The 54,097-nt window shown below is 63.9% G+C and carries 57 protein-coding genes and 4 tRNA genes; 38 read left to right on the plus strand and 23 right to left on the minus strand.

Annotated features, from left to right (window positions below):
* The first annotated feature begins 297 nt into the window (after positions 1–297).
* The 5 genes from eno to truD are packed head-to-tail and all read left to right on the plus strand — an operon-like array spanning position 298 to position 4,308.
* The gene (eno, locus tag ACVOMB_RS00005; RefSeq protein ID WP_481529358.1) at positions 298–1,590 is read left to right on the plus strand and encodes a phosphopyruvate hydratase; all 1,293 of its coding nucleotides are present in this window, start codon (positions 298–300) and stop codon (positions 1,588–1,590) included.
* Positions 1,591–1,595: 5 nt separating this feature from the next.
* Positions 1,596–1,979, plus strand: coding sequence for a cell division protein FtsB (gene ftsB / locus ACVOMB_RS00010; RefSeq protein WP_481529359.1), 384 nt, complete (start codon positions 1,596–1,598; stop codon positions 1,977–1,979).
* A complete protein-coding gene (gene ispD, locus ACVOMB_RS00015; protein ID WP_481529360.1) occupies positions 1,976–2,674 on the plus strand; it encodes a 2-C-methyl-D-erythritol 4-phosphate cytidylyltransferase in 699 nt (232 codons plus the stop codon). Before ftsB ends, ispD begins: the two co-directional genes overlap by 4 nt.
* Before the next feature lie 45 nt (positions 2,675–2,719).
* Positions 2,720–3,220, plus strand: a complete 501-nt coding sequence (ispF, locus tag ACVOMB_RS00020; protein WP_481529361.1) for a 2-C-methyl-D-erythritol 2,4-cyclodiphosphate synthase — start codon at positions 2,720–2,722, stop codon at positions 3,218–3,220.
* Positions 3,217–4,308 (plus strand): tRNA pseudouridine(13) synthase TruD, encoded by a 1,092-nt coding sequence (truD, locus tag ACVOMB_RS00025; protein WP_481529362.1) that lies wholly within the window; start codon positions 3,217–3,219, stop codon positions 4,306–4,308. Before ispF ends, truD begins: the two co-directional genes overlap by 4 nt.
* 159 nt (positions 4,309–4,467) lie before the next feature.
* On the opposite strand, the gene ACVOMB_RS00030 is transcribed toward truD, so the two are convergent.
* Positions 4,468–5,007, minus strand: coding sequence for a Smr/MutS family protein (locus ACVOMB_RS00030; RefSeq protein ID WP_481509091.1), 540 nt, complete (start codon positions 5,005–5,007; stop codon positions 4,468–4,470).
* Between the two features lie 181 nt (positions 5,008–5,188).
* Here ACVOMB_RS00030 and surE point away from each other — a divergent pair, with 181 nt between their 5' ends.
* The 4 genes from surE to ACVOMB_RS00050 are packed head-to-tail and all read left to right on the plus strand — an operon-like array spanning position 5,189 to position 8,049.
* Positions 5,189–5,968 (plus strand): 5'/3'-nucleotidase SurE, encoded by a 780-nt coding sequence (gene surE / locus ACVOMB_RS00035; protein WP_481529363.1) that lies wholly within the window; start codon positions 5,189–5,191, stop codon positions 5,966–5,968.
* Entirely contained in the window at positions 5,965–6,642 is a 678-nt protein-coding gene (locus tag ACVOMB_RS00040) for a protein-L-isoaspartate(D-aspartate) O-methyltransferase (RefSeq protein WP_481514856.1), read from the plus strand. The genes surE and ACVOMB_RS00040 overlap by 4 nt, the downstream gene beginning before the upstream one ends.
* 19 nt (positions 6,643–6,661) lie before the next feature.
* Complete coding sequence (locus ACVOMB_RS00045; RefSeq protein WP_481514857.1) at positions 6,662–7,276, plus strand: YqaA family protein; 615 nt, start codon at positions 6,662–6,664, stop codon at positions 7,274–7,276.
* Positions 7,273–8,049, plus strand: a complete 777-nt coding sequence (locus tag ACVOMB_RS00050; RefSeq protein WP_481529364.1) for a peptidoglycan DD-metalloendopeptidase family protein — start codon at positions 7,273–7,275, stop codon at positions 8,047–8,049. Before ACVOMB_RS00045 ends, ACVOMB_RS00050 begins: the two co-directional genes overlap by 4 nt.
* A 415-nt stretch (positions 8,050–8,464) precedes the next feature.
* Here ACVOMB_RS00050 and ACVOMB_RS00055 read toward each other — a convergent pair whose 3' ends face one another.
* Positions 8,465–8,845 (minus strand): Mth938-like domain-containing protein, encoded by a 381-nt coding sequence (locus tag ACVOMB_RS00055; protein WP_481529365.1) that lies wholly within the window; start codon positions 8,843–8,845, stop codon positions 8,465–8,467.
* A gap of 16 nt (positions 8,846–8,861) precedes the next feature.
* Positions 8,862–9,167, minus strand: coding sequence for a ribosome assembly RNA-binding protein YhbY (gene yhbY, locus ACVOMB_RS00060; RefSeq protein WP_481529366.1), 306 nt, complete (start codon positions 9,165–9,167; stop codon positions 8,862–8,864).
* 64 nt (positions 9,168–9,231) lie between these two features.
* Here yhbY and rlmE point away from each other — a divergent pair, with 64 nt between their 5' ends.
* The 11 genes from rlmE to recA all read left to right on the plus strand — a co-directional run bounded on the left by rlmE (position 9,232) and on the right by recA (position 20,228).
* Positions 9,232–9,864 carry a 23S rRNA (uridine(2552)-2'-O)-methyltransferase RlmE gene (gene rlmE, locus ACVOMB_RS00065; protein ID WP_346497947.1) on the plus strand — a complete coding sequence of 211 codons (633 nt, stop codon included), beginning with the start codon at positions 9,232–9,234 and terminating at the stop codon, positions 9,862–9,864.
* Positions 9,865–9,922: 58 nt separating this feature from the next.
* Entirely contained in the window at positions 9,923–11,848 is a 1,926-nt protein-coding gene (gene ftsH / locus ACVOMB_RS00070) for an ATP-dependent zinc metalloprotease FtsH (protein WP_481529367.1), read from the plus strand.
* A gap of 112 nt (positions 11,849–11,960) precedes the next feature.
* Positions 11,961–12,149: a hypothetical protein gene (locus ACVOMB_RS00075; RefSeq protein WP_481529368.1), complete on the plus strand. Its 189-nt coding sequence runs from the start codon at positions 11,961–11,963 to the stop codon at positions 12,147–12,149.
* A 107-nt stretch (positions 12,150–12,256) separates the two neighbouring features.
* Positions 12,257–13,153 (plus strand): dihydropteroate synthase, encoded by an 897-nt coding sequence (gene folP, locus ACVOMB_RS00080; RefSeq protein ID WP_481529369.1) that lies wholly within the window; start codon positions 12,257–12,259, stop codon positions 13,151–13,153.
* On the plus strand, positions 13,153–14,106 hold the full coding sequence (gene miaA, locus ACVOMB_RS00085; protein WP_481529370.1) for a tRNA (adenosine(37)-N6)-dimethylallyltransferase MiaA: 954 nt from the start codon (positions 13,153–13,155) through the stop codon (positions 14,104–14,106). The genes folP and miaA overlap by 1 nt, the downstream gene beginning before the upstream one ends.
* Positions 14,107–14,198: 92 nt before the next feature.
* Positions 14,199–14,486 carry an RNA chaperone Hfq gene (gene hfq / locus ACVOMB_RS00090; protein ID WP_057628256.1) on the plus strand — a complete coding sequence of 96 codons (288 nt, stop codon included), beginning with the start codon at positions 14,199–14,201 and terminating at the stop codon, positions 14,484–14,486.
* 14 nt (positions 14,487–14,500) lie between these two features.
* Complete coding sequence (gene hflX, locus ACVOMB_RS00095; RefSeq protein ID WP_481529371.1) at positions 14,501–15,811, plus strand: ribosome rescue GTPase HflX; 1,311 nt, start codon at positions 14,501–14,503, stop codon at positions 15,809–15,811.
* 268 nt (positions 15,812–16,079) lie between these two features.
* Entirely contained in the window at positions 16,080–16,574 is a 495-nt protein-coding gene (locus ACVOMB_RS00100; RefSeq protein WP_481529372.1) for a CinA family protein, read from the plus strand.
* A gap of 35 nt (positions 16,575–16,609) precedes the next feature.
* Complete coding sequence (ubiB, locus tag ACVOMB_RS00105; protein WP_481529373.1) at positions 16,610–18,289, plus strand: 2-polyprenylphenol 6-hydroxylase; 1,680 nt, start codon at positions 16,610–16,612, stop codon at positions 18,287–18,289.
* A 51-nt stretch (positions 18,290–18,340) separates the two neighbouring features.
* On the plus strand, positions 18,341–18,988 hold the full coding sequence (gene lexA, locus ACVOMB_RS00110; RefSeq protein WP_481529374.1) for a transcriptional repressor LexA: 648 nt from the start codon (positions 18,341–18,343) through the stop codon (positions 18,986–18,988).
* A 202-nt stretch (positions 18,989–19,190) separates the two neighbouring features.
* Positions 19,191–20,228: a recombinase RecA gene (gene recA, locus ACVOMB_RS00115; protein WP_481529375.1), complete on the plus strand. Its 1,038-nt coding sequence runs from the start codon at positions 19,191–19,193 to the stop codon at positions 20,226–20,228.
* Positions 20,229–20,367: 139 nt separating this feature from the next.
* Here the strand turns inward: recA and ACVOMB_RS00120 are convergent, their stop codons facing one another.
* Complete coding sequence (locus ACVOMB_RS00120) at positions 20,368–20,532, minus strand: pentapeptide repeat-containing protein (protein WP_481529376.1); 165 nt, start codon at positions 20,530–20,532, stop codon at positions 20,368–20,370.
* Here ACVOMB_RS00120 and recX point away from each other — a divergent pair.
* The 4 genes from recX to ACVOMB_RS00140 all read left to right on the plus strand — a co-directional run bounded on the left by recX (position 20,469) and on the right by ACVOMB_RS00140 (position 24,224).
* A complete protein-coding gene (gene recX, locus ACVOMB_RS00125) occupies positions 20,469–20,951 on the plus strand; it encodes a recombination regulator RecX (RefSeq protein WP_481529377.1) in 483 nt (160 codons plus the stop codon). The two genes, ACVOMB_RS00120 and recX, sit on opposite strands and share 64 nt — an antisense overlap.
* 109 nt (positions 20,952–21,060) lie before the next feature.
* Positions 21,061–23,712, plus strand: a complete 2,652-nt coding sequence (alaS, locus tag ACVOMB_RS00130) for an alanine--tRNA ligase (RefSeq protein WP_481529378.1) — start codon at positions 21,061–21,063, stop codon at positions 23,710–23,712.
* Between the two features lie 139 nt (positions 23,713–23,851).
* Positions 23,852–24,055, plus strand: a complete 204-nt coding sequence (gene csrA, locus ACVOMB_RS00135; protein WP_057628248.1) for a carbon storage regulator CsrA — start codon at positions 23,852–23,854, stop codon at positions 24,053–24,055.
* Between the two features lie 76 nt (positions 24,056–24,131).
* Positions 24,132–24,224 (plus strand) — tRNA-Ser (locus ACVOMB_RS00140).
* 560 nt (positions 24,225–24,784) lie between these two features.
* Here the strand turns inward: ACVOMB_RS00140 and ACVOMB_RS00145 are convergent.
* From ACVOMB_RS00145 to ACVOMB_RS00185, 9 genes are all read right to left on the minus strand, one after another.
* A tRNA-Arg gene (locus ACVOMB_RS00145) sits at positions 24,785–24,861 on the minus strand.
* A gap of 53 nt (positions 24,862–24,914) precedes the next feature.
* A tRNA-Arg gene (locus ACVOMB_RS00150) sits at positions 24,915–24,991 on the minus strand.
* Between the two features lie 65 nt (positions 24,992–25,056).
* Positions 25,057–25,917 carry an alpha/beta hydrolase family protein gene (locus tag ACVOMB_RS00155; RefSeq protein ID WP_481529379.1) on the minus strand — a complete coding sequence of 287 codons (861 nt, stop codon included), beginning with the start codon at positions 25,915–25,917 and terminating at the stop codon, positions 25,057–25,059.
* The gene (gene thiD, locus ACVOMB_RS00160) at positions 25,914–26,723 is read right to left on the minus strand and encodes a bifunctional hydroxymethylpyrimidine kinase/phosphomethylpyrimidine kinase (RefSeq protein ID WP_481529380.1); all 810 of its coding nucleotides are present in this window, start codon (positions 26,721–26,723) and stop codon (positions 25,914–25,916) included. The genes ACVOMB_RS00155 and thiD overlap by 4 nt, the downstream gene beginning before the upstream one ends.
* A gap of 34 nt (positions 26,724–26,757) precedes the next feature.
* Positions 26,758–27,429 carry a YoaK family protein gene (locus ACVOMB_RS00165; RefSeq protein ID WP_481529381.1) on the minus strand — a complete coding sequence of 224 codons (672 nt, stop codon included), beginning with the start codon at positions 27,427–27,429 and terminating at the stop codon, positions 26,758–26,760.
* 12 nt (positions 27,430–27,441) lie between these two features.
* On the minus strand, positions 27,442–27,933 hold the full coding sequence (locus ACVOMB_RS00170) for a hypothetical protein (protein WP_481529549.1): 492 nt from the start codon (positions 27,931–27,933) through the stop codon (positions 27,442–27,444).
* Between the two features lie 5 nt (positions 27,934–27,938).
* The gene (locus ACVOMB_RS00175) at positions 27,939–29,339 is read right to left on the minus strand and encodes a PhoH family protein (RefSeq protein WP_282267591.1); all 1,401 of its coding nucleotides are present in this window, start codon (positions 29,337–29,339) and stop codon (positions 27,939–27,941) included.
* 82 nt (positions 29,340–29,421) lie between these two features.
* The gene (locus ACVOMB_RS00180; RefSeq protein ID WP_481529382.1) at positions 29,422–29,901 is read right to left on the minus strand and encodes a peroxiredoxin; all 480 of its coding nucleotides are present in this window, start codon (positions 29,899–29,901) and stop codon (positions 29,422–29,424) included.
* A gap of 77 nt (positions 29,902–29,978) precedes the next feature.
* Entirely contained in the window at positions 29,979–30,605 is a 627-nt protein-coding gene (locus tag ACVOMB_RS00185) for a glycine cleavage system transcriptional repressor (protein WP_481514875.1), read from the minus strand.
* A gap of 95 nt (positions 30,606–30,700) precedes the next feature.
* On the opposite strand from ACVOMB_RS00185, the gene dapA reads away from it, so the two are divergent.
* Together dapA and ACVOMB_RS00195 are read left to right on the plus strand one after the other, a co-directional pair.
* Entirely contained in the window at positions 30,701–31,594 is an 894-nt protein-coding gene (gene dapA, locus ACVOMB_RS00190; protein ID WP_481529383.1) for a 4-hydroxy-tetrahydrodipicolinate synthase, read from the plus strand.
* A gap of 32 nt (positions 31,595–31,626) precedes the next feature.
* The gene (locus ACVOMB_RS00195; protein ID WP_481529384.1) at positions 31,627–32,142 is read left to right on the plus strand and encodes a hypothetical protein; all 516 of its coding nucleotides are present in this window, start codon (positions 31,627–31,629) and stop codon (positions 32,140–32,142) included.
* An 86-nt stretch (positions 32,143–32,228) separates the two neighbouring features.
* Here the strand turns inward: ACVOMB_RS00195 and fdxA are convergent, their stop codons facing one another.
* Positions 32,229–32,552 (minus strand): ferredoxin FdxA, encoded by a 324-nt coding sequence (gene fdxA / locus ACVOMB_RS00200; protein ID WP_481509654.1) that lies wholly within the window; start codon positions 32,550–32,552, stop codon positions 32,229–32,231.
* Between the two features lie 173 nt (positions 32,553–32,725).
* Positions 32,726–32,800, minus strand: a tRNA-Glu gene (locus tag ACVOMB_RS00205).
* A gap of 42 nt (positions 32,801–32,842) precedes the next feature.
* Between ACVOMB_RS00205 and pcnB the strand changes: the two genes are divergently transcribed.
* From pcnB to pgi, 6 genes are all read left to right on the plus strand, one after another.
* A complete protein-coding gene (gene pcnB / locus ACVOMB_RS00210) occupies positions 32,843–34,225 on the plus strand; it encodes a polynucleotide adenylyltransferase PcnB (protein WP_481529385.1) in 1,383 nt (460 codons plus the stop codon).
* A 6-nt stretch (positions 34,226–34,231) separates the two neighbouring features.
* Positions 34,232–34,720 (plus strand): 2-amino-4-hydroxy-6-hydroxymethyldihydropteridine diphosphokinase, encoded by a 489-nt coding sequence (gene folK / locus ACVOMB_RS00215; RefSeq protein WP_481529386.1) that lies wholly within the window; start codon positions 34,232–34,234, stop codon positions 34,718–34,720.
* Positions 34,721–34,751: 31 nt separating this feature from the next.
* Positions 34,752–35,567 carry a 3-methyl-2-oxobutanoate hydroxymethyltransferase gene (gene panB, locus ACVOMB_RS00220; protein ID WP_481529387.1) on the plus strand — a complete coding sequence of 272 codons (816 nt, stop codon included), beginning with the start codon at positions 34,752–34,754 and terminating at the stop codon, positions 35,565–35,567.
* A complete protein-coding gene (gene panC, locus ACVOMB_RS00225) occupies positions 35,564–36,406 on the plus strand; it encodes a pantoate--beta-alanine ligase (protein WP_481529388.1) in 843 nt (280 codons plus the stop codon). The genes panB and panC overlap by 4 nt, the downstream gene beginning before the upstream one ends.
* A 194-nt stretch (positions 36,407–36,600) precedes the next feature.
* Positions 36,601–36,981: an aspartate 1-decarboxylase gene (gene panD, locus ACVOMB_RS00230; protein WP_282268181.1), complete on the plus strand. Its 381-nt coding sequence runs from the start codon at positions 36,601–36,603 to the stop codon at positions 36,979–36,981.
* Positions 36,978–38,489: a glucose-6-phosphate isomerase gene (gene pgi / locus ACVOMB_RS00235; protein WP_481529389.1), complete on the plus strand. Its 1,512-nt coding sequence runs from the start codon at positions 36,978–36,980 to the stop codon at positions 38,487–38,489. Before panD ends, pgi begins: the two co-directional genes overlap by 4 nt.
* A 264-nt stretch (positions 38,490–38,753) precedes the next feature.
* Here the strand turns inward: pgi and ACVOMB_RS00240 are convergent, their stop codons facing one another.
* Together ACVOMB_RS00240 and ACVOMB_RS00245 are read right to left on the minus strand one after the other, a co-directional pair.
* Entirely contained in the window at positions 38,754–39,320 is a 567-nt protein-coding gene (locus tag ACVOMB_RS00240) for a response regulator transcription factor (protein ID WP_481529390.1), read from the minus strand.
* Positions 39,317–40,543 carry an ATP-binding protein gene (locus ACVOMB_RS00245; protein ID WP_481529391.1) on the minus strand — a complete coding sequence of 409 codons (1,227 nt, stop codon included), beginning with the start codon at positions 40,541–40,543 and terminating at the stop codon, positions 39,317–39,319. Before ACVOMB_RS00245 ends, ACVOMB_RS00240 begins: the two co-directional genes overlap by 4 nt.
* An 82-nt stretch (positions 40,544–40,625) precedes the next feature.
* Here ACVOMB_RS00245 and ispG point away from each other — a divergent pair, with 82 nt between their 5' ends.
* The 3 genes from ispG to ACVOMB_RS00260 all read left to right on the plus strand — a co-directional run bounded on the left by ispG (position 40,626) and on the right by ACVOMB_RS00260 (position 43,525).
* Positions 40,626–41,891, plus strand: a complete 1,266-nt coding sequence (gene ispG, locus ACVOMB_RS00250) for a flavodoxin-dependent (E)-4-hydroxy-3-methylbut-2-enyl-diphosphate synthase (RefSeq protein ID WP_481529392.1) — start codon at positions 40,626–40,628, stop codon at positions 41,889–41,891.
* Positions 41,872–42,561, plus strand: a complete 690-nt coding sequence (locus ACVOMB_RS00255) for a phosphatase PAP2 family protein (RefSeq protein WP_481529393.1) — start codon at positions 41,872–41,874, stop codon at positions 42,559–42,561. The genes ispG and ACVOMB_RS00255 overlap by 20 nt, the downstream gene beginning before the upstream one ends.
* Before the next feature lie 316 nt (positions 42,562–42,877).
* Complete coding sequence (locus ACVOMB_RS00260; protein ID WP_481514887.1) at positions 42,878–43,525, plus strand: response regulator; 648 nt, start codon at positions 42,878–42,880, stop codon at positions 43,523–43,525.
* Positions 43,526–44,067: 542 nt separating this feature from the next.
* On the opposite strand, the gene ACVOMB_RS00265 is transcribed toward ACVOMB_RS00260, so the two are convergent.
* Positions 44,068–47,301, minus strand: coding sequence for an Rne/Rng family ribonuclease (locus ACVOMB_RS00265; protein WP_481529394.1), 3,234 nt, complete (start codon positions 47,299–47,301; stop codon positions 44,068–44,070).
* A 411-nt stretch (positions 47,302–47,712) separates the two neighbouring features.
* Here ACVOMB_RS00265 and ACVOMB_RS00270 point away from each other — a divergent pair, with 411 nt between their 5' ends.
* Positions 47,713–48,684, plus strand: coding sequence for an RluA family pseudouridine synthase (locus ACVOMB_RS00270; RefSeq protein ID WP_481529395.1), 972 nt, complete (start codon positions 47,713–47,715; stop codon positions 48,682–48,684).
* A gap of 186 nt (positions 48,685–48,870) precedes the next feature.
* On the opposite strand, the gene zupT is transcribed toward ACVOMB_RS00270, so the two are convergent.
* Genes zupT through ACVOMB_RS00285 form a run of 3 tightly spaced genes read right to left on the minus strand, consistent with a single transcriptional unit; the run spans position 48,871 to position 50,466 of the window.
* Positions 48,871–49,680 (minus strand): zinc transporter ZupT, encoded by an 810-nt coding sequence (gene zupT / locus ACVOMB_RS00275; protein WP_481529396.1) that lies wholly within the window; start codon positions 49,678–49,680, stop codon positions 48,871–48,873.
* Positions 49,681–49,700: 20 nt separating this feature from the next.
* Complete coding sequence (locus tag ACVOMB_RS00280) at positions 49,701–50,117, minus strand: energy transducer TonB (RefSeq protein WP_481529397.1); 417 nt, start codon at positions 50,115–50,117, stop codon at positions 49,701–49,703.
* Position 50,118: 1 nt separating this feature from the next.
* Complete coding sequence (locus ACVOMB_RS00285; protein WP_481529398.1) at positions 50,119–50,466, minus strand: 4a-hydroxytetrahydrobiopterin dehydratase; 348 nt, start codon at positions 50,464–50,466, stop codon at positions 50,119–50,121.
* 88 nt (positions 50,467–50,554) lie between these two features.
* On the opposite strand from ACVOMB_RS00285, the gene ACVOMB_RS00290 reads away from it, so the two are divergent.
* Entirely contained in the window at positions 50,555–51,154 is a 600-nt protein-coding gene (locus ACVOMB_RS00290; protein WP_481529399.1) for an NfuA family Fe-S biogenesis protein, read from the plus strand.
* A 13-nt stretch (positions 51,155–51,167) separates the two neighbouring features.
* Positions 51,168–52,970, plus strand: a complete 1,803-nt coding sequence (locus ACVOMB_RS00295) for a hypothetical protein (protein ID WP_481529400.1) — start codon at positions 51,168–51,170, stop codon at positions 52,968–52,970.
* Between the two features lie 214 nt (positions 52,971–53,184).
* Here the strand turns inward: ACVOMB_RS00295 and ACVOMB_RS00300 are convergent, their stop codons facing one another.
* Positions 53,185–53,646 carry a c-type cytochrome gene (locus ACVOMB_RS00300; RefSeq protein WP_481529401.1) on the minus strand — a complete coding sequence of 154 codons (462 nt, stop codon included), beginning with the start codon at positions 53,644–53,646 and terminating at the stop codon, positions 53,185–53,187.
* A 9-nt stretch (positions 53,647–53,655) separates the two neighbouring features.
* The gene (locus ACVOMB_RS00305) at positions 53,656–54,048 is read right to left on the minus strand and encodes a c-type cytochrome (RefSeq protein WP_481529402.1); all 393 of its coding nucleotides are present in this window, start codon (positions 54,046–54,048) and stop codon (positions 53,656–53,658) included.
* Positions 54,049–54,097 lie beyond the last annotated feature (49 nt).

Genomic DNA, 54,097 nt, shown 5'->3' on the forward strand with positions numbered 1-54,097 from the left:
CCCCCCGCCCCCCCCCCCCCCCCCCCCCCCCCCCCCCCCCCCGCCCCCCCCCCCCCCCCCCCCCCCCCCCCGCCCCGCCCCCCCCCCCCCCCCCCCCCCCCCCCCCCCCCCCCCCCACTACAGGTGCAAGACCCCCAGACAAGGCCCGCCCCGTGCGGGCCTTGTCCGTTTCCGCGGCCCACGCCGCTTTCAGGCGAAAGCAACGGCCGCGCCAGCCTGCGCTTCGTTTAAACTCCCAGCTGGTTTTTGTGTTTCCCGTCGATAACAGACTCTCCTGAACGAGCCTAGCCCCCAGACATGACCAACATCGCCAAGATCCACGCCCGTGAAATCCTCGACAGCCGTGGCAACCCCACGCTGGAAGCCGAAGTCACCCTGGCCGACGGCTCGTTCGGCCGCGCCGCCGTCCCGTCCGGTGCTTCGACCGGGACCAAGGAGGCCGTGGAGCTGCGCGATGGCGACAAGACCCGTTACCTGGGCAAGGGCGTGCGTAATGCCGTGGGCAACATCAACGGCACCATCGCCACCGCACTGGCCGGCTTCAATGCCGAAGACCAGGAGGGCCTGGACCGTCGCCTGATCGATCTGGACGGCACCGAGAACAAGGGTCGCCTGGGCGCCAATGCGCTGCTCGGTGTTTCCATGGCCGCCGCCCACGCCGTCGCCGCTTCGAAGAAGCAGGCGCTGTGGCAGTACCTGGCCGCCAAGACCGGTGCCACCCCGTCGCTGCCGGTGCCGATGATGAACATCATCAACGGTGGCGCGCACGCCGATAACAACGTCGACTTCCAGGAATTCATGGTGTTGCCGGTCGGCTTCAGCTCGTTCAGCGAGTCGCTGCGTGCGGGTACCGAAATCTTCCACGCCCTCAAGTCGGTGCTCAAGAGCCACGGCCTGAGCACGGCGGTGGGCGATGAAGGCGGCTTCGCGCCGGACTTCCGCAGCAACGTCGAGGCGCTGGACACCATTCTGGAAGCGATCGGCAAGGCCGGTTACAACGCCGGTGAAGACATCCTGCTGGGCCTGGACGTTGCTTCCAGCGAGTTCTACGAGAACGGCAAGTACAACCTGGTCGGCGAGAACAAGCGCCTGACCTCCGAGCAGTTCGTCGACTTCCTGGCCGACTGGGCCGCGCAGTACCCGATCATCAGCATCGAAGACGGCCTGGCCGAGAACGACTGGGCCGGTTGGAAGCTGCTGACCCAGCGCATCGGCAACAAGGTGCAGCTGGTCGGCGACGATCTGTTCGTCACCAACCCGAAGATCTTTGCCGAAGGCATCGAGTCGGGCACCGCCAACGCCATCCTGATCAAGGTCAACCAGATCGGCACCCTGACCGAGACCCTGGAAGCCATCGCCATGGCCGACAAGGCTGGTTATGCGGCCGTGGTTTCGCACCGTTCGGGCGAAACCGAAGACACCACCATTGCCGACATCGCCGTGGCCACCACCGCCACCCAGATCAAGACCGGCTCGCTGTGCCGCAGCGATCGCGTGGCCAAGTACAACCAGCTGCTGCGCATCGAGGAAGCCCTCGGCAGCGGCGCACGCTATGCCGGCCGTGATGCGTTTGTCTCGCTCAAGCGCTGATCGTCATGCGTAATTGGCGCTGGCTGCTGCTGGTGCTGGCGGTACTGCTGGGATTGCTGCAGTACCGCTTCTGGTTTGGCCAAGGCAACTCGGGCGAAGTGATGATGCTCGAGGCGCAGGTGGCCAACCAGAAGCGTGACAACGACGGTCTGCAGCAGCGCAATGACTCCCTGGCCGCCGAAGTCCAGGATCTCAAGGATGGCGAGGCTGCCATCGAAGAGCGTGCGCGCAGCGAGCTGGGCATGATCAAGCCGGGTGAAAAGTTCTACCGGGTCGTCGAAGACGCGCCGGTAGCTGCTCCCGTGGTGCCTGCGCCTGCAGCGGCAACCGCAACGACAACTCCGGGCGGGCAGGGCAATCAACAGTCGCCGCCGGAGAACGTGCCGTGATCGTACAGACCTGGGCGGTGGTTCCCGCGGCTGGGCGCGGTGCGCGCTTCGGTGGGCCGGTGCCCAAGCAGTATCTATTGGCCGACGGTGAGCCGCTGCTCGCGCATGCCTTGCAGTCGCTGCTTGCACATCCTGGCGTGGCCGGGGTGATGGTGGCCATTGCCGAGAACGATGTCGATTGGCCGGGCTGGACCTCGTTTGCCGAAAAACCGGTGCTGACCTGTGTGGGTGGAGAGACCCGCGCGGCGTCGGTACTGGCTGGTTTGCAGGCCTTGCCGGACAGTGTGCGTGCTGATGATTTCGTGCTGGTCCACGATGCGGCGCGGCCAAATCTGGCTGCGACCGATCTGAGCCGATTGCTGGAAGTGGGGCGTGCTGATCCGGTCGGCGGCATTCTTGCCGCGCCGGTGCGCGACACGCTCAAACGTGCTGGCGATGATGGCGGCATTGACCGTACCGAGCCACGCGAGCGGCTGTGGCGTGCGCTGACCCCGCAGTTGTTTCGCCGCCATCAACTGACCCGCGCGCTGCTCGATGCCGCCGCTGCCGGTGTTGATGTCACCGATGAAGCGATGGCGATGGAGCGGCAGGGCGTGCGTCCGTTGCTGATCGAAGGCGCGGAAAGCAATTTCAAGGTCACCACCCCGGCCGATCTGGCCCGTTTCGAATTCGAGCTGTCGCGGCGCGGCAGCTGATCCCTTGCCGGCGCGTTGGCGTCGGCTCTGCCAAGAAGTATTGCCATGAACTCTTCTGTTTCCTTCCCTCCCATCCGTATCGGCCAAGGCTATGACGTGCATGCCTTTGGTGAGGGCGACCACATCATGCTGGCCGGCGTGCGCGTAGCGCATAGTCGCGGCGTGCTTGCACATAGTGATGGCGATGTGGCTTTGCACGCGCTGTGCGATGCCATGCTTGGCGCGCTGGCGCTGGGTGATATCGGCGTGCACTTCCCGCCTTCCGATGATCGCTGGAAGGGCGCGGACAGCAGCCGCTTTGTCACCCACTGCAATGAGTTGTTGCGTGAGCGCGGCTGGCAGGTCGGCAATGTCGACATCACCGTGATCTGCGAGCGGCCCAAGGTGGGCCCGCATGCGTTGGCGATGCGCGAGACAGTCGCGCAGCTGTTGGCGATCGATCTGGATCGGGTCAGCATCAAGGCCACCACCAGCGAGAAACTCGGCTTCACCGGTCGCGAAGAAGGCATTGCCGCGCAGGCCGTAGCCTTGTTGGTGGCCGCATGATCGCGCTGCCGCTGGCCTTTGGCGAACCGGTGCTGGCTGCGGCGATCCGCAGCGTGCCGGAAGATTTCCAGGTGGATGAAATTCCCGCGTTCGAAGCGACCGGCGAGGGCGAGCACCTGCTGCTCGACATCCGCAAGCGCGGCGCCAATACCGTGGCCATTGCCAAGCAGTTGGCGCAGTGGGCTGGCGTGCCGGAAATGGGCGTCAGCTATGCCGGGCAGAAAGATCGGCATGCGGTGACCACGCAGCGCTTCAGTGTGCATCTGCCGAAGCGGGTCGCGCCGGATCTGGCGCTGCTGGAGTCCGATGAGTTGCACGTGCTGGCATCGACCTGGCATAACCGCAAGCTGCAGCGCGGCGCATTGGCGGGCAACCGCTTCAAGCTGGTGCTGCGCGGTGTGCAGGGCGACAAGGCGGCAATCGAAGAGCGTCTGCAGATTGTCGCCGCACGCGGCCTGCCCAACTGGTTTGGCGAACAGCGCTTTGGCCGTGATGGCGGCAATGTGCCGGCAGCATTGCAGATGTTCAACGGCCGCCGGGTACGCAAGGATCAGCGTTCGATGCTGCTGTCGGCGGCGCGCTCGGCCTTGTTCAATCGCGTGCTTGCCGCGCGCGTTGAGGCGGGCAACTGGGACACTGCGTTGGAGGGCGAGGTGTGGATGCTGGACGGCAGTCGTTCGGTGTTTGGCCCAGAGCCGATGAGCGAGGTGCTGGCCGAGCGTCTGGGGCGATTCGATATTCACCCCAGCGCGCCGTTGTGGGGCGTTGGTGAGCTGCGCGCGACCGACGCCGCACGGGCGCTGGAAGACCAGGCCCTGGGTGATGAGCAGGCTTTGGCGCTGCGTACCGGACTTGAACAGGCCGGGCTCAAGCAGGAGCGTCGCTCGCTGCGGCTCAAGCCTTCATTGATGCAACACCAGTGGCTGGCCGATGATGTGCTCGAAGTGTCGTTCGCCTTGCCACCGGGCTGTTACGCCACTGCCGTGCTGCATGAACTGGGTGAAGTGACCGACGCCAGCCGCAATGAAATTGCGGGCGCTCCGGCAGCTGAAGCTGAGGCGTCGAGCGAAGAGAGCGCCGCCGAGTAAGTGGTTGGCCAAGCCGTAGCCCGGGTATGCGCAACGCACCCGGGAGACGGGGCCGGAACTCCACGCGAACAGTCCCGGGTGCGCTGCGCATACCCGGGCTGCTGCAACGCTGGGGTTGCGCCGTTTGGATGAGCGCTTTCCACTGGCCGAGCGGGTAGCTCAGCGATTGGCCAGCAACACCAGAACCGCACCGGTACCGCCCTGGGTGGGCGGCGCCGAATGAAAGGCCAGCACGTCATTGCGCTGGCGCAGCATGCGGTCGACCAGGTTTTTCAATACCGGCGCGCCACCATCTGATTGCAGGCCCTTGCCGTGGATGATGCGCACGCAGCCGTGTTCATGTGCGCGTGCTTCCAGCAGGAACTGACGCAACAGGTTCTCGGCCTGGGCGGCGGTTGCACCATGCAGGTCCAGTTCGTCCTGTACTGAATACTGGCCACGCTTGAGTCGCTGGAACATCTGTGGCGGCAGGTTGTCACGCCGGTAGCTGGCGTTGTCGCCGGCTTCCAGTGGCTTGCTGGAACGTAACAGGCGGGCGAACTCGCCCAAGGCCTCGGATTCATCCTGTTCGGCCATGCGCGCGCGCGGCTTGGGCCGTGGTTTGCCTGCAGCCGGTGCCTCCACCTGGCGCATCGGCGTCACTTCGCCAATGGCCGAGCGGAACAGTGCGGCGTCATCTTCTTCATCTGGGTACGACATTTGTACAGCGTAACGTGCGCGCGGTCGCAGGCAAGTCCCGCAGGGGTGGAAAGTGCCGCGGCGCATTCCGGTATCATGGCCACTCAGGTCGGTCCGTCACGGTGATGTACTAACCGGAGGTTCCGGCGATTGCGGCGCTGAGTGGGAGCGCCGCGTGTTGATCCAGTAACCCAGGCCTTTAATGCGCGTACTTGTATCAAATGACGATGGTGTGGACGCCCCCGGCATCAAGATGTTGGCCGAGCAGCTTCGCAACGCCGGACATGAAGTCACCGTGGTGGCACCGGACCGTGATCGTTCCGGCGCTTCCAACTCACTCACGCTGGATCAGCCGGTGCGTCTGCGCCGCATTGACCACTACACCTGTGCGGTAGCGGGTACGCCCACCGACTGTGTGCACCTGGCGCTGACCGGCATGCTCGAATTCGAACCGGACATCGTGGTGTCGGGGATCAACAATGCCGCCAACCTCGGCGATGACGTGATCTATTCGGGCACGGTATCGGCGGCGATGGAAGGGCGCCACCTTGGCCTGCCCTCGGTGGCGGTGTCGCTGGTCACGCACAAGCATGAAGCCAAGAATTTCGTTACTGCCGCGCGCGCGGCGGTGGAGATCGTGTCCCGGCTGATCGCCGATCCGTTGCCGGCCGACACCATCCTCAACGTCAACGTGCCGGACCTGCCATGGGACGAGATCCGTGGCTTTGAGGTTACCCGGCTTGGCAATCGCCATCGCGCCGAAGCCTGCGTTCCGGCGACCGATCCGCGCGGCAATACCGTGTACTGGATTGGCCCGGCTGGTAGCGAGCAGGATGCAGGCCCCGGCACCGACTTCCACGCCGTGCGCACCGGGCATATTTCCATCACCCCGATCCAGGTCGACCTGACCCGCTATTCGGCCTTGGAAAAGATCGCCAGTTGGGTAGGCGGGTTGACCGAAACCCTGGGGACGCCTGAATGACGCCGCGCATGCGCCTGCAGCCGGAGGCCGTGGGTATCGGCATGACCTCGCAGCGGGTGCGTGATCGTCTGGTCGATCGCCTGCGCGAAGTGGGCATTGCCGACGAGGCCACGCTCAATGCCGTGCGCGTGGTGCCGCGGCATCTGTTCATCGACGAGGCGCTGGCCTCACGCGCTTACGAAGATACTGCGTTGCCGATCGGCCATGGCCAGACCATCTCCCAGCCTTGGGTAGTGGCGCGGATGACCGAGGTGGTGTTGGCGGTCGCGCCGAAGAAGGTGTTGGAAGTCGGCACCGGCTCGGGTTACCAGGCCGCCATTCTCGGCGCGCTGGGTCTTGAGGTATTCACCGTCGAGCGTATCGGCGACCTGCTGCGGCAGGCGCGCAAGCGCTTCCGGCATCTGGGCATGAACATCCGCACCAAGCATGACGATGGCCGCATCGGCTGGCCCGAGCACGGCCCGTACGATGCCATCGTGGTGACGGCTGCTGCGCCGGCGCTGGTGGATGCTTTGATCGACCAGCTGGCCGTGGGCGGCCGCTTGGTCGCGCCGGTTGGCGGGCCCGGCGGACAGGTGCTGTTGCAACTGACCCGACAGGCAGATGGCACCATTACCCAGGAAGAGCTGGCACCGGTGAGCTTCGTGCCGTTGTTGCCGGGCATGCTGGACTGAGAACAGGATTACTCACTGAATGAAGATTTTCGGGCCGTTATACGACCGCGCCATGGTCTGGGCCGCCAACGAGCGCGCGCCGACCTATTTGACCGTGCTGAGTTTCATCGAGGCCATCATCTTCCCGGTGATGCCGGAAGTGATGCTGATGCCGATGTGCGTGGCGCAGCCGCGCAAGGGTTGGCGCTTCGCTTCGCTCAGCTTGGCTGGCTCGATGGTCGGCGCGATGGTGGGCTACGCACTGGGGCATTACGCATTCGAGGTGCTCAAGCCGGTGTTCGAGGCAATGGGCATGCTGCCGGCAATCGAAAGTGGCATCGCCACCCTGCAGGCCAAGATGGCGGAGTCGCCGTGGGCGGTGTTCACCTTCCTGGTGCTGGGTGGTTTCATGCCGATCCCGATGAAGGTCTTCACATGGGCCTCGGGTATCGTCGGTGTGCCGTTGCCGCAGTATTTTTTGAGCATGCTGGTCGGTCGTGGCAAGCGGGTCTATTTGTTGGCGGCGGTGATCCGCTTCGGCGGCGCACAGGCAGCTGAACGGTTGCGGCGCTGGATTGAGCCGTTGGGCTGGATCGCCACCGCATTGGTGGTGGGCCTGGTGGCATGGCTGGTCTGGAGGGCTAAATTCGCATGAACGCATTGATGTTGGGCAAGGGATTGAGCAGGGCGCTGGCGGTACTGGCCGTAGTCTCGTTGGCAGCGTGTGGCACTGCTACGGTGGTGAAGCCTTCGGGCGGCAGCTCGGGTTCGTCTACGGCGACCGCGCCGCGTGCCTCGGTGGCCAAGCCGGGGCAGACGGCGGTAGTGCGTCGTGGCGATACGTTGTTTGGCATCGCCCGGATCAACAACATCACCCCGCGCGATCTTGCTGCGTGGAATGGCTTGTCCGAGCCTTACACGATCTATCCGGGGCAGGCTCTGCGTCTGTATCCGGGCGGTGCGGCGGCCACTCGGCCGTCAACCGGTGGCTCGACGACGGCCGCTACGCGCCCGGTAACGCCGGCACCGGTAGTGGCGCCTACGCCGGTCAATAGCGGTATCGGTTGGCGCTGGCCGGCTGACGGTGCTCTGGTGGGTCGATTCGTCGCCGGTGAAGCCACCAAGCAGGGCGTGGATATCGCCGGCAGCAGTGGCCAGGCGGTGCGTGCCGCTGGTCCAGGTGTGGTGGTGTATTCCGGCGCTGGTCTGGTCGGCTATGGCGAGCTGATCATCATCAAGCACAACGATCAGTGGCTGTCGGCCTACGGCCACAACCGCAAGCGTCTAGTCAATGAAGGTCAGAGTGTGAAAGCGGGCGATCAAATCGCCGAGATGGGTCGTACCGGCACCTCGCGCGACATGCTGCACTTTGAGATCCGCTACAACGGCAAGCCGGTCGACCCGCTGATCTACCTGCCGAAGAAGTAAGCGCCTGCTGCAATCAGTCCGTAGTGCCGAGCCATGCTCGGCAGGGGCTTTCCCAGCCAAGCCGCAACTGTAGTGCCGAGCCATGCTCGGCAGCGGCTTTCCCAGCCAAGCTTCAACCGTAGTGCCGAGCCATGCTCGGCAGTGGCTTTCCCGACGGTGCGTCAGTGCGCACCGAACTTGTGGGAGCGGCGTAAGCCGCGAAGCTGATGAGCTATCCGATGCACTGTCCGTAAAGCCCCAGCCGAGCATGGCTCGCCACTACAGGGCGGCATTTGGCCTTGCGGGCATGAGCTGCGAATCAGGTGTGGTTGGAATTGCAGGCATGCCTGCGGTCTGATTGACCGTCTGCTTCGCGGCTTACGCCGCTCCTACAAGAATCAGCCCTGGCGATGCCCCAGCGCAGCATGACTACGCTTTACGGGGTGCTTTGCAGAATGATGGCCATCACTACGCGGCGGTTTTCGCCGGCCAGCACGTTGTAGGCGCGTGCGGCCGAGGCATTGTTCATCACCTCGATGCCGATGCCGCGGGTCAGGCAAGCTGCCATGATCGCGGCCGGCGGGAAAATCTGCTTCTCACCCGTGCCAAGGATCACCAGTGCCGGATTCAGTTCCAGTGCTGCGTCCAGATCTTCGGCGCGCAACTCGGTGACCGAGGCAACCGGCCAGTCTTCAATCAAGCTGTTCGGTGCAAGGATGAAGCTGCGGCTCAGTGCGCGGTCGTTCACCTGCGCATGTTGGCCATCGGCCGAGCGCAGGGAATAGATGTAATCAGGGAGCTCGCGACTGAACTGCATGGGTATTCCTCGGCTATCAGCCGCGCGGCAGCACGATCTGACGCTTTTCCTTGGCCGGGCGATACAGCACGGCGACGTGGCCGATGCGCTGTACCAGGGCAGCGCCGCTGGCCTGGACCAGTTCGTCGATCAGGGTGTCGCGGGCTTCGCGGTCTTCTGCAGCAACCTTCACCTTGACCAGCTCATGGCGCTCCAGTACCTCTTCCAGCTCGGCCAAAAAGGCCGGAGAGACCCCTTTGCCACCGATCTGCAACAGTGCTTTCAGGTCGTGCGCGATGCCGCGCAGGAATCGGTTCTGGGCCGAGGTCAGGACGATGGACATGCAGGACTACAGGTAATCAAGGGGGTTCAGGGTATCATGACCACCCCTGTGAGCCCCATTACCGATGCCTTCCCGTAGCAAAAGTAGCCAGCGCTGGCTGAAAGAACACTTCTCCGATCCTTTTGTGAAAAAGGCCCAGAAGGAGGGCATGCGCTCGCGCGCGGCCTACAAACTGGAGGAGTTGCTGGAACGTGACCGCCTGCTGAAGCCGCATATGGTGGTGGTCGATCTGGGCGCCGCGCCGGGTGGCTGGTCGCAGCAGGTGCGCAGGCAGATGGGCGACACCGGCCGCGTATTGGCGCTGGATATCCTGGAGATGCCGCCCTTGGCCGGTGTCGAGTTCCTTCACGGGGACTTCAGGGAACAAGACGTTCTATCGCAGTTTGAAGCCATGCTCGGCAATGTGCCGGTAGACCTTGTGCTGTCGGATATGGCCCCCAATAAGAGTGGTATGGATGCGGTTGACCAGCCGCGGATGATGCACCTGGCGGAGTTGGCGATGGATTTTGCCGACAACCATCTCAAGCCGGGCGGGGCGTTCCTGATCAAGTTGTTCCAGGGCGTCGGCTTTGATGACTATGTGCGTGAAATGCGCCGTCGTTATGACAAGGTCGCCATTCGCAAGCCGGATGCTTCACGCAAGCGTTCATCTGAGGTTTACGCCCTCGGACTGAGCAAGCGCACCCAGATAAAGTAAGCTCAGCCATACGACTTTTCAGTATTTAGTATCTAGAGGGACACCGGAGCCGATGAGGATGAACGACCTGACCAAGAACCTCCTGTTATGGGTGGTTGTCGCCGTCGTGCTGATGGTGGTGTTCCAGAGCTTTGCCCCGCGCAGTGGGGCAGCCGCCGCTGGCGATGCACGCAATTACACACAGTTCCTGCAGGAAGTGGATGCGGGCCGGATCAAGTCGGTTGAATACACCGACAAGACCACCCTGACCACCAACCATCTGCGCTTCAAGCGCGCTGACGGCTCCGACGGTGCGCTGTATGCGCCGGCTGACCCGAAGCTGCTGGACCAGCTGTATTCCAAGAATGTTGAAGTTGCCCGTCAGGAACCGGCTGGCCCGAGTTTCTGGGGCATCGTGCTGCAGTTCCTGCCGATACTGCTGCTGATCGGCTTCTGGATATTCATGATGCGCCAGATGCAGGGCGGTGGCGGTGGCGCCAAGGGCGCGATGTCCTTCGGTAAATCCCGCGCCAAGCTGCAGGGCGAAGACCAGATCAAGGTCACCTTTGCCGACGTCGCCGGCTGCGACGAAGCCAAGGAAGAAGTCGGCGAACTGGTCGAGTTCCTGCGTGATCCGTCCAGGTTCACCAAGCTGGGCGGCAAGATCCCGCGCGGCGTGCTGATGGTTGGTCCGCCGGGTACCGGTAAGACGCTGCTGGCCCGCGCTATTGCCGGCGAAGCCAAGGTGCCGTTCTTCGCGATCTCCGGTTCGGACTTCGTCGAGATGTTCGTCGGCGTCGGCGCCAGCCGCGTGCGCGACATGTTCGAGCAGGCCAAGAAGCATGCGCCGTGCATCATCTTCATCGACGAGATCGATGCCGTGGGCCGTCACCGCGGCTCGGGCACCGGCGGTGGCCACGATGAGCGCGAGCAGACCCTGAACCAGATGCTGGTCGAGATGGACGGTTTCGAGGGCGGCGAAGGCGTGATCGTGATCGCTGCCACCAACCGTCCCGACGTGCTGGACAAGGCGCTGCTGCGTCCGGGTCGTTTTGACCGCCAGGTCATGGTAGGCCTGCCGGACATCAAGGGCCGCGAGCAGATCCTGCGCGTGCACCTGCGCAAGGTGCCGGCCGCCGATGACGTGCGTCCGGAAGTGCTGGCACGCGGTACCCCGGGTTTCTCCGGTGCCGATCTGGCCAACCTGATCAATGAAGGCGCCCTGTTTGCGGCTCGTCGCAACAAGCAGGAAGTCGACATGAAGGACTTCGAGGACGCCAAGGACAAGATCTACATGGGTCCTGAGCGCCGCAGCATGGTCATGCGTGAGGAAGAGCGTCGTAATACCGCTTATCACGAGTCCGGCCACGCTGTTGTCGCCATGTCGCTGCCCAAGGCCGACCCGGTGCACAAGGTCACCATCATGCCGCGCGGTTGGGCCCTGGGCCTGACCTGGCAGCTGCCTGAGCATGACCACATCAGCAAGTACAAGGAGCGCATGCTGGAAGAGCTGGCGATCCTGTTCGGTGGCCGCATCGCCGAAGAGATCTTCGTCGGCGAGATGTCGACCGGTGCCTCCAACGACTTCGAGCGTGCTACCAAGCTGGCCCGTGCCATGGTCACCAAGTACGGCATGTCGGATGTGTTGGGCATCATGGTCTACGCCGATGAAGAAGCCGGCTATGGCATGCACAGCAAGACCATTTCCGAGGCCACCCAGCAGAAGGTGGACGCGGAGATCCGTCGCATCCTCGACGAGCAGTACAACGTTGCCTACAAGATCCTGGATGAGAAGCGTCAGATCGTCGAGGCAATGACTGCTGCGCTGCTGGACTGGGAAACCATCGACGCCGACCAGGTCAAGGCGATCATGGAAGGGCGTAAGCCGTCGCCGCCTGCAGGCTGGGTGGACAAGGGCGGCAACAACGACCGTGCCGACGATGGCAAGGGGGGCGACGCCCCGCAGCCGGTGGCACCGATCACCGATCCTGCCGGCCAGCACTGAGCCAGCAACATCAATGCAACAAGAACGGGCCGGTTTTCCGGCCCGTTTTTTTATGCGCCAGGCCCTGCACTGGGCGAGAATGGCGTCACTTTGGTTTTTTCAGGTTTTCCCCATGAATGATGCTCCGTCGCCGCCCAAGGCACCCTCTGCGAATGTGCCGGAGATGATCATCGCCACCGTGGCCGGTGTCGGTTTCGGGGTGAAGACCAATAACTTCCTGGCCGGTATCTTCATCGGCGTGGTGTTGGGGGTGATCTTGAGCCTGATCGGCAGCCGGATCCGCGCCCGCAACAAGAACTGAGCGTTGGTGCCGCCGCTCCGGCACCACGGCAAGGCGGCCGGGCGACTTCGCTGGAGAGCCGCTGCGGTGGCTTAAACTAGGCGCTGTTGCAGTCCGTCGGAGCGCCCATGTTTGATGTTTTCCCAACCCTTGAATGTGGCGACCGTACGCTGCGGCTGGATCGGCCGCAGGTGATGGGCATCGTCAACGTCACCCCGGATTCGTTTTCCGATGGTGGCCAGCATGCGGATACTGCGGCTGCCGTCGCGCATGCCTTGGCGCTGGTCGAGCAGGGTGCAGACTTGCTGGATATCGGCGGCGAATCCACCCGCCCGGGGGCGAGTCCGGTATCGGTGCAGGAGGAGATCGACCGCGTCGTGCCGGTGATTGAAGCTTTGCTTGCGCAGGTGGCAGTGCCGCTGAGCGTGGATACCTTCAAGCCGGAAGTGATGCGTGCCGCATTGGATGCAGGCGCGCACATGATCAACGACGTACAGGCCTTGCGGCAGCCTGGTGCGCTGGAAGTGGTTGCCGGGTCGAAGGCTGCGGTGGTGCTGATGCATGCCGTGGGCGGGCCATACGATGCGGGCGTCGCGCAGGCATACGTCGATATTGCTGGCGACGTGCAGCGCTTCCTCGCCGAGCGTATTTTCTCGGCCGAGATGGCGGGGATCGGGCGCAAGCGCCTGCTGCTGGACCCGGGTTACGGGTTCAACAAGGACACCACGCAGAATTTTGCCTTGCTGGCCGCACAGGATCGTTTGAACGATCTGGGCGCGCCGGTGCTGGCGGGCTTCTCGCGCAAGCGCTGCATTGGTGATGTCACCGGCAGAGCGCTTGCTGCCGAACGTATGGCCGGTTCGCTGGCCGCGCATCTGCTGGCGGTGCAGAAGGGCGCGATGATGGTGCGTGTGCATGATGTTGCCGCCACCGTTGACGCGCTCAAGGTGCTGGCTGCATTCGATGCGGTGCCCGCGCCGCGTGCCGACAAGCCTGCAATGCCGCGCTGGCCGGACGAGGATTGATGGGCATCGATCAACGGCCCTTGGCCATCGCCTTGATGGGGCCGACCGCCTCAGGCAAGACCGCGGCGGCCATCGCGCTGGCCAAGGCCTATGACGGTGAAATCGTCAGCGTCGATTCGGCGCTGGTCTACCGTGGTTTGGACATTGGTGCAGCCAAGCCGGATGCCGCCGAGCAGGACGGCATCCGCCATCACCTGCTGGATCTGCGCGACCCGTGGCAGACCTATTCGGCCGCCGAGTTCTCCGCTGACGCGACGGCGGCGGTGCGTGACATCGTCGCGCGCGGCAGATTGCCGATTCTGGCCGGCGGTACCGGCCTGTACTTCCGTGCCTTGCTGCAGGGGCTGTCGCCTATGCCCGAGGCCGACCCTGCCATGCGCGCGGCAATTGCCGCCGAGGCTGAGGTCTGTGGCTGGCCGGCCTTGCACGTGCAGCTGGCGGCTATCGACCCGATCGCCGCAGCGCGCATCCATGCCACCGATCCGCAGCGCATCCAGCGGGCGCTGGAGGTCTATCGCCTGACCGGCAAGCCGATCAGCTATTGGCAGGGCTTGCCGGGGATCGCGCGCCTGCCGGCGCGGGTGCTGAAACTGGTACTGGCCCCGGCTGACCGCGCGGTCCTGCATCAGCGGATAGAGCGCCGCTTCGACCTGATGCTGGAGCGTGGCTTCCTGGACGAGGTGCGAGCGCTGCGGGCGCTGCCGCAGATGGCGGCGGTGGCTGCGCCCTTGGACCTGCCGGCGGTACGTGCGGTGGGTTACCGGCAGGCCTGGCAGTTCCTGGACGGGCAGGGCAGCGCCGCCGAGTTCCGCGACAAAGGCGTGTTTGCGACCCGCCAGCTGGCCAAGCGGCAGCTCACCTGGTTGCGTGGCGAGCTGGATGCACGCTGGTTTGACCCGGTTCGGGACATGTCTGGTGTGCAGAACGCGGTTTCCCGCTTTCTGCAAGGCTGAGCAAGCGCGCGGCGGTGTACCATCAGGGTTCCGGACGGGCAGGGGACGCCGCCATCGGTCCGGTCCATAAAAACAATAACGAGGAGTAGACGATGTCCAAGGGGCAGTCTTTGCAGGATCCGTTTCTGAATGCGTTGCGCCGCGAGCGCGTGCCGGTTTCGGTCTACCTGGTAAATGGCATCAAATTGCAGGGCACGATTGAGTCGTTCGACCAGTTCGTGGTGCTCCTGCGCAATACCGTCAGCCAGATGGTCTACAAGCACGCCATTTCCACCGTGGTGCCGGCGCGCAATGTGCGCGTGGGGCCGGGTGGTGGCTATGTGCAATCGGGTGATGGAAGTCAGGCAGCTGATGACGAAATTGACAACGACAACGAATAAGCAGGTGGCGGCGCATGTTTGACCGCTCTAAAAAGGGCGAACATGCGCTGTTGATCCAGCCGCATGTTGGCCGGTTGGAAGAAGACGTACTGGAGGAGTTCACCGATCTGGCGCGCTCGGCCGGGGCAAGCATTGCCGCGACCATCAGTGCACGCATGGATAGGCCGAACCCCTCGACGTTGATCGGCAGCGGCAAGCTGGAAGAAGTTAAGGCTGCGGCCGACGCCACTGGCGCCGATCTGGTGCTGGTCAACCATCAACTCAGCCCGGTCCAGGAACGTAACCTTGAGCGCTACCTGGAGCGCCGGGTGATTGATCGCACCGGTCTGATCCTGGACATCTTTGCCCAGCGTGCGCATAGCCACGAAGGCAAGCTGCAGGTTGAGCTTGCCCAGTTGCGGCATATGGCGACGCGGCTGGTGCGTGGCTGGACCCACCTTGAGCGTCAGCGCGGTGGTTCCATTGGTCTGCGCGGCCCGGGTGAAACCCAGCTGGAAACCGACCGCCGCCTGCTGCAGAAGCGGGTGGAGCAGCTGCAGAAGCGGCTGGAAAAGGTCGAGGTGCAGCGCACCCAGATGCGCCGCGCGCGCGTGCGCAGCGAAATGCCGCGTATCGCCTTGGTCGGCTACACCAATGCCGGCAAGTCGACCTTGTTCAACGCCTTGACCGGCGCCGGCGCCTACGCTGCCGATCTGCTGTTTGCGACGTTGGACCCCACCGTGCGACGTATCACGCTGCCCGGCGGCAACGCCATGCTGGCAGACACCGTCGGTTTCGTACGCAATCTGCCGCACGACCTGGTGGCGGCGTTCCGCTCGACCTTGTCCGAAGCACGTGAGGCGGATTTCCTGCTGCATCTGGTCGATGCCGCCGATCCGCTGCGCGAGGAACGCATCGCCCAGGTCGATGAAGTGTTGGAAGCTGTCGGTGCGGGCGATCTGCCGCAGCTGCTGGTGTTCAACAAGATCGATCGCATCGAAGGCGCTGAAGTGCGCCATGACGCGCAGGATGGCGTTCCGGATGAGTCGCGGCGCGAGCGGGTTTGGGTTTCCGCGCGTGATGGCCGTGGCCTGGAACTGCTGCAATCGGTGTTGGGCAAGCGCTTGGGCCTGCAGCATGTCACCGGTCAGGTGCGGCTGCCGCCAAGTGCCGGCCGCTTGCGTGCACGCCTGCACCAGTTGGAGGTCATCCGCAGCGAACAGGCCGATGAAGAAGGCTGGCTGATCGAGGTCGACATCCCGATTGCTGAAGCTGAAAAGCTGGCGGCAAGCGAAGACGGTGCGGTGATCCGGCCGTTGTTGCCGGAAAGACTGCCCGAGTGGTGATTCGGGCAGCCTGCTGGTCCATTGAAGAATGAAGCGACAGCCGGCCCCGTGCCGGCTGTCTTGTTTTGTAGGAGCGGCGTAAGCCGCGAAGCAGGCACATCATCAGATGGCACAGCTGCCCGCTACTTCAGCATTATCAGCTTCGCGGCTTATGCCGCTCCCACAGCCCTGCCGCCCCCCGCGGCCACCACCTCGTGGCTGTGCCCTGACACGCAGGCGTCATCTGCGGTAAAACGTAAGGGTTCTCCGCCCAGCCCCCTTTACCGCAATGTCCAATCCAACCGATGCCGATCTCAATGCCCTGGCCGCCGCGCTCGGCGAACGCCTGCAGCAGGCCTCCCTGCAGCTGGTAACCGCGGAAAGCTGCAGTGGTGGCTGGATCGCCAAGAGCATGACCGATATCGCCGGCTCCTCGGCCTTCTTCGACTGCGGCATGGTGGTCTACAGCTATGAAGCCAAACAGCGCCTGCTCGGCGTTCGCGCGCAGACCTTGGAGCAGTTCGGTGCTGTGAGCCGCGAAACCGTGCTGGAAATGGTGGCCGGTGCGCTGATCAATTCCGGCGCTGGCGTAGCAGTGGCGGTGACCGGCATCGCTGGCCCCGGCGGCGGCAGCCCGGACAAGCCGGTTGGCAGCGTCTGGATAGGCTGGAAGCGCCGCGGTGGCTATGCGCGCGCGCAGCTGTTCCAGTTTGATGGCGACCGCGATGCCATACGCAGGCAAACCGTGGGTGCTGCATTGCGCGGCATCGACGAGCATCTATGACATGCTGGCCCGGGCAGCAACCGGGATAAGTCGCGATGTGGGAAACACTGGGCACGGTCCGTGATCTGGGCCGCTTGCAGGAAATAGCAGCGGTTCTGATCCGCTATGGTTTCGGCGATGTGGTGCGCCGTACCGGGCTGGCTTCGGTACTTGAGCGGGCAGGTCGTCTGGTGCGCTGGAACGACAGCCAGCAGATGCTGCGGATGACCGCGCCGGTACGTGTGCGCAGTGCGATGCAGGAACTGGGCCCGACCTTCGTCAAGCTCGGCCAGGTGCTGGCCACGCGCGTGGACCTGTTGCCGCCGGAGTGGATCGCCGAGCTGTCCGAGCTGCAAAATGCGGTGCCCGCATTGCCTTATGCCGCGATCCGCGAGCAGCTGGAGGCCGATCTGGGCGCGGCGCCGACGCAGGTATTTGCCTTCCTCGATGAAGCCCCGATGGCTGCTGCCTCCTTGGCGCAAGCGCATCGCGCGCGTCTGCACGATGGCCGCGAGGTGGTGCTGAAAATACGCAGGCCAGGCATCCGCGATGTGGTTGAGGCCGATCTGCGCCTGCTGGCGCGGTTGGCTGAAATCGTCGAAGCGCGCCTGCCGGATCTGCGCCGCTATCGGCCAGCGGAAGTGGTGCAGCAGTTCACCCAGTCGCTGCGCAGCGAGATGGATTTCGCCGCCGAGTGCCGCAATTCCGAGCGCATCGCACGCAACTTCGATGGCCGCGATGACATCCTGATTCCCGGCGTGCATTGGCAGTGGACCTGCGAAAGCCTCAACGTGCAGAATTTCGTCGATGGCATTCCGGGTCGCAAGCTGGAAGCAGTCGATGAGGCCGGCCTGGACCGTGCTGCTTTGGCCCGGCGCGGCGCCGAGATCGTGCTGAAAATGGTGCTGGAAGACGGCTATTTCCATGCCGATCCGCATCCTGGAAACATCTTCTACATGCGCGATGGGCGCATCGGCGTGATCGACTTCGGCATGGTTGGTGCGCTGTCCGAAGCGCGCCGCTTCCAGGTCGCACAGCTGCTGCACGGGCTGGTTGAGCAGGAGCCGCAGGTGGTTGCCGATGTGCTGCTGGACTGGGCTGGCGGTGTGGAAGTCGACGAAGGTCGCCTGCAACAGGACATCAGCCAATTCGTCGATCAATACCGCGGCGTGCCGCTGAAGGATCTGCGTATCGGCCTGATGCTCGGCGACATCACCCAGCTGCTGCGCAGCTACAGCCTCACCTTGCCGGCGGATCTGGCATTGATGATCAAGGCATTCCTCACCCTTGAGGGCATGGGTCGGCAGTTGGATCCGGACTTCGACATGGCCAGTGCCGCGCGTCCTTTCCTTGAGCGGGTGGTGCTGCAGCGCTATGCGCCCAAGGCGCTGCTCAAGCGCGGCCGCCGCAGCTTGTTGGGGATGTTGGACCTTGCCGGCGAATTGCCGCGAGATCTGCGTCGACTGGTGCAGGCGGCGCGGCGTGGGCAGCTGAAACTGCGGGTGGAAACCACCGCCTTGCAGGGCTTCGGCGATCAGGTAAACCGCGCCGCCAACCGACTGGTGGTTGGCGTAATCACCGCAGCATTGATCATCGGTTCGTCGATCGTGATGCACAGCGTGGGCGGGCTTTCCAGTCGCTGGTTCCTGGCGCTGGGGCTTTGCGGCTTCGTTGGCGCGGGCATCTGTGGAGTCTGGATACTGTTCTCGATCTGGCGCAGCGGGCGGCATCCCTGATCTTCGTGGAGGGGCTTGCAGATCTTTTTGTTAGTAGTAATACTACTAACCATGAACCTCACCGACACCCAGCAGGCCATCCTCGACTTGATCGCTGAGCGCATCGAGGCCGAGGGCATGCCGCCATCGCAGACCGAGATCGCCCGCGCCTTTGGTTTCAAGGGTGTGCGCTCGGCCCAATACCACTTGGATGCCCTGGAAGCGGCCGGCGCCATCGAGCGCGTCCCCGGTCGCGCTCGTGGCATCCGGCTGGTGCGTCAGGAAGGCGAGGGCGACGCCGAGTTGCAGGCGCCTGTGCAGGCCGCCAATGACGACGTGCTGCGCCTGCCGATCCTCGGCCGGGTTGCTGCCGGTCTGCCAATTGGTGCGGACATCGGTTCGGACGACTACGTGGTGCTGGACAAGGTGTTCTTCTCGCCGGCACCGGATTACCTGCTGAAAGTGCAGGGCGATTCGATGATCGACGAAGGCATTTTCAATGGCGACCTGATCGGCGTGCACCGCACCCGCGATGCGACCTCCGGGCAGATCGTGGTGGCGCGTATCGATGACGAGATCACCGTCAAGCTGCTGAAGATCGCCAAGGACCGGATCCGCCTGCTGCCGCGCAACCCTGACTACGCACCGATCGAGGTCCTGCCTGACCAGGATTTCTCCATCGAAGGGCTGTATTGCGGGCTGCTGCGGCCAAATCGCTGAACCCCACGGATTTGGAAACTGCGCATTTCGCAGCCGTAACTGACTGTTTCCCTTACGTAGGGCGGGTGTTTGGGCTGCTGTCGGTATCCTTGTCGGCCCAATAATTTTGTCGTCTCGGTTGCAGTCTCAGCCTGTGCGATACGACACCCCTACAGTGGACCCCATGACGAAATCAACGAAATCAACCCCGAGGACGAACGCGATGGACGAGAACAAGAAGCGCGCGCTTACTGCTGCACTGAGTCAGATCGAAAAGCAGTTCGGCAAAGGCTCGGTGATGCGTATGGGCGACCGTGTTGTCGAGCCCGTCGAGATCATCCCCACGGGCTCGTTGATGCTGGACATCGCACTCGGCATAGGTGGCCTGCCCAAGGGCCGTGTGGTCGAAATCTACGGCCCGGAATCCTCGGGCAAGACCACCCTGACCCTGCAGGCGATTGCCGAATGCCAGAAACTGGGCGGCACCGCTGCCTTCATCGACGCCGAGCACGCACTGGACCCGATCTACGCCGCCAAGCTGGGCGTCAATGTCGACGACCTGCTGCTGTCGCAGCCGGACACCGGCGAGCAGGCACTGGAAATCGCCGACATGCTGGTGCGTTCGGGCTCGGTCGACATCGTGGTGGTCGACTCGGTCGCTGCGCTGACCCCGCGTGCTGAAATCGAAGGCGAAATGGGCGATCAGCTGCCGGGCCTGCAGGCCCGTCTGATGAGCCAGGCGCTGCGCAAGCTGACCGGCAACATCAAGCGCTCCAATACGCTGGTCATCTTCATCAACCAGCTGCGCATGAAGATCGGTGTGATGATGCCGGGCCAGAGCCCGGAAGTGACCACCGGCGGCAACGCACTTAAGTTCTACGCCTCGGTGCGTCTGGATATCCGCCGTATCGGTGCGATCAAGAAGGGCGACGAGATCATCGGCAACCAGACCAAGATCAAGGTGGTCAAGAACAAGCTCGCACCACCGTTCAAGCAGGTCATCACCGAAATCCTCTATGGCGAAGGCATCTCCCGCGAGGGCGAGCTGATCGACATGGGCGTGGAAGCCAAGCTCGTCGAGAAGGCCGGCGCCTGGTACAGCTACGGTGAAGAGCGCATTGGCCAGGGCAAGGACAACGCCCGTGGCTATCTGCGTGACAACCCGCAGGTTGCAGTCCGCCTCGAGGCCGAGCTGCGCGAGAAATTCCAGCCCACCGAAGCTGCGCGCGAAGAAGGCGACGCTGACGACGGCGAGGAGTGATTTTCCCGCGGGAGCGGGCGGCGCATCGTCAGTGACGTCGCCCGCTCCTGCGGCATTTTGTCCATGAAGGCCCCGCGGCATGGATGGCGCGGGGTTGGGTATTGCCGGGGCTGGGCTTTTGGATCTGGGCTCGCCGGAGTCAAGTCGGGCGGAGTTGAGCCTGGTCGAAGCTAGCTTGGCTGAAACGAACCTGGCTGAAACGAGCCTGGCTGAGACGAACGTGGTGGCGTGATGACCGAGATGGATGATCAGCCTGAGGGCAAAACCAAGCGCGGTCGCCAGCAGACGCCGCTACAGCGCGCACTGGGCCTGCTGGTCAGGCGCGAGCATTCGCGCAAAGAGCTCGGCCGCAAGCTCAAGTCCCGCGGCGTCGATCCGGATGCGGTCGATGCGGCGGTGGCCAAGCTGGCCGAAGAGGGCTGGCAAGACGACACCCGTTTTGCCCAATCGGTAGTTCGCAACCGCGCCGGCAGTGGCTATGGGCCGCTACATATCCGCGCGGAGCTGGGCACCCACGGGCTGGACAGCGAGCAGATCGAAGCAGCGATGGCCTCGTTTGAGGGCGATTGGACTGAAAACGCACGCGAGCTGGTATGCCGCCGTTTTGGTGCCAGTGGCCCGGAAGACCTGCCGCAGCGGCGTAAAGCCGCGGATCTATTGGCCCGGCGTGGCTTTGATGGCAACTGTATCCGCCAGGCCAGCCGCTACGATCCAGAGGACTGAACAGGACTGGGCGAGCTGGGCCTGCTACCCTTTCAGGGTTTCGGTTGTCCCGAATTCCCGCGCCCACAAGGGCTGCTGGGACCCGCTTGCCAGCTTACCGCCAGTCCCCATGAATACACCTGCCAAATTTACTACCTCCCAGATCCGCGCTGACTTCCTCGAATTCTTCAAGGGCAAAGGCCACACCATCGTGCCGTCGGCACCCCTGGTGCCGGGCAATGACCCGACCCTGCTGTTCACCAACTCGGGCATGGTCCAGTTCAAGGACGTGTTCCTGGGCGCGGAAAAGCGCAGCTACGTGCGCGCGGCCGACGTCCAGCGCTGCCTGCGCGCCGGCGGCAAGCACAACGATCTGGACCAGGTCGGCTATACCGCGCGTCACCACACCTTCTTCGAAATGCTGGGTAACTGGTCGTTCGGCGATTACTTCAAGAAGGACGCCATTGCTTGGGCATGGGAACTGCTGACCCAGGTCTGGAAGCTGCCGGCCGATCGCCTGCTGGTCACCGTCTATCACACCGATGACGAGGCCTACGCGCTGTGGCGCGACATGGTTGGCATCCCGGAAGCGCGCATCGTGCGCATCGGCGACAACAAGGGCGCGCCGTACGCATCGGACAACTTCTGGCAGATGGCCGACACCGGCCCCTGCGGTCCCTGCACCGAGATCTTCTTTGACCACGGCGACCACATCGCCGGTGGCCCGCCGGGCTCGCCGGACGAGGATGGCGACCGTTTCATTGAAATCTGGAACCTGGTGTTCATGCAGTTCGACCGCCAGCCCGATGGCTCGCTGCAGCCGCTGCCGGCGCCGTGCGTGGATACCGGCATGGGCCTGGAGCGGCTAGCGGCGATCCTGCAGCACGTGCATACCAACTACGAGATCGACCTGTTCCAGGCGCTGATCCGCAAGGCTTCCGAGCTGACCGGCATGGCTGATCTGGAAAACAAGTCGCTGCGCGTGATCGCCGATCACATTCGTGCCTGCTCGTTCCTGATTGTGGATGGCGTGCTGCCATCCAACGAAGGCCGCGGCTATGTCCTGCGCCGCATCATCCGTCGCGCCCTGCGCCATGGCTGGATGCTGGGCGTGCGCCAGCCGTTCTTCAACAAGCTGGTGCCAACCCTGATCGAGCAGATGGGCGAGGCCTATCCGGAGCTGCCGGCGCAGGCCGATACCGTCGTGCGTGCACTGCTGGCCGAAGAAGAGCGTTTCGCCGAAACCCTCGATTCGGGCATGAAGATTTTCGACGACGTCGCCGCCAAGGTCAGCGATGGCGTCATCCCGGGTGTCGACGCATTCCGTCTGTATGACACCTATGGTTTCCCGGTCGACCTGACCGCTGATATCGCCCGCGAGCGCGGCATGACGGTGGACATGGCCGGCTTTGATGCCTCGATGGAGCACCAGCGCGAAACCGCGCGTGCGGCCGGCAAGTTCGGTGGTGGTGTGACGCTTTCCGCCGAATTGGTCTCCACCCTGAGCCCGACTGTTTTCCTCGGCTACGACCGTCTGCAGGCCGACGGTCTGAAAGTTGTCGCGCTGATCAAGGATGGCCGCGCGGTCGATGCCGTGCAGGCTGGCGATGAGGTCATCGTGTTCACTGCGCAGACCCCGTTCTACGCCGAGTCCGGTGGCCAGGTCGGTGATACCGGCGTGCTGTCGGCCAACGGCGTCAAGCTGGCGGTCAGCGACACGCAGAAGTTCGCTGGTCAGTTCCACGGCCATGTCGGCAAGCTGGAGCAGGGCGCGCTGAAGATCGGCGATGTGCTGGCCGGTACGGTCGATGCTGCGCGTCGCAGCGCCACCATCCTCAATCATTCCGCAACCCATCTGCTGCACGCCGCCCTGCGCGAAGTGCTGGGCACCCATGTGCAGCAGAAGGGCTCGTTGGTGGCGCCGGATCGCCTGCGTTTCGATTTCTCGCACTTCCAGTCGATCACTGCTGAAGAGCTGGCTGTCATCGAGCGCAAGGTCAACGAGCAGGTTCGCGCCAACAATGCGGCCGAAGTGCACAACATGGGCATGCAGGAAGCGCTGGACTTCGGTGCCATGGCGCTGTTCGGCGAAAAGTACGGCGAGAACGTACGCGTGCTGAAGATGGGCGAGTACTCCACCGAGCTGTGCGGTGGTACCCATGTTTCGCGCACCGGCGACATCGGCCTGTTCAAGATCACCTCCGAGGGCGGTGTGTCTTCGGGCGTGCGCCGTATCGAGGCGGTGACCGGGCAGGGCGCGCTGGACTATGTGGCTGACGAGGAGGCACGCCTGCACGAAGCGGCGCAGCTGCTCGGCGGCAGTGCCAGTGACGTGGTCGAGAAGATCCGCCAGCTCGGTGAGCGGCAGAAGAGGCTGGAGCGCGAGCTGGAGGCCCTGAAGGCCAAGGTCGCCTCAGGCGCTACCGCTGACCTGGGCGGCTCGGCAGTCGATGTGGCCGGTGTGAAGGTGCTAGCGGTTCGTCTGGAAGGCTTTGATGCCAAAGCTCTTCGCGATGCTATCGATCGCCTGAAGCAGCAGCTGGGCGACGCGATCATCGTGTTGGCGGGTGTGCAGGATGGCAAGGCAGCCTTGGTTGCTGGCGTCAACGGCGCGGCGCTGGGTAAGGTGAAGGCGGGCGAGCTGTTGGCCCACGTCGCGGCCCAGATCGGCGGCAAGGGCGGTGGTCGTCCGGACATGGCCCAGGGTGGCGGTGAAGATGGTCCCAAGCTGGTGGCGGCCCTTGAGGGCGTGCTGGAGTGGGTCAAGCCACATCTGGCCTGAATGTGACAAGTCGCGCACCTTGAAGCTGTTCGCGCCCTGACGGTAACATTGGGAGTCTTTTCCCTTTGTCGTGGGGCGCATTGCTGAAAGCGCGCCAATGTCGGCGGGAAACCCTGCCGGTTCCATGGAGATTTGCAAAATGTTGATCCTGACTCGCCGTGTAGGCGAAACCTTGATGATCGGCGACTCGGTCAGCGTGACCGTGCTCGGCGTCAAGGGCAACCAGGTACGTATCGGTATCACCGCGCCGAAGGACGTTGCTGTCCATCGCGAGGAGATTTTCCAGCGTATCCAGCGTGGCGATGAGCCCGCAACTCCCGGAAGTGAAGAAACTTCCGAATAAGGGGTTTACCTTTCACCCCGTTTAACGTTATTCTTCGCGCCCCGCTACGGAATACACGTAACGGGGCAAGAGAAACGGAGTGATGCCCGAGTGGCTGAAGGGGCTCCCCTGCTAAGGGAGTATAGGGTTAAAAGCTCTATCGAGGGTTCGAATCCCTCTCACTCCGCCAGTTTCAAAAAAGCCCCTTTATCGGGGCTTTTTTGTGTCTGCAGGTTTTTCATTTGCGTTCTCTTTGAGTTTCTTTTTCGCGGCTGTCGTGTGAGATGTGTGCAATGACACTGCGCGACTGAAGGTGCAGTGGGGTGTGCTGCGGTGGTCGCACTGTAGTGGGGGGGGGGGGGGGGGGGGGGGGGGGGGGGGGGGGGAGGAGGAGGGCGGAGGGTGTTTTTAACCCCGCCCCTCGTGCCCGGCGACCCCCGCTCCTACAAGTGCTGGTGCGCCTCTGGGGGTCTGTAGGGCGTAGTCGTGCTGTGCTGGTGCGATCCAGGGGCGGCCTCTGCCGAGCATGGCTCGGCACTACAGTGCTTGCGCTCCTGCGTGACGGGTGCGCGCTGAGGGGTCTGTGGTGCGCGATGGTGCTGCCCCGCGGTAGAGGCGAGCCATGCTCGGCTGGGGCTTTCCTGGTGAGGCCTCTGCCGAGCATGGCTCGGCACTACATTCCGGCTGCTTGAATTGCCGTCAAATGACGCGCATAAAAAAACAGCAGGCAATGCCTGCTGTTTTTAGTATTGGTGCGCTCGGAGAGATTCGAACTCCCGACCACCTGGTTCGTAGCCAGGTACTCTATCCAACTGAGCTACGAGCGCTCAACATTGCTGTTGTAGTTTGAAACGGTGCAGATTGAATCTGCGTTCTGACATGGTGCGCTCGGAGAGATTCGAACTCCCGACCACCTGGTTCGTAGCCAGGTACTCTATCCAACTGAGCTACGAGCGCCTCGTTGCCAGGAGCGAGATTATGCGGATTTGAGACGTTTGCGTCAACGCTTTTGTGAAAATTTCTTAATCTTCGGGATGAATCAGTGCCGAAGCCACGGTCTGTGGTGATTTCATCCACTGGAAGTGGTCGGCGCGCACGCCCAATTCGCGCGATGACAGTATTTTCAAGCTGCGTGTCGACGCTGGAAGCTTGGCCAGCAGCTGTTGCATCGAGCTGACCGGCGCCAACCAATCACTGTCCAGCACCACCGCGCGCGTCGTTGCGCTGATGTCGCGCATGCCGGCTTCAAGGTCGATCTGCATTCCCCGTGCGGCGTAATGATTGCTCAGGCCCACGCGCGCCCAATCGCGTATCAGTCCGCGTGCTTCGGTGCCGCCGAAACCAACGCGGCGTCCGGGCAGGGTGCCGTTGCGTTGCGCAAGCCATGGCAGGAAGCGATAGGCCAGCGGCAGCAGCCAGCCGCGCGGGGCAGGAAAGCTGCGCCACCACGGTGTGCCGCTGGCGACCAGCCACAAGGCGTCGAGCTCGCGTTCGCGCAGGCCGGCATAGCAGCAGCTGAGCTGACCGCCGAGGCTATGCCCGCCCAGCCGGAACGGCAGGCCGGGCAGTGCGTCATGCATGGCGGCTTCGGCGGCAGGCAGGTCGAGTTGCAGCAGTTCCTTGTAGCCCCAGTCGTGGCTGCGGTCTGGGCGCAGGCTGCTGCTGCCGTTGCCGCGCCACTCGTGCAGGAACACGGCGATGTTGTTGGCGGCGAGGGCTTCTGCGAACGCCTGGTAGTGGCGTGCTGCCACGCCCAGTGCCGGCAGCCATAGCAGGCAGGCGCGAGGCTGTGCGGGAAGGTAGGCCGGCAGTTCGAAGCGATGGCCATCGGCGCTGTTGACTGGCAGTGCCGTTGTCTCGAAGGGCAAGGAATCAGTGTTCATGCCGGACGGGCCGCGCCGAAGTGATCCAGCACCATCACGTCGCTGCGGCCTGGGTGATAGCCGCCTTGCAGGCCGCGTGCGACATAGTCGATCGCTGCTTCGCAGGCATTGGCCAGCGACAGTCCGCAGCACAGCTGCGCGGCGATGGCCGAGGCCAGTGTGCAGCCGGTACCGTGCGCATCGACCGGTAGCCGGGTGTGGCTGAACTCCTCGCGACTGACGCCATCGAAGTAACGATCAATCACGCGATTGCCTTCCAATAGATGGCCACCTTTTAGGAGTACGGCGCCGGCACCCATGTCGATCAGTGCAGTAGCGGCGTCTTCAGCATCTTCTGCGTTGCGAATGCTGCGGCCGAGCAGAAGCTCTGCTTCCGGCGTATTGGGTGTGAGCAGCGTAGCCAGCGGCAGCAGCCGCTCACGCATCGCGCGCAGTGCGCTGTCTTCAAGCAGCTTGGCGCCGCTGGTTGCGACCATCACCGGATCGATCACGATCTGCGGCGGGCGGCGCTGCTCCAGTACGTCGGCAACCAGATGGATCACTTCGGCATTGGCGAGCATGCCGAGCTTGACCGCATGGATGTCGAAATCGTCGAAGCAGGCGTCGAGTTGTGCCTGCAGGAACGGCAGCGGTGGCACGTGCACGGCAGTGACGCCGCGGGTGTGCTGTGCGGTGAGGGCGGCGATTGCCGACAGGCCGTGCACGCGATGCGCGGCAAAGGCTTTGAGGTCGGCTTGGATGCCGGCACCGCCGCCGGAATCGGAGCCGGCGATGGTGAGGGCGGAAACGGGCGTTGAAGGACTCATGCGCCGATTGTGCAGGGTTTGCCGCTGGCCTGCCTCAGGCTTGCCTGCGCATGGCCCATTGCCGGTACAGCACATAACCCAGGCCGCTGAGTCCGGTCAGTACGGCCGGGACAAGCAGTGCGTCGTATTGCCAGCGCGCGAACAGCCCTGCCCCCACTATGCCGCCGGCCAAAAAGCCGCCAATGATCAAACCGCTCAAGGTCAGCCGGTGCATCGGCACCGGCAGGCCGCGCAGCAGATGGCCCAGGCCGATGCCGAGATCGGTGAACATGCCGCTGAGGTGGGTGGTGCGCACTACCGCGCCGCTGAAGGTGGTAGCCAGTGCGTTCTGCAGCCCGCAGGCCATCGCGGCAGCCAGTGCGCCCCAGACCTGCTGTTGCTTGAACAGTGGAATGGCCAACAGCAGCAAGGCAGATTCCAAGGCGAGTGCGACGCCGTAACGGCGGCCGAGTTGCAGGGTGCTGTCCTGGATGATTAGGCCGCTGAGCATCGCGCCCAGCGCAAAGGCAATCAGCAGGCCCCAAAGGTGGCCGACCGAGCGCCAGTCGGCATGCGCAAGGGCAATGCCGAGCTGGCTGGTGCTGCCGGTGACATGGCTGACCGCCTGGTGCTCAAAGCCCAGGAAGCCGACCGCGTTGACCATGCCGGCCACGCAGGACAGTGCAATGGCGCCGATCCAGACCCAGGTGGGCAGGCGGACCTTCATGCCGACGCCGGATCAGGGCTTGGGCAGCGCGCCGTTGCGCTCGATGCTGGAGAACGTGCCGGCCTGTGGGTCGTACACCGCACCCCAGAACTGCGCGCCACCATCGCAGACACGGATGGCTTCGCGGGCCGGATTGGTGTCGCTGTGATCCGGCAGGGTGAAGGCGTTGATGTAGATCAGGCGCTTGCCGCTGGACTCGAAGCCCACGTACTGCCGGCCGGACAGGGCCGGCTCGGCAATGGTGGGTTGCAGCTGAGCAAGTTGGCTTTCCAGTGCGTCGATGTCGGCGCGGCTGGGCGCCCAGTAGCCGGTGACTTCACCGGCATGTTTGGCGGGGCTGTCGCGCGAGCAGGTGTCCAGCACCTGCGCGGCGACCACGGGGCGGGTAACGACCCAGGACTGTCCCGTCTTGACCGCCGTCGGCACGCTGCCGGGGCGCGTGTTCGACGGCGTGCAGGCTGCCAGAGTGAGTGTTCCCGCAGCCAGCAGGGACAGGGTGTGCAGATGTTTCACAGAACCTCCGAAGCATAATCGGCCAGACGCGAACGTTCTCCCCGGCGCAGTGTGATGTGTGCACTGTGCGGCCAATTCTTGAAACGGTCCACCGCATAGGTGAGGCCGGAGGTGGTTTCGGTGAGGTAGGGCGTGTCGATCTGCTCGACGTTGCCCAGGCAGACGATCTTGGTGCCGGGACCGGCGCGGGTGATCAAGGTCTTCATCTGCTTCGGGGTGAGGTTCTGCGCCTCGTCCAGAATCAGGTAGCGCGACAGGAAGGTGCGGCCGCGCATGAAGTTCATCGAGCGGATCTTGATGCGGCTGGCCAATAGATCATTGGTGGCCGCACGGCCCCAGGCACCGCCGTCCTGGTTGTGGGTGAGCACTTCCAGGTTGTCGGTGAGTGCGCCCATCCATGGCGTCATCTTTTCTTCTTCGGTGCCGGGCAGGAAGCCGATGTCCTCGCCCACGCTGACCGTGGCGCGGGTCATGATGATCTCGCGGTAGCGCTGCGTGTCCATGGTCTGCGCCAGGCCGGCGGCCAGTGCGAGTAGGGTCTTGCCGGTGCCGGCGGTGCCGAGCAGGGTGACGAAGTCGATCTCCGGGTCCATCAGCGCGTTCAGCGCGAAGTTCTGCTCGCGGTTGCGCGCAGTGATGCCCCAGACCGAATGTGAGCCGTGGCGGAAGTCGTTGACCACCGACAAGGTGATGCGACCATCGCCCTCGACCTTGCTGACCTTGAGTTCTACTTCGTCGTCGCCGGCCAGGTAGGCGTACTGGTTTGGATGCCAGTCTTCGTCGTCGGCGGCTTGGATCTCGTAGCTGGTGCGGCCCTTGTCGCTCCAGCTGCGCAGGCTTTCGCTGTGCTTTTTCCAGAAATCTTCCGGCAGCACGGTGGCGCCGGTGTAGAGCAGGCTGAAATCATCCAGCGCGCGGTCGTTCTCGTAGTCCTCCGAATCGATGCCGGCGATAGCCGCCTTGATCCGCAGATTGATGTCCTTGGAGATGAACACCACCGGGGTTTCCGGGTGTTCTTCCTTCAATGCCAGGATCGCGCCGAGGATGGCGTTGTCCGGGATCACCTTGCCAAAGCTCTTGCCGGCCTCGAAGTGGCTGGTCTGGAAGTAGAGGTTGCCGGCGCTCTGCGCGCCGCGCAGCTGCAGGCCCTTCGGTCGTGCCAGCGGCACGCCGTTCTGTACGCTGCCGATACCGGCTTGTTCGATCAGCTCATTGAGGAAGCGGCTCACCTGACGGGCATTGCGGCTCGCCTCGGTGGTGCCTTTCTTGCCGTTGTCCAGCTCCTCGATCACCTGCATCGGCAGGTAGACATCATGTTCCTCGAATTTGAACAGCGCGGTCGGATCGTGCATCAGCACGTTGGTATCCAGTACGTAGATGCGCTTGCCTCGGGTCATCGTCGATTCCTGGTGGCGGGACAGGGTCACGCCATCGCACCTGCAGGGCAGGGCGATGACATGGGTTGGAACGGGATGTGGGTCACTTGGTTTGAGCGGCCTTCAGTGCTTCAAGCACGGCATCGGCATGGCCGGCGACTTTGACCTTGCGCCATTCCTGCACGAGCTGGCTGTCAGGAGAGATCAGGAAGGTGCTGCGTTCGATGCCACGCACCTGCTTGCCGTACATGTTCTTCATCTTGATCACGTCGAAGGCGGCGCACAGCGCTTCATCGGCGTCACTGATCAGTGGGAACTTGAAACCCTGCTTGGCGCAGAAGTTGTCGTGCGACTTCACAGAGTCGCGGGAGATGCCGAACACCTGCGCGCCTGCACGCTTGAACTTGGGCAGCAGCGCATTGAAATCCAGGCCTTCGGTGGTGCAGCCGGGGGTGCTGTCCTTCGGGTAGAAGTACAACACCAACCATTGGCCGGCGAGTTCGCCGAGGCTGGTAGTGGTGCCGCCGGACAGGGCCAGTGGCAGGGCTAGGGAGTTTCGGTCCAGGGTATCGCCGATGTTCATCAGATCCTTTCCGGAGCCTGGGGTAGTTCGATTGCAATTACATGAAACGCCGCGCGCCTGTGACGGGCGCGCGAATTTCAGAACTTCATCGGGTCCATGATCGCGTCCAGGTTGAGGTGGTCGCAGAACTCGAGGAAATCGTCGCGCAAGGCGGCGATGTGCATGTTGGAGGGTACGCCAATGGTGATCTGCGCAGAGAACATTTCCGCGCCGGTCTGCATGGCCTGGTAACGGGTGCTCTGCAGGTTCTCGATGGTGATGCCCTGGCGGTCGAAGAAGTCGGCCAGCTGGAACAGGATGCCCGGCTTGTCGGCGGCAACCACTTCCACGATGTACGGCAGCAGGTTGGACTGCGCCTGTTTGGCGGCGGTGCGGTACCACACCAGCTTCAGGTTCTCTTCGCGCTCGAGCCGGGTCAGCATGGCTTCGAGCTTGGCGACGGCATCCCAGGAGCCGGTGGCCAGGGTGGTCACCGAGACATCGCGGCCTACCGTGGACAGGCGGGCATCGACCAGGTTGCAGCCGCTGTCGGCAATTCGACGGGTAACGGACAGCAGGGGGGACTCCGGATGCGTCGTATAGGCGTTGATCAGGAGGTGGTTTTCGGTCGGCAGCGGCCGCGGCGTGGTGTCGGTCAAGGTGGTTCCGGGTGCTAGATGAGTCTGAACAACACCGTTTGGGGGTTGTTCGCTGGTGTCCAGCATACTTGCCCGTGCTTTCGACCGGCAAGTAACATGCCTTCGGTCACGAACCCGCCGCTCGGCGGGCTTCTTTACCCCCACGAAGAGCGACTGACACTTTGTCCATATCTGGTCTCATCACCGCGCTGGCGACGCCTTTCAAGGCAGACGGCGCACTCGATCCCGACGGCTGGCAGCGGCTGTTGGCGCAGCAGCTCAAGGGCGGCGTCCAGGGTGTCGTGGTAGCCGGCTCCACCGGCGAAGCCTCCACCCTGTCCGACGATGAATACGATGGCCTGCTGCGCAGCGCCGTTGCTGCCTTTGCTGGCAAGGTGCCGGTGCTGGCCGGTACCGGCCTGTCCGGCACCGCCCGCACCATTGCCCTGACCAAACGCGCGGCCGCCAATGGCGCCACCCATGCGCTGGTGGTCACCCCGCCGTATGTGCGGCCCACCCAGGAAGGCCTGCGTCAGCATTACCTGGCCGTGGCCGAGCAGGGCGGCTTGCCGGTGCTGCTGTACAACGTGCCCGGGCGCACCGGCTGCGACCTGTTGCCGGAGACCGTCGCCGAGCTGGCTGCGCATCCGAACATCATCGGCATCAAGGAAGCGGTGGGTGATACCACCCGCCTGAAAGCCCTGCTGCAGCTGCGCAGCGACAGCTTCGCCATCCTCAGTGGTGACGACGGCTCGGCAGCCCGTTCCATGTTGTCTGGCGCCGATGGCCTGATTTCGGTCGGCTCCAACGTGTTGCCTGGTGCCTACCGCACCCTGTGTGACCTGGCCCGCGCTGGCCAGCACGAGGCGGCCGAGGCCTGGGATGCCCGTCTTGAGCCGTACCACGATTTCTGCGGTGTCGAGTCCAACCCCATTCCGGTCAAGGCGCTGTTGCAGCGCATCGGCATCGGTGATGGGCTGCGCTTGCCGCTGCTCCCGCTTTCCGCGCAATACCACGCACATGCCGATCATCTGGCCGCTGACGTGGGTGCGTTGGAAGAACTATCCAGCCGCTGATCCGGCGGCCTTTGAACTCTGGAGATTCACCCATGCGTCAAACCTCTACCGTTCGCGTGTTCTCGCTGGTGCTGCTGGGCGTGGTCACCGCCGTGGCCACCTCTGGCTGCTTCTTCAAGCGCGGTGCGCGCGGCGATTACGCGCTGGCCCCGGAAGCCCGCCCGCTGGAAGTGCCGCCGGATCTGAACCTGCCCAACACCGCCGGCTCGGCGCCGATCCCGGCATTGGCTTCGGCGGCCAAGCCGGCGGCTGCCTCGGCAGCGACCGTGGCCTCGTCGCAGAGCGGTTTCACCGTCAGTGGCAGCCGTGACGACGTATTCGGCAAGGTCGGTGAGGCACTCGCCGGCGTCGAAGGCCTGACCATCGCCAGCCGCGCGCAGCTGCTGGGCTCTTACGATGTTGCCTATGAAGGCAGCAACTTCCTGGTGCGTGTGGTTGCAACCGACGCTGGTGCCTATGTGTCGGCAGTGGATCCGCGCGGCATGCCGGCCACCGGTGCCGCTGCAACCAAGCTGATCGCAGCGCTGAAGGCCAAGCTGGCCGGTTGATCGCGGCGGTTTGGCAATAAAAAAGGGCGCCTGCGTAAGCGGGCGCCCTTTTCATTGGCTGGCTGTTGAGCTGGCTATGCGGCGGCTCAGCGTTCCAGCAGCTTCAGCTTGTCTGGTTTGCCGTCCCACTCGGCCGCATCGGCCGGCGGATCTTTACGGATGGTCAGCACCGGCCAGGCCTTGGCCAGTTCGGCGTTGAGCGCAACAAAACCTTCCTGGCCGGCGGGCACATCATCCTCGGGGAAGATGGCGTTGACCGGGCATTCGGGCTCGCACAGCGTGCAATCAATGCATTCGTCAGGGTCGATCACAAGGAAGTTGGGGCCTTCGTGGAAGCAATCCACGGGGCAGACTTCGACGCAATCGGTGTGTTTGCACTTGATGCAGTTTTCGGTAACGACAAAAGGCATGACGGGGTCCGGCTTTGAACCCTGCAATTCTAGATCAGGATGCAGGGGGTGGGCGGGGGCATTCTCATTGGCCCGGGCTGCGGGCGCAAAGAGGCATGCTGGAGCCAGAGCTCTGGCAGGTGTACAAAGCAAAAAACCCCGCAGGGCGGGGCTTTTGCTATCGCAGACGGAGTTGGTGCTCCCTAGGGGACTCGAACCCCTGTTTTAGCCTTGAGAGGGCCACGTCCTAACCTCTAGACGAAGGGAGCGTTTTGTTCGCGTCTGGCGAGCGCGCTAGTATATGCATCTGGTTGCCGCTCGGCAATCCCGTAAACCCAACTGGAAGCGCCAACATCAATTCCATAGTTACAACGCCGTTCACCGTCCGCGTGATCCCGCGCGATCAGCACACCATCTCGCGCCGGGATATCAGTCCCAATGCGCTGCGGGTGCTCTACCGTCTGCGCGAATCCGGCTTCGGCGCCTATCTTGTTGGTGGCGCTGTGCGCGACCTTCTAGTAGGTGGACGCCCCAAGGATTTCGACGTGGCCACCGACGCCACCCCGGAGCAGGTCAAGCAGCTGTTCCGCAATTGCCGCCTGATCGGCCGCCGCTTCCGCCTTGCGCACGTGGTGTTCGGCCGCGAGATCATCGAAGTAGCCACGTTCCGCGCCAACAGCGATGACGGCAGCGGCGACCGCGAAGTCGAGAACGGCATGCTGGTGCGCGACAACGTCTACGGCACCATTGAAGATGACGCGGTTCGTCGCGACTTCACCTGCAACGCCCTGTATTACGCCATCGAGGATTTCTCGGTGCGCGACTACACCGGCGGCTTTGAAGACGTAATGGCACGCCGGATGAAGCTGATCGGCGATCCGGAACAGCGCTACCGCGAAGATCCCGTGCGCATGCTGCGCGCGGTGCGTCTGGCGGCCAAGCTCAACTTCGAGATCGAAGCGGCTACCGCCGAGCCGATTCCGCGCCTGGCCTCGCTGCTGAGCGAGGCCGCGCCGGCCCGTCTGTTCGAAGAAGTGCTCAAGCTGTTCCTGTCCGGGCATGGTGTGGCCAGCTTCGAAGGGCTGGAGCGCTACGGACTGCTGGCCGTGCTGTTCCCGGAAAGCGCCGCTGCGCTGAAGAGCAACCGCACCGGTGCGCTGCGCCGCATCCTGATCGAGGGTCTGCGCAATACTGACGAGCGCGTCGCCAACGAGGAACCGGTGTCGCCGGCTTTCCTGTTCGCACTGCTGCTGTGGCCGGCCTTCTGTCGCGCGCTGATCGGCCTGCAGAAGCAGGGCCTGGCGCCGGAAGAGGCGCAGCGCCGTGCCGCCGACCGGGTGACCCTGCACCAGCTGAGCACGATTGCCCTGCCGCGCCGCTTCTCGCTGCCGATGCAGGAAATCTGGCTGCTGCAGTCGCGCTTCAGTACCCGTCAGCGCAAGCGCGTGCTGCGTACCTTGAGCCATCCGCGTTTCCGCGCTGCGTTCGATTTCCTGGCCCTGCGTCAGGCCGCTTCCAGCGAGCATCAGGAAGACATCGCGTTCTGGCGCGAGGCCCAGGCCGAGGCCGGGCACGAAGTGGGCGCTGGGCTGGATTCGGTGCATACCGACGGCGAGGCGGAGGAGGGTGCGGCACCGCGGCGCCGTCGCCGTCGGCGCCGTCCTGGCGGTGGCAGCGCAACTGCAGGCGAGTAAGCGGCGATGGTTGTAGCGTGTATCGGGCTGGGCGCGAACCTTGGGGATGCGCCCACCACCCTGCGTTCGGCGATCGATGTGCTGGCGCAGCTGCCGGGTGTGCAGCTGCTGGCCAGCTCACGCCTGTATCGCACCCCGGCCTGGGGTAACGAGGCGCAGCCAGATTTCATCAATGCAGCCGTTGCGCTGCAGACCGATCTGCCGGCGCCGCAGCTGCTTGAGCAGTTGCTGGCGATCGAGCAGCAGTTCGGGCGGGTGCGCGAGCCGGGCCAGCATTGGGGGCCGCGGCTGCTGGATCTGGATCTGCTCTTGTATGCCGAGCAGGTGATCGACCTGCCGCAGCTGCAGGTGCCACACCCCTTCCTGCATCAGCGCGGCTTTGCCCTGCTGCCGCTGGCAGACGTGGCGCCAGACGCCCTGATTCCGGGTCATGGAACAGTGCGGGACGTATTGGTAGGCATCAATACCTGCGGTATCGACCCGATAGGGGGATAATGGTCGGCTCATAAGCCACCGTTATGACCATATGAGCACACACGCAGATAGCAAGCCCTGGACCGTCCCCGCATTGGCCGAGGCCAAGCGCAATGGCCAGAAGCTGGTCATGTTGACCGCTTACGACGCCGGCTTTGCCCGTGCCTTCGACGCCAATGGCGTGGACCTGATCCTGGTCGGTGATTCGCTGGGCATGGTGGTGCAGGGGCACGATTCAACGCTGCCGGTCAGCGTTGACGACGTGGTCTATCACACCCGCGCAGTTGCGGGCGTACTGGAGCGCGCGCTGCTGGTCTCGGACCTGCCGTTTGGCGCCGACGCCACCGCCGAGCGCGCGCTGGATGCCTCGCTCAAGCTGCTGCAGGCCGGCGCGGAGATGGTCAAGATCGAAGGTGCTGGCTTCAAGCTGGACATCATCCGTCACCTGGTCGAGCGCGAAATTCCGGTCTGCTCGCACCTGGGCCTGACCCCGCAGTCGGTATTGCGCCTGGGCGGTTACCGCGTGCAGGGTCGCGGCGATGCTGCCAAGCAGTTGCTCGATGACTCCAAGGCCGTAGCCGAGGCGGGCGCCAGCCTGCTGGTGCTGGAGTGCGTGCCGACCCCGATTGCCGGCCGCGTTACTGCCGAAATCACGATTCCCACCATTGGTATTGGCGCCGGTCCCGATTGCGACGGACAGGTGCTGGTGCTGCATGACTTCCTCGGTCTGGACAGCGGTCACCGACGTCCCAAGTTCGTCAAGGATTTCCTTGCCGAAGGCGGCTCGGTGGCCGGTGCGGTCCGTGCCTATGCCGACGCCGTGCGCGCCGGCATCTTCCCCGACGCAGAACACGCTTACGCATCATGATCGAAACCGTTACCGAACTTTCCCGGCTGCGCGCCGTTGTCAGCGGCTGGAAGCGCGAGGGCCTGCGCGTTGCGCTGGTACCGACCATGGGCAATCTGCACGCAGGCCACTACTCGCTGGTGAAGCTGGCGCGTGAGCATGCCGACAAGGTGGTCTCCAGCGTCTTCGTCAATCCGACCCAGTTCGGTCCGAACGAGGATTTCACCCGTTACCCGCGTACGCCCGAGGCCGACACCAGTGGCCTGGAGAAGGCTGGCTGTGACGTGTTGTGGCTGCCCACGGTGGAATCGATGTACCCGTTTGGCGTGGAGTTGGCTGCCAACGTGCATGTGCCCGGTGTCAGTTCGCTGCTGGAAGGCGCACACCGCCCGGGGCACTTCGACGGTGTCTGCACGGTGGTGAGCCGTCTATTCAACCAGGTACAGCCGGACGTGGCCGCGTTTGGGCGCAAGGACTACCAGCAGCTGGCAGTGATCCAGCAGATGGTGGCCGACCTGGCATTCCCGATCCAGATCCTCGGTGGCGAGATCGTGCGCGAGACCGATGGTTTGGCGATGAGCTCGCGCAACCAGTACCTGACCGCCGATGTGCGGCCGCAGGCCACGGTTATCCGCAAGGTGCTGCTGGCCGCGCGTGATGCCTACCTGGGCGGCGCCGAGCGTGTAGCGGTGGAGCAGCAGGCGGCGGCGCAGCTGCAAGCTGCCGGCTACCTGGTGGATTACGCGGTGGTGCGCATGCCAGACCTGAGCGAGCCGGGCGCCAGCCACGAAGGTGCCCGCGTGGCGCTGGTGGCGGCCAAGCTGGGCAATACCCGCCTGATCGACAATATTGAGTTCTGAATCCCAGAGTTCTGAATAGGCAGTTGGCGGACTTTGTTTGTCCGTCAGCAAGCCTCTGCATGACAACCAATGGCGCCATTGTGGCGCCATTGCTGTATCCGGGCGAGCGTCGCTGGAAAGGTCATGTTGCGGTGCGGGCAGGGGCGCGCGCCGGTGCTAGACTGCGCCCTTTCTCACGCAGTTTCGGCATTGTCATGCAACTCTCCCTGCTCAAGACCAAGATTCACCGCGCCACCGTCACCCATTCGGAGCTGAATTACGAAGGCTCCATCGCGATCGACGACAACCTGTTGCAGGCGACCGGCATCCGCGAATTCGAACAGGTGCATATCTGGGACGTGACCAACGGTGCCCGTTTCACCACCTATGCACTGCGCGCAGAAGCCGGCAGCGGCGTGATCTCGCTCAACGGCGGCGCAGCGCGCCACGTGCAGGTGGGCGACATCATCATCATCGCTGCCTTCGCCGGCATGAGCGAAGAAGAAGCCAGCACGTTCAAGCCCAAGCTTGTCTACGTTGACGGCGACAACCGCATTTCCCACACCAACGACAGCATCCCCACACAGGCCGCATGATCACCAACAACGGATTCGACGTATTGCACGCCCACGCCCAGCGTTTGCAGGGCACCGGCATTCCCTCGCTGATGGCCGCAGAGCCTGACCGGGTGCAGCGCCTGGCACTGAAGGTCGGTCCGTTGTATGTGAATTTCGCGCGGCAGAAATACGACCGCGCGGCCTTGGATGCCTTGCTGGAACTGGCCGCCGCGCGCGATGTCGCCGGCGGTTTCCAGCGCCTGTTCGCTGGCCAGAAGATCAACCACACCGAAGATCGCGCGGTGCTGCACAGCGCGCTGCGCGGCGACGCCAGTGATGCGCCGGTTGCAGTAGCTGCACGTGCAGAAGCGGTTGCGGTGCAGGCGCAGATGGGTGCCTTGATCAAGGCGCTGGAAGCCAGCAACGTCACCGATATCGTCAGTGTCGGCATCGGTGGTTCGGATCTGGGTCCGCGTCTGGTTGCCGATGCGCTGCGTCCGGCAGCCGGCGCGCGTTTCCGTGTGCATTTCGTTTCCAACGTCGACGGCGCGGCCATGCAGCGCACCTTGGCAACGCTGGACCCGGCGACCACCGCCGGCATCCTGATCTCCAAGACCTTCGGCACCCAGGAAACCCTGCTCAACGGCCGCATCCTGTGCAACTGGCTGGGCGGCAGCGAGCGTCTATACGCCGTCAGTGCCAACCCCGAGCGTGCCGCCAAGGCCTTCGACATCGCCGCCGAGCGCGTGCTGCCGATGTGGGACTGGGTGGGCGGCCGTTACTCGCTGTGGTCGGCGGTGGGCTTCCCGATTGCCTTGGCAATCGGCTTTGAACGCTTCGGCCAGCTGTTGGAAGGCGCTGCGCAGATGGACGCGCACGCGGCCAGTGCACCGCTGGCAAGCAATCTGCCGGTGCTGCACGCGCTGACCGATATCTGGAACCGCAACGTGTTGGGTTACGCCACCCACGCAGTGATGACCTATGACCAGCGCATGGCGCTGTTGCCGGCCTATCTGCAGCAGCTGGTGATGGAAAGCCTGGGCAAGCGGGTCAAGCGCGACGGCAGCCCGGTCGACGGCGACACGGTATCGGTGTGGTGGGGTGGTGCTGGCACCGATGTGCAGCACAGCTTTTTCCAGGCCCTGCACCAGGGCACCAGCATCGTGCCGGCCGATTTCATCGGCTGCGTGCGCAATGATGATCCCTACGAGATCAACCACCAGGCCTTGCTGGCCAACCTGCTGGCGCAGACCGAAGCCCTGGCCAACGGTCAGGACAGCGAAGACCCGCATCGCCAGTATCCGGGTGGCCGCCCGAGCACGATGATCCTGCTGGACGCGTTGACTCCGCAGTCGCTGGGTGCGCTGATCGCGATGTACGAACACGCAGTGTACGTGCAGTCTCTGATCTGGGACATCAACGCTTTCGATCAGTTTGGCGTTGAACTGGGCAAGCAGCTGGCCAGTCAATTGCTGCCGGCCGTGCAGGGCGAGGCGGTTGAGATTGCCGACCCGATGACCCGGGAGCTGTTGGCGCGGTTGCGCTGATTGTCTTTTGAAGCAGAAAGCCGCGCAGAGATGCGCGGTTTTTTTTGCTCTGTCTTGTGGGAGCGGCGTAAGCCGCGAAGCTGACATGGCTGAAGTGCCCGGTATCTATGGTCCCCGACAGTGGATCTGCTTAGCGGCTTACGCCGCTCCCACAATCCTTCGCTACTTCCCTTTGCCAAGGGCGAGAGGAGGATTTTTTGGGGAGGCTTCGTATTTCTGGTGCAGGCCCTTGCCGAGCATGGCTCGGCACTACAGGACGCAGGGTTACCTGTTCGGGTCCCGCTCCGGGCTGGGCCGCTTGGTCAGCTTGCGCTGCAATGAGCGCCGATGCATGCCCAGCAACCGCGCGGCAGCGGAGACATTGCCGCCGGTTTCGTGCAGAGCCTGTTGGATGTGCTCCCATTGCAAGCGGCTGATCGGCGTCATCGCGTCCGGCGGTTCAATATCTTCCGGTTCCTCGCCGGCCTCGTCTTCCTCGCCAAGCGCGCGCAGGATCATCTGCACCGTCGCCGGTTTCGGCAGATAGTCGTCGGCGCCCAGCTTGATCGCTTCAACCGCGGTGGCGATCGAGGCATAACCGGTGACCAGCAGGATGCGCATGTCCTGGCGCAGCTCGCGCAGCGGCTGGATCAGATTCAAGCCGGATTCGCTGCCCAGCTTGAGGTCGATCAGCGCAAACGCCGGTGGTGTCTGCGTCGCCAGCTGCATGGCACTGGAAATGTCGGTGGCGGTGACTGCTTCGATGCCGCGGCGGGCCAAGGTGCGCTGCAGGGTGCGCAGGTAAAGCGGGTCGTCATCGACCAGCAGGCCGTGGGTGGCAGCAGCATTCATGGACTTACCTCAATGTTGTTCAACGGCAGACGAAAGCCGACGCGTGCTCCCTGGCCTTCGGCCGGGCGCATCCACAATTCGCCGTGCAGGCGCTCAATGGTGGCATGCGACAGTGCCAGGCCGACACCCATGCCGTTGCTTTTGCCGCTGTTGAACAAAGTGCCGGGCAGGGCTGCATCATTGGCGTTGAAGCCCGGTCCGTAATCGCGGACCTCACCGTAGAGCTGACCTTCGTGGATGCGGATGTCCAAGTCGATCTGCGCGCGCCCGGCGTGTTCACCGGCATCGGCGGCATTGTTCAACAGCACCTGTAGCAGATGACCAATACCGGGGTCCAATTTCAGATGCAGCGGGGCGTCGGGGTTGCGTCGCAACTGGATGGTCGGGCGCACCAGTCGCCACTGTTCGAGCACGCTGGCGATGGATACCGGCGCGCGGCTGCCTGCGCCTTCTGCCGGTGCCGCCAACGCCAGCACCTTCTCCCGGCACTGCACCAGCAACTCGCGCAGGGTTTCCAGGTCGTCGCGCATTTCCGGGGTGGCCGCGCCCTGCTCGACGATGTCGTCGGTGAGCAGGGTCATGGTCGCCAGCGGCGTGTTGAGTTCATGGGCGACAGAGGCGGCATGCGTGGCCAAGGCGACAATGCCTTCGTTGCGGACGAAGCGCTCGCGCAACATCGCCAGCTGGTTCTCACGCTCGCGCAGCGCAGCCGCCAAGCGCGTGGAAAAGACCAGAACCACCACGCTGGACAGCAGAAAGTTGGCTGCCGCACCCCACAGGTGCAGGCTCATCGTGTCGAAGTAGCCGCCCTTCAGTGGCAGCCCGAATACCGCGCTCAGCGCATAGCCGCCGACGCAGGCAGCGGCCACCGCATGGGTCCAGCGCAGCGGTAGCGCCAGCGCGGCCAGCGCGATGAGGATCAGGAACAGCGAGCCGAACGGATTGGCGATGCCGCCGCTCCAGCCCACCATCCAGGTCAATACCGTGACATCGACCAGGATATGGCCGAAGGCGGTGACCGGTGCCGGGTCGGTGTCATGTACGCGCAACTGCACGTACAGGTTGAACAAGGCCAGTACGGCGACGCCGGCCCACAGCGGCTCCTGTGGCAGCTCCAGCCCCAACAGCCAGGTGGCGACAAGAATGGTGGCGGCCTGGCCTGCGGTGGCCAGCCAGCGCAGGCTGCACAGGGTGCGAAGAAAAGAGGTGTCTCGGGTTTCCATGGCGCAATCGTATGCTGTCGCGGTGGCTACCACGCAATCCAAGGTTCATGCCGTACGGGTGGCTGGCGCGCTAAAATGGGCAATGCATGACGCCGTGACCCGCCCAACACCGCCCACCGACGCTACCGCGTGGCCCCGCCGCATCACCCAGTCCGTCGCTATCGGCGGGGTAAAGGTGGGCGGAGGGAATCCCGTGGTCGTGCAGTCGATGACCAATACCGATACCGCCGATGTGGCTGCCAGCGTCAAGCAGGTGGCTGAACTCTGGCGCGCGGGCTCGGAGATGGTGCGACTGACCGTCAACAATCCCGAATCGGCTGCGGCCATTCCGCGCATTGTCGAGAAGCTGGCGATGATGGGCATCGAGGTGCCGCTGATCGGTGACTTCCATTACAACGGCCATCAACTGCTGACCGGCGAACCGGCCTGCGCAGAGGCGCTGGCCAAGTACCGCATCAATCCGGGCAATGTCGGCTTCGGCAAGAAGAAAGACACCCAGTTCGCGCAGCTGATCGAATTCGCCATCAAGTACAACAAGCCGGTGCGTATCGGTGCCAACTGGGGCTCGTTGGATCAGGCACTTGCGGCCAAGTTGATGGATGAGAACAGCCAGCGTGCGCAGCCTTGGGATGCCGGGCGCGTACTGCGCGAGGCCTTGATCCGCTCGGCGTTGGATTCGGCCGAGACCGCAGTTGAACTGGGCTTGCCGCGCGATCGCATCGTGTTGTCGGCCAAGGTCAGTGGCGTGCAGGAATTGATCGCCGTGTACCGCGATCTGGCGCAGCGTTCTGACTTTGCCCTGCATCTGGGCCTGACCGAGGCCGGTATCGGCAGCAAGGGCATCGTCGCCTCGTCGGCGGCGCTGGCGGTGCTGATGCAGGAAGGGATCGGCGACACCATCCGTATCTCGCTGACGCCCGAACCGGGCCAGTCGCGCACGCAGGAAGTCATCGTCGCCCAGGAGCTGCTGCAAACCACCGGTCAGCGCGCTTTCACGCCGATGGTCACCGCCTGCCCGGGCTGCGGTCGTACCACCTCCGAGTTCTTCCAGGAGCTGGCCAAGGTGGTGCAGAACCACGTGCGCGAAAAGATGCCGGTGTGGCGCGTCAGTCACCCCGGTGCGGAGAACATGACCCTGGCGGTGATGGGTTGCATCGTCAACGGCCCCGGTGAGTCGCGTCACGCCAATATCGGCATTTCGCTGCCGGGTACGGGCGAAACCCCGGCCGCGCCGGTGTTTGTCGACGGCGAGAAGAAGATCACCCTGCGCGGTGACAACATTGCCCATGAGTTCGTCGCCTTGATTGATGACTATGTCGAGACCCGGTATGCACGAAGCTCCGGTTGATTCCCGGAGCGAAGCTGCCGGTCTGCGCCGCTGGCTCGCCCACAATGCGTGGCGGCTGGTGGTGCTGTTCATCGGTGTGCTGCTGCCGCTGGCCGGTTTCGTGGCCTTGGCCGACGAGATCCACGAGGCTGAGGCCTTCCATTTCGACGCGGTCCTGCTGCTGCGCATGCATGCGATGGCCACGCCTGGCCTGAACGCGTTCTTCGTGCTGATGTCCGAACTCGGCTATCACTGGGGCGTCATCCCCGTGGATATCCTGATCGTGGTCGTGCTGCTGTTGCGGCGGCATTGGCGCAAGGCGGCATTCGCGGCGACGGCATTCATCGGCTCGGCGCTGTTGAACCTGGGCAGCAAGCAGATCTTCCAGCGCGAGCGCCCGAGCTTGTGGGAATCGATTGCGCCGGAAAGTACGTTCAGCTTCCCCAGCGGGCATGCGATGGGCTCGATGACGCTGGCACTGACCCTGGTGTTTTTGACCTGGCGCACACGCTGGCGCTGGCCGGTAGTGGCGGTTGTCAGTGGTTTTGTCGTCTCGGTTGGCCTGTCACGGGTCTACCTGGGGGTGCATTACCCCTCGGATATCCTCGGCGGCTGGTGTGCCGCAACGATCTGGGTTACAGGCGTGTATATGGTGATGTTCCGCCGACGCTGGTCCTTGCCCGCGCCCTGAGCTGCACTGCAATTGGTAATGTCCAAAAGGTAAGAGAAGTCCTAAGTCATTGGACGAATTGACCTGATGGATACAGTATTGGCTGCGACGGCATAGTGAGCTCGCCAGCCGCAGGCGCATAAACCGCATCATCCTGATGCTCAAAACTACAGATACATTTCCTGCGAGCGGGTGTCCGATAGAGCCCAGTTGGGCCACTTCTGCTTGATAATACACATGGCCTTGCCATGAGGGACGGGGGAGGGCCGTCGCCTCGCATGCTCGGATTTTGCCGCGCCCAAGGCTCCAACTGTCACCTCGCCGCGAGGAATCCTTCATGACCATCAGCGTTTTTCTTATCGATGACCACGCACTTGTGCGCACGGGCATTCGGATGATTCTTTCGGGGCAAACCGGGATAGAAGTCGTCGGTGAAGCAGACAGCGGCGACGTCGCGCTGCCGCAGATCCGCCGCCTGAAGCCCGACGTCGTACTGTGCGACCTGCACCTGCCAGGCCTTAGTGGGCTGGAGATCACCGAGCGCATCGTCAAGGGTGATCACGGTACCAAGGTAATCATCGTTTCCGTGCTGGAAGATGGGCCGATGCCCAAGCGCTTGCTGGAGGCGGGTGCTTCCGGCTACGTGGGCAAGGGCGGGGATTCGAAAGAGCTGATCCGCGCTGTGCATGACGTTGCCATCGGCAAGCGTTATCTGGCCACCAGCATTGCGCAGAATCTGGCGCTGTCCAATCTGGAAGGCGGCGCATCGCCGTTCGACCTGCTCTCACCGCGTGAGCTGGAAGTGGCCTTGTTGCTGATCCAGGGGCATCGCCAGGAAGAAATCGCCCGTCGTTTGAGCCTCAGTGCCAAGACCGTGAACACTCATAAGGCGCGCTTGTTCCAGAAGCTGGGTGTGCAGGACAACATCGCTCTTGCCCGGCTTGCCGCGCAGTACGGCGTGGGTGATCCCAGCAAAGCGATCTGAGGGGAGAGGGGGCTTGGGGCTGGCATTGCTCAGTACGACAGGGCCCTTCGAGTGCAGTTGAATCAAAGAGAGCGCAGCGGCAACGTTGCGCTCTCTTTGTTTGTATGCGTTATGTGCTGGACGGGTCGAACGTGGGCGATGCGGATGATGCAGCAGCCCAGCGCCTGTCTGTGGGAGCGGCGTGAGCCGCGAAGCTGGAGTTGCTTAAGCTCCTTGCAACTGTGCCATCTGATGATATGCGTGCTTCGCGGCTGGCACCGCTCCCACAAGAGTGCAGCGCGGGTGCTGTTGGCCGATCACTTCAGTGACGCAGGTGGTGCACCAGCTTGGAGTTTGCCTGCGGGAGCGGTATGAGTCGCGAAGCTGGCGTTGCTTGGATCCTTGGTGCTTATGTCATCTGATGATGTGCGAGCTTCGCAGCTGACGCCGCTCCTACAAAGAATCCGGCACTCAATCCGCATCACGGTCGCAGCGATTACCTGGCCCAGAAACGCAGAAAGCGGCCCTAAGGCCGCCTTCTGCTTTCACACAAGCTGGACGGATCAGCCGTTACGCGGCTGATCGTCTTCCTGCTTTTTGGTGTCAGCTTCGGTCGCGACGCTGTCGGCATGCACGGCCGGAGCCGCGGCGACGACTGGTGCCGGTGCAGCGACCGGTGCTGCTGCGGTCTCGACGACCGGCGTTACAGCGCTTTCCTCAACAACCGCAGTCTGGGCGAACAGCTGCCCGTTCTCCGGTGCTGCGGGTTCCGGTGCTGCAACTACTGCAGGTTCCGGCTGCAGCGTGCTGACCGGGGTCGGCACTTCGCTGATCGGTGCAACAGCTGCGGCTTGCTCGATCGGTGCAGCGGCAACTGCCGGTGCACTGACGATCACCGGAGCAGCGGGAGCACTGACAGGCGCTTCGGCCACGACGGCAACCGGGGCTGCGATGACGGCCTCGGCGACAGCTTCTGCCGGGGCAGCGATTGCCTGCTCTGCCTTGACCACTGCCGGTTCGGCGGCAGCTGCCACTTCGACGGGAGCGACCGCTGCCGGTGCGGCCACTTCGACAACGGCTGCTTCGACAGCAAGCACTTCGACATCAGCGGTAGGTGCTGCGGCAACAACCGCAACAACGGCTGCAGCTGCTTGTACCGGTGCAGCAACAGCCGGCTTGGCTGCTACTGGCGCGGAAGCTGGAGCGGCCGGGGTTGCAGGCTCGTCATCGAACTCGAACTCGGGCTGGCTGCTGGCGGGCTTGGCCGGGGCTTCATTGATTTCGCCATCGGCGTCATCAAAGCCGTCCAGACCGTCTTCATCACCGCCCAGGTTTTCACCACCGGCTGCACCTTCACCATTGCCACGACGACGACGACGACCGCCGCGACGACCGCGACGACGACGACCACCGGCTTCACCGGCAGCTTCTTCGCCTGCGACCGGGTTGCCGTTCTCATCGACGACCACGGCCACTGCCGGCTGATCTTCGGAGACGACCGCCGGCTTGGCGATCTCGGCAGCAATGGTGTTTTCCTTCACCACGGCATCGGTGTTGGCAACGGCTTCGTTGGCAATAATCGCTGCGGCGGCAACTACCGGTGCTGCGGCGACCGGTGCAGCTGCGCGAGCGGCTTCCGGCTGCGCCTGCTGCTGGCGTGCGGGCTTCTCACCCTGCACGTTCTGCTGCTGGGCCTGCTTGTCGCCGTCCTGCTGCGGCTTGGGCTGCTTCGCTTGCTTCGGCTGCTTGGCCTGCTGCTGCTCGTTGTTACGCGGCTGCTTGGGCTGCTGCTGTGCCTGCTCGCCGCGCGGCTGCTCATTGCGCTGCTTGGGCTGCTGCTGGGCGTTGTTCTGCGCCTGCTGCTGTGCCGGCTGCTGCGGCTTGTCGGCGTTCTGGCGGCGATCTTCGCGGCGCTGCTCATCACGGCGGTTGCCGTTGGCGTTGCCGCCAGCATTCGCATTGCCGTTGCCACCGCGACCCTGCTGGCCGTTGCGGCCGTCACGGCGCTGGTTGCCGCGTTCGTTGCGGTTGTTGCGGCCGTTGTCCTGGCGCTGCGGCTGTGCCGGCTGCGCGGACGGAGCCGGTTCGCCGCCGAACACGCGCTTGAGCCAGCCCATTACGCCGCCAGCGGCGGGGGCGACAGGAGCTGCAACCGGTGCCGGTGCCGGTGCGGCTTCGACGACTTCACGGATCGGCGCAGGCTGGCTGTGCTTGACGTGGGTCACGGCCGGTGCCGGGATGTTCAGCTGTGCCTTGGTCAGTGCATGCACCGGCAACTTGCGCGGGGTGCCGCGCTGGTAGCTGGGCTTGTTCGACTCTTCACCCAGCTCGTTGTCGCGCAGGCGCGTGACTTCGTAGTGCGGGGTGTGCAGCTGCTCATCGGCAACGATGACGATGGGCGCGTCGTGACGCTGCTCGATTTCACGCAGGGCACTGCGCTTCTCGTTGAGCAGGTAGTTGGCGATCTCGACCGGGGCCTGGACCAGCACCTGTCCGGTGTTTTCCTTCATCGCATGCTCTTCGGCAACGCGGATGATGGACAGCGACAGCGACTCGATGCTGCGCATGCGGCCCTGGCCGTCACAACGCGGGCAGACGATCTGGCTGGATTCGCCCAGGCTCGGACGCAGGCGCTGGCGGCTCATTTCCATCAGGCCGAAGCGCGAGATACGGCCCAGCTGGACGCGGGCACGGTCGTACTTCAGCGCATTCTGCAGGCGGTTTTCGACTTCGCGCTGGTGCTTGCTGGAGGACATGTCGATGAAATCGATGACCACCAGGCCGCCCAGATCGCGCAGGCGCAGCTGGCGGGCGACTTCTTCGGCCGCTTCCAGATTGGTCTGGAAGGCGGTGTCTTCGATGTCGCTGCCCTTGGTGGAGCGGGCCGAGTTGACGTCAACCGCGGTCAGCGCTTCGGTCTGGTCAACCACGATCGAGCCGCCGGACGGCAGGCGCACGTTGCGCTCGTAGATCGCCTCGATCTGCGATTCGATCTGGAAGCGGTTGAACAGCGGGATGTCGTCTTTGTAATGCTTGAGCTTGCGCAGGGTCTGCGGCATCACCTGCTGCATGAAGTCGCGTGCGGTCTCGTACAGTTCTTCGGTGTCGACCAGGATCTCGCCGACGTCCGAGCGCAGGTAGTCGCGCAGGGCGCGCACGATCAGGCGCGATTCCTGGTAGATCAGGAACGGGGCCGGCTTGGTCAGTGCGGCTTCGGCGATCGAACGCCATACCTGCAACAGATAGTCCAGATCCCACTGCAGCTCTTCGGCATCGCGGCCAACGCCGGCGGTGCGGATGATCACGCCCATGTCGTCGGGGATGTTCAGCTTGTCCAGCGCTTCCTTCAGGGCAGCGCGGTCTTCACCCTCGATGCGACGGGAAACGCCGCCGGCTGAGGGAGAGTTGGGCATCAGCACCATGTAGCGGCCGGCCAGGGAGATGAAGGTGGTCAGGGCGGCGCCCTTGTTGCCACGCTCTTCCTTGTCGACCTGCACGACGATTTCCTGGCCTTCGCGCAGGAGCTCTTTGATGGAGGCCTTGTTGTGGTCCACGCCCGCCTGGAAATAGTCGCGGGAGATTTCCTTGAGCGGCAGGAAGCCATGGCGTTCACCGCCGTACTCGACAAAGGCAGCCTCGAGCGACGGCTCAAGACGGGTGATGCGGCCCTTGTAGATGTTGGACTTCTTCTGTTCCTTGGACGGTTGCTCGATATCGATGTCGTACAGGTTTTGCCCGTCGACGATGGCCACGCGCAGTTCTTCAGCCTGCGTGGCATTGATCAGCATTCGCTTCATTGTGCGTTCCTCGCGCGCTGCTACCGCGCGGAACGCCATGGGGTTTCGCCTCTGGACACGGTTCGCCGCCCATTCGCGCAGGCGCGGGCAGGGCGGCTTGGGTTTCCAGCGCTACGACACCACGGCAGGCCGCGGGAGCGCTTCTTTCTTGTTTTAGGTGTTTCAGGGCCGGCGGCCGCCCGCGGCCGTGGCCGATGGCGTCGCGCGGGACATGGGTTTCGTCCAGCTCGGATGCTTTTTTGGCATCCGGCGATGGCCGGGAACGCCGACGAGCCGCTAACATGGCCGCCCCGGGGGCGGTGGCCGCGCACTGTGCCGGATTCGTAGGGAGCGGGGCTTCTGGCCCTGACCAACTTCCAACGAAATCAAACCCTTATATCGCCCCCCGAGTGTAGCAGAATAAATAGGCCGATGACTGATTCCGACAAGCCCCAAGCACCGCCTGCCGCCAAGAGCAGCGTGCGCATGATCAAAGTGCCCGAAGACAGGGCAGGACAGCGACTGGACAACTTTTTGTTGGGTCAGCTGAAGGGCGCACCACGCAGCCTGGTCTACAAACTGGTCCGCAGTGGCCAGGTCCGTGTGAATGGCGGCCGCGCCAAGGCCGACCGCAAGCTGGACGGCGGTGAAGAGGTGCGTATCCCGCCGGTCAATCTCAATGAGATCGGAGACAAGGCGCCGCCACCGAGCAGCTTCCTGCAGCGTATGGAAGAAGCCATCGTCTTCGAGGACGCCAAGCTGCTGGTGATCAATAAACCGACCGGCGTGGCCAGCCACGGCGGCAGCGGTATCAGCCACGGTGCGATCGAGACCATGCGCGCGCTGCGGCCGAACATGAACCTGGAACTGGTGCACCGGTTGGACCGGGACACTTCTGGCCTGCTGATCCTCGCCAAGAAGCGTTCGGCCCTGGTCGAGTTGCAGGCCTTGCTGCGTGAAGACCATGGCGGCATCCAGAAGCGCTACCTGACCCTGCTGGCCGGGCGCATGCCCGACGGCGTGATGAGTGTGGACGCCCCTCTGCATGTCGGCCTTCGCCAGGGCGGTGAGCGCCACGTTCAGGTGAATGCTATCGGCAAGCCGTCGCTGAGTCATTTCAAGGTGTTGGAGCGTCGCGGCGGCCAGTCCTACTGCGAAGTCAGGATTGAAACCGGCCGCACCCACCAGATCCGCGTGCATGCCCAGCACATCGGCCATCCGGTGGCAGGAGACGACAAATACGGCGATCCTGCGGTCAACAAGCGCTTTCGTGAGCAGATCGGGCTCAAACGCCTGTTCCTGCACGCCGCCTCGCTGGAGTTCGCGCTGGATGGCGGCAAGACACCTTATCTATTGAATGCGCCGCTGCCGCAGGACCTGGTTGAGGCGATGAACAAGCTTTGAGGCTGTGAAGCCGGGATTGCGGGTATGTGATGCAGGGTTTGTGGGAGCGGCGTGAGCCGCGAAGCTGACCTTGCTTGGGTCGCCTGCATCCCGGTCATCTGCTGATGTTTGGGCTTCGCGGCTCACGCCGCTCCCACAAAAGATCTGGTTTCAGGCTTGGCTGGGTTGCCGATCAGCCCCAGCCTGCTACCACTTGAACAGCACCAGGCTCACTGCAATCGTCGCCATGCCGATCACCAGCCCGTAAACGGTCTCATGGCCCTGGGCGTAGCGCTTGGCGGCCGGCAGCAGTTCATCCAATGCCAGAAACACCATGATGCCGGCGATCAGCCCGAACACCGCACCGAAGGTGGCCGGGGACAGGGCATCTGCCAGCAGGAAGTAGCCAATGGCGGCGCCGACCGGCTCAGCCAGGCCAGACAGCAGGCTGGCGCCAAAGGCGTAGGACTTGCGCCCAGTGGCCAGGTACACCGGCACGGCGATGGCGATGCCTTCGGGGATGTTGTGGATGGCGATGGCGAAAGCCAGCGGCAAGCCGACCGAGGGGCTTTCAAGAGTGGCGAAGAAGGTCGCCAGACCTTCGGGAAAGTTGTGCGCGGTGATGGCGATCGCGCTGAGCAGGCCGACCCGGCGGATCTGCTTGTGGCTGTGGTCGTGGAAGGCTGGGTCCTGCTTGTCCAGGCTGTCGTGCGGATTCGGAACCAGGTGGTCGATCAATACCACCAGCAGTACGCCGCCAAGGAACCATAAGGTGCCGTAGGTATAGCCGAGGCGGTCGCCATAGGCCTGGGCGAATGAGCTGATCGACTTGTTCAGTATCTCCGACAGCGAGACGTAGACCATCGCGCCGCCGGCAAAGGCCAGCCCGAACGCCAGCAGGCGCGGGTTCGGGCGTTTGGAGAACAACACCAGCAAGCTGCCGACGGCGGTGGCCAGGCCGGCAGCGAAGGTCAGGCCGAACGCAAGCCAGAGGTTGTCACTGGAAATCGCGTGCATGCGTGACGGCCGTTGCCGGCTCAGCCGCCGCGGCGCGCGCGTTCTTCAATGGCGAAGCACTCATTCGGCTTCGGGTCCGGCGGGTTGAAGCTGACCGGTACCTGGATGGTGGTGGGCACCGGCTGGCCGTTGCGGGTGGCTGGATTGAACTTCCACTCGCGCACGCGGCGCGCGGCGGAGTCGTCCAGCTGGCTGTTGCCACTGCTGGTGACCAGCGAGACCTCGGTAGGCGTGCCCTGCGGACCAACCACCACGCGCAGCACGCTTTTGCCGCCGACGCCGGTGCAGGCCAGTTCGGCCGGGTAGTCTGGTGGCGGGGTCTGTACAGCGGCCACTTCGGTCGGGGCGATTGCCGGCGCGTCCGGTTGGTTGGAGGAGTTGCAGGCGCTCAGTGCAGCCACGGTACCCATTGCAGCGAACAGCAGACGCAGTTTCATGTCATTGCTCCATTAATGCGGATGCCTTGGCGGCACAGATGAAGTCGTTTTCACTCAGCCCGCCCACATCGTGGGTGGAAAAGCGCACAACAGCACGGTCGTAGTGCACGCCGAGGTCGGGGTGGTGGTCTTCGCGATGCGCAACCCAGGCCAGAGCGTTCACGAACGCCATGGTGCCGTGGTAGTTGTCAAAGCGGAATGTACGGGTCAGGGCCTGGCCATTTTCGGCCAGCTCCCAGCCCGGGACCTGCGGCAGCAGCTCGGCAACGCGGGCCTGGCTGAGGCGATATTCGCTGCCCCGGCGCGGGCTGCAGTGCGCTTGTGCCAGCGGGACAAGATCAGGGGCCATGCAAACCTCCATAACAGATGACTGAACTGTGCCGCCGTTGGAATCACTGTCCCATCGGTGGCAACCAAGACACAGCTAGAATACCCGCATGATCCAGATCTCAGATACCGCCCAAACGCATTTCCGCAAGTTGATCGAACGCGAGGCCGTGCCCGGTATGGGCGTGCGCCTGAGGGCGATGGACCCCGGAACCCCCACCGCCGATGCGCGCCTCGAATTTGCCGAGCCGGCTGACCTGCTCGGTGATGAGTGGGCCGTGGACTGCGATGGCTTCACCTTGTATATCGCCGCCACCAGCGTGGCGTGGCTGGACGGCGCCGAGATCGACATCGTCACCCAGGCTGCCGGTACCCAGCAGTTGACCATCAAGGCACCCAAGATCAAGGGCGAAGCCCCGGGTGATGCAGCGTCCATCGTCGAGCGTGTGCGCTGGGTGATTGAAAACGAAATCAATCCGCAGCTGGCCTCGCATGGCGGCCGCGTCGCAGTACAGGAAGTATCGGCCGATGGCGTGGTGTTGTTGCGCTTCGGCGGTGGCTGCCACGGCTGTGGCATGGCCGATGTGACCTTGAAGCAGGGGATCGAGAAGACCTTGATGGGCCGGGTGCCGGGCATCACCGCCGTGCGTGACGCCACCGACCACGAAACCGGTCAGGCCCCGTATATTCCGCGCGACGGCGCGGGCTGAGCCGCTACCACGCATGCCGGTGACATCGGTTACCGAGCTGATCAATCTGCTGGCCTCGCGCCGGCAGACCAGCATCCTGCACGATCGCCGCACCGGCATGCCGTATAGCTGGAGCAACTGGCTGCGCACGCGTGTATCCAAGGGGCCGTCGGCCTTTGTTGATGCCGATGCTGCTGAAGCCATGGCGGCGCGGCCGCCGCGGGCTCGCGACGCTGCATCTGCGCCGTTGCCGTTGTGGCAACACATCGTGCTGCTGTTCTGGAACGGCGGCGAACCATCGCCGCGCGATCAGCGTGGCCTGCGTTGGTTTGCAGGGTTCTTCAGTGCCGGCCTGCATGTGCTGTTCGCGCTGCTGTTGCTGTGGGTGGCGCTGGTGCGCAGTAACGTGCCGGAACAGAACGCCGAAGAAGGCGAGCGCGTGCAGGTGGCGTATGTCGGGCGTGGTACGCCGGACGAGGAGGGTGGTGGCGCCCCGCAGGCCGCTGAGGCGGCGGGCGCGCAGGCGGCAGTTGCAGCGCAGTCTGGCGCTGCTGCGGCCGAGCCGTCGGCGCCAGCGGCACAGGAGTCGGTTGAGGCCCCGGCTGCGAGCGCTGCGCAGGCCAATGCGGCGTCTGCTGAGTCAACATTCGAACCTGAGTCGATGCAGATTGATGCATCCAAGCCCGTGCCGGAGCCGCCTGTTGCCAGCGAACAGCCGCTGCAGGTGACGGAGACAAGCCGGCCGACCAGCGAGTTCGTGGTCCCTCCTGCCACGGTGAAGGCACCTGCGTTGCGCAGCAGCCAAGCCCAGGTGCGCGAACGCACGATCGAAACCGCGGTTGATCGTCCGCAGCCAACCCAGGCGCTGCGCCAGCCTGCGGAAGTTGCGGTGCAGCTGCGTTCGACCCAGGTGCAGGTGCGCGAACGCCAGATCGAAGTGGCCACGCAGCAACCAGTTGCGGTAGCTCAGCCACGAACGCGCGAAACGCAGGTGCAGATTCGTACGCCTGAGTTTGGCGTGCGCGAACGTCAGATTGAAACCGCAGCTCAGGAATCGGTCGCGATGGCGACGCTGCAATCGCGCGCTGCCCAGGTGCAAGTGAAGACGCCGACGATGGCGGTGCGTGAGCGTGCGGTGCCCGGTGTGCCGGACAAGCCCGCCGCGCAGGCGACGACATCTGCAGCTGCCGCGACGCAGGCATCAGCTGCTACGCCGGCAGCAAGCGCATCGACAAGTCCGTCGCGCACTGGCGGGCAGGCGGCGACAGCCAATCCGAGTCCGCGGCCCGGAACGAGCGCTGGAGCGGGCCCCAAGCCACAGGATCGCAGCGGTGGTTGGGCTGCGCCAAGCCGTGGTGATGATTGGGGTGCAGCCCAGCGCCAGGTTGCTGGTAGCGCTGGCGGTCAGGCTGACAAGGGCACGGGGCTGTTCAATGCCGATGGCAGCGTAAAACTGGGCGGTAACGAAGGGCAGTCGCAGGACGTGGCCAAGCGTGGCGCGCCGGGCGGTGATGCCGACAGCTGGAGCCGTGAGCGCATCGCCGAGTCCGGCACCTGGCTCAAGCGCCCGCCGTATGACTACACGCCAACCTCGTTCGACAAATACTGGGCACCGAACGAATCGCTGCTGGCCGAATGGGTGCGCAAGGGCATCAAAAGCGTGGAGATCCCGATCCCCGGCTCGAGCAGCAAGATTTCCTGCGTGGTATCGATGCTGCAGTTCGGTGGTGGTTGCGGCCTGACCAATCCGAACATGCAGGAGCAGCCGGCAGAAGCAAGGCCGCCACCGGATATCCCGTTCAAGAGAGAGCTGCAGGAAGACAACGGCAGCCGCTGATGGCGCGCCATATGCTTCGGTTTTTTGTAGGAGCGGCGTAAGCCGCGAAGCTCGTATCGAATCAGATGCTGCATATGCCTGAGGTTTCGGCAATGCCAGCTTCGCGGCTTACGCCGCTCCCACAAGCAGTCTCAAACGCATCGGGAGTTGACCAATAAAAACAAAGCCGCCTAAGGGCGGCTTTGTTTTCAGTGCGGTGCTGCGACGAGTGCCCTCAGTCCACGCCGTGCAGGTCACGTAACTGGCTGGGACGCGAGCCGAAATACGCGGCCAAGTCGGCGATGTCCTGGTCGCTGAGTTTCTGCGCCTGCGGCGTCATCAGCATGTGCTCGCGGGTACTTGCCCGGTAGGCCTGCAGTGCGTGGGCGAGGTAGTCGCCGTATTGGCCGCCGAGCTTGGGATAGGTCGGGTCGATCGGGTTGTTGCCATCGGCGCCGTGGCAGTCGATGCAGCTCTGCCCGGTGGCCTTGCCCTTTACGGCAGCCAGATGCTCACCGGCGGCGATGCGGCCAGCGGGTAGGCCGGCGGAGGAGCTGGATCCGTGTTCACCGCTGGCATGGCCAGGGTCGGCCGCGGACTTGCCGCTGGACTCGACCTCCGACTGCGTACAGGCAGCCAGACCCATGGCGGCGAACAGGGCGATGGACAAACGCAGTGCGTGCGTGGCTTTCGTCATGGTCGGCGCTTATTTGAGGGTGGACAGGTAGGCGGAGAGATCAGCAATGTCCTGCGGGCTGAAACTCATCGATTGCGCCTGCATCGTTGGATGCTTGCGCTTGCCTTCGCGGTACTCGGTCAGCGCCTGGGTCAGGTATTGCGGCGACTGCCCACCGATCTTCGGCACACGGTAGCTGGGGTAGGCGTTCTTGTAGCCGGTGATGCCGTGGCAGCCCTGGCAGGTATAGGCCAGAGTCCGGCCGGTAGCGGCATTGCCAGTGCTGGCCGGCGCCGGTGTGGCGGCGGGGGCAGCAGCGGCGGGGGCGACGGCGGGTGTAGCAGACTGCGGATCAGCTTGGGCGGCCCCGAAGGTCAGGGCAAAAGCCAGAGCGAAACAAGCGGCGAGCGGCTGCGAGCGCATGGTTTCCTTATCCGGTGAGCGGGTCTGGGGTTCCGCCGTGGGATACGGA

The organism is Stenotrophomonas sp. STEN018 (genome assembly GCF_056760235.1).

Bases quoted from the DNA above. Each gene is read 5' to 3' on its own strand.
- ispG (WP_481529392.1), top strand. From the start codon at position 40,626: ATGCATGACGCCGTGACCCGCCCAACACCGCCCACCGACGCTACCGCG.
- ACVOMB_RS00175 (WP_282267591.1), bottom strand. From the start codon at position 29,339: ATGACCCGAGGCAAGCGCATCTACGTACTGGATACCAACGTGCTGATG.
- thiD (WP_481529380.1), bottom strand. From the start codon at position 26,723: ATGAGTCCTTCAACGCCCGTTTCCGCCCTCACCATCGCCGGCTCCGAT.
- ACVOMB_RS00100 (WP_481529372.1), top strand. From the start codon at position 16,080: ATGTCCAATCCAACCGATGCCGATCTCAATGCCCTGGCCGCCGCGCTC.
- ACVOMB_RS00290 (WP_481529399.1), top strand. From the start codon at position 50,555: ATGATCCAGATCTCAGATACCGCCCAAACGCATTTCCGCAAGTTGATC.
- ACVOMB_RS00245 (WP_481529391.1), bottom strand. From the start codon at position 40,543: ATGGAAACCCGAGACACCTCTTTTCTTCGCACCCTGTGCAGCCTGCGC.
- ACVOMB_RS00165 (WP_481529381.1), bottom strand. From the start codon at position 27,429: ATGAAGGTCCGCCTGCCCACCTGGGTCTGGATCGGCGCCATTGCACTG.
- ACVOMB_RS00285 (WP_481529398.1), bottom strand. From the start codon at position 50,466: ATGGCCCCTGATCTTGTCCCGCTGGCACAAGCGCACTGCAGCCCGCGC.
- ACVOMB_RS00195 (WP_481529384.1), top strand. From the start codon at position 31,627: ATGCGTCAAACCTCTACCGTTCGCGTGTTCTCGCTGGTGCTGCTGGGC.
- ACVOMB_RS00300 (WP_481529401.1), bottom strand. From the start codon at position 53,646: ATGACGAAAGCCACGCACGCACTGCGTTTGTCCATCGCCCTGTTCGCC.
- ACVOMB_RS00155 (WP_481529379.1), bottom strand. From the start codon at position 25,917: ATGAACACTGATTCCTTGCCCTTCGAGACAACGGCACTGCCAGTCAAC.
- panB (WP_481529387.1), top strand. From the start codon at position 34,752: ATGAGCACACACGCAGATAGCAAGCCCTGGACCGTCCCCGCATTGGCC.
- zupT (WP_481529396.1), bottom strand. From the start codon at position 49,680: ATGCACGCGATTTCCAGTGACAACCTCTGGCTTGCGTTCGGCCTGACC.
- eno (WP_481529358.1), top strand. From the start codon at position 298: ATGACCAACATCGCCAAGATCCACGCCCGTGAAATCCTCGACAGCCGT.
- recA (WP_481529375.1), top strand. From the start codon at position 19,191: ATGGACGAGAACAAGAAGCGCGCGCTTACTGCTGCACTGAGTCAGATC.
- ACVOMB_RS00075 (WP_481529368.1), top strand. From the start codon at position 11,961: ATGAATGATGCTCCGTCGCCGCCCAAGGCACCCTCTGCGAATGTGCCG.
- hfq (WP_057628256.1), top strand. From the start codon at position 14,199: ATGTCCAAGGGGCAGTCTTTGCAGGATCCGTTTCTGAATGCGTTGCGC.
- ACVOMB_RS00180 (WP_481529382.1), bottom strand. From the start codon at position 29,901: ATGAACATCGGCGATACCCTGGACCGAAACTCCCTAGCCCTGCCACTG.
- miaA (WP_481529370.1), top strand. From the start codon at position 13,153: ATGGGCATCGATCAACGGCCCTTGGCCATCGCCTTGATGGGGCCGACC.
- csrA (WP_057628248.1), top strand. From the start codon at position 23,852: ATGTTGATCCTGACTCGCCGTGTAGGCGAAACCTTGATGATCGGCGAC.
- truD (WP_481529362.1), top strand. From the start codon at position 3,217: ATGATCGCGCTGCCGCTGGCCTTTGGCGAACCGGTGCTGGCTGCGGCG.
- lexA (WP_481529374.1), top strand. From the start codon at position 18,341: ATGAACCTCACCGACACCCAGCAGGCCATCCTCGACTTGATCGCTGAG.
- panD (WP_282268181.1), top strand. From the start codon at position 36,601: ATGCAACTCTCCCTGCTCAAGACCAAGATTCACCGCGCCACCGTCACC.
- ftsH (WP_481529367.1), top strand. From the start codon at position 9,923: ATGAACGACCTGACCAAGAACCTCCTGTTATGGGTGGTTGTCGCCGTC.
- folP (WP_481529369.1), top strand. From the start codon at position 12,257: ATGTTTGATGTTTTCCCAACCCTTGAATGTGGCGACCGTACGCTGCGG.
- alaS (WP_481529378.1), top strand. From the start codon at position 21,061: ATGAATACACCTGCCAAATTTACTACCTCCCAGATCCGCGCTGACTTC.
- panC (WP_481529388.1), top strand. From the start codon at position 35,564: ATGATCGAAACCGTTACCGAACTTTCCCGGCTGCGCGCCGTTGTCAGC.
- ACVOMB_RS00295 (WP_481529400.1), top strand. From the start codon at position 51,168: ATGCCGGTGACATCGGTTACCGAGCTGATCAATCTGCTGGCCTCGCGC.
- ACVOMB_RS00030 (WP_481509091.1), bottom strand. From the start codon at position 5,007: ATGTCGTACCCAGATGAAGAAGATGACGCCGCACTGTTCCGCTCGGCC.
- ACVOMB_RS00050 (WP_481529364.1), top strand. From the start codon at position 7,273: ATGAACGCATTGATGTTGGGCAAGGGATTGAGCAGGGCGCTGGCGGTA.
- pgi (WP_481529389.1), top strand. From the start codon at position 36,978: ATGATCACCAACAACGGATTCGACGTATTGCACGCCCACGCCCAGCGT.
- ACVOMB_RS00055 (WP_481529365.1), bottom strand. From the start codon at position 8,845: ATGCAGTTCAGTCGCGAGCTCCCTGATTACATCTATTCCCTGCGCTCG.
- ACVOMB_RS00270 (WP_481529395.1), top strand. From the start codon at position 47,713: ATGACTGATTCCGACAAGCCCCAAGCACCGCCTGCCGCCAAGAGCAGC.
- fdxA (WP_481509654.1), bottom strand. From the start codon at position 32,552: ATGCCTTTTGTCGTTACCGAAAACTGCATCAAGTGCAAACACACCGAT.
- recX (WP_481529377.1), top strand. From the start codon at position 20,469: ATGGATGATCAGCCTGAGGGCAAAACCAAGCGCGGTCGCCAGCAGACG.
- ACVOMB_RS00045 (WP_481514857.1), top strand. From the start codon at position 6,662: ATGAAGATTTTCGGGCCGTTATACGACCGCGCCATGGTCTGGGCCGCC.
- folK (WP_481529386.1), top strand. From the start codon at position 34,232: ATGGTTGTAGCGTGTATCGGGCTGGGCGCGAACCTTGGGGATGCGCCC.
- surE (WP_481529363.1), top strand. From the start codon at position 5,189: ATGCGCGTACTTGTATCAAATGACGATGGTGTGGACGCCCCCGGCATC.
- ispF (WP_481529361.1), top strand. From the start codon at position 2,720: ATGAACTCTTCTGTTTCCTTCCCTCCCATCCGTATCGGCCAAGGCTAT.
- ACVOMB_RS00240 (WP_481529390.1), bottom strand. From the start codon at position 39,320: ATGAATGCTGCTGCCACCCACGGCCTGCTGGTCGATGACGACCCGCTT.
- ACVOMB_RS00280 (WP_481529397.1), bottom strand. From the start codon at position 50,117: ATGAAACTGCGTCTGCTGTTCGCTGCAATGGGTACCGTGGCTGCACTG.
- yhbY (WP_481529366.1), bottom strand. From the start codon at position 9,167: ATGTCCATCGTCCTGACCTCGGCCCAGAACCGATTCCTGCGCGGCATC.
- ubiB (WP_481529373.1), top strand. From the start codon at position 16,610: ATGTGGGAAACACTGGGCACGGTCCGTGATCTGGGCCGCTTGCAGGAA.
- ACVOMB_RS00255 (WP_481529393.1), top strand. From the start codon at position 41,872: ATGCACGAAGCTCCGGTTGATTCCCGGAGCGAAGCTGCCGGTCTGCGC.
- rlmE (WP_346497947.1), top strand. From the start codon at position 9,232: ATGCCTTCCCGTAGCAAAAGTAGCCAGCGCTGGCTGAAAGAACACTTC.
- ACVOMB_RS00265 (WP_481529394.1), bottom strand. From the start codon at position 47,301: ATGAAGCGAATGCTGATCAATGCCACGCAGGCTGAAGAACTGCGCGTG.
- ftsB (WP_481529359.1), top strand. From the start codon at position 1,596: ATGCGTAATTGGCGCTGGCTGCTGCTGGTGCTGGCGGTACTGCTGGGA.
- ACVOMB_RS00040 (WP_481514856.1), top strand. From the start codon at position 5,965: ATGACGCCGCGCATGCGCCTGCAGCCGGAGGCCGTGGGTATCGGCATG.
- ACVOMB_RS00260 (WP_481514887.1), top strand. From the start codon at position 42,878: ATGACCATCAGCGTTTTTCTTATCGATGACCACGCACTTGTGCGCACG.
- ACVOMB_RS00185 (WP_481514875.1), bottom strand. From the start codon at position 30,605: ATGCTGGACACCAGCGAACAACCCCCAAACGGTGTTGTTCAGACTCAT.
- hflX (WP_481529371.1), top strand. From the start codon at position 14,501: ATGTTTGACCGCTCTAAAAAGGGCGAACATGCGCTGTTGATCCAGCCG.
- ACVOMB_RS00305 (WP_481529402.1), bottom strand. From the start codon at position 54,048: ATGCGCTCGCAGCCGCTCGCCGCTTGTTTCGCTCTGGCTTTTGCCCTG.